This window comes from Rhodococcus sp. 06-1460-1B (genome assembly GCF_002258475.1).
Classification (GTDB): Bacteria; Actinomycetota; Actinomycetes; order Mycobacteriales; family Mycobacteriaceae; genus Rhodococcoides; species Rhodococcoides fascians.
The window spans coordinates 57,672-114,335 of sequence record NZ_NOYS01000023.1 but is presented as its reverse complement, the minus strand read 5'-3'; the positions used below and the strand labels follow the sequence as shown (position 1 = coordinate 114,335).

Genomic DNA, 56,664 nt, shown 5'->3' with positions numbered 1-56,664 from the left:
GGGTAGGAGCCTGGCAGCAGAACATCGACGCGGTGCGCTCGGAGGTGCAGGCTCTCGCCGCGGGCGGATCGAAGGTGATCGTTCTGCCCGAATTGTTCGCCAGCGGTTACGATCTCGACAGCATCGAAACGATGGCCGAGTCCGTACCCGGTCGAACGTCGACCGCACTCGGAGCGCTGGCCGCCGAGACCGACACGGTTCTGGTGACGGCCATCGCGTTTCGTGATGCCGACGGAATCGTCTTCGACAGCTCGCTCGTCGTGGGCCCGGGCGGCCTGATCGCTCTGGGACACAAGCGCTTTCTGTGGGACCGAGAGAAATCGGTGTTCACTCCTGGCGCTGAGAGCGGACTGCTGGTCAGCACTCCGTTCGGCACCATCGGCGTCGTGATCTGCTACGAGGCAGGGTTCCCCGAGACGGTCCGCGACCTCGTCCAGCGAGGAGCCGATGTGATCGCCGTACCGTCGGCATTCGGACACGTCCGTTTGCACGTGTGGAAGTTGCTCACCCGTTCCCGAGCACTCGAGAACGGCGTCGTCGTCGCGGCCGCCGGACTCACCGGACAGACCGGCGACGGCCCACGGTTCGCGGGCCACAGCGTCATCGTCGGACCGCAAGGACGCACCATCGTCGAGATGGACGAGAGCGTCGGATCGGTCTCGGCAACAGTGACTCGCCGTGAGTTGCTCGACGCACGCGACGAAATTCCTTATCTGAAAGACCTTGCCCGCCTGGGCGGAATCACCGAGAACGATTCAACCGAGAACCCTCACGAGAGGAACCGAGATGTTCGATCTGCGATCAGCTGATCTCCTGCGCGCGTTCACCCGTCAGCTCGAGCTGTGCAAAGTGCAGCCAGGAGAGCAGGTGGTGATTCTCGCGGAGCCTTCGAGCCGTGGGGATTACGTCTCGGCTGCCTTCGGAGCGGCTCAAAGTTTGGGGGCACAGGTACTTTCGGCCACCGTTCCCGGCGGCAGTCCGGCACCGATGCCGAGCACCCACACCGGTGCGGGCCCCGGTCTTGTGTCGGTCATGAACAGTTCGGTCGCACAGGACATGCTCAAGGGAGCTGATCTCGTGGTCGATCTGACCAGCGAGGGCTTCATTCACGCGCCTATCCAGCAAGAGATCCTGGCCGCCGGAACACGCATCATCTTCGTGTGCGACGCCCCGGACGTGCTTATCAGGAATATGCCGCAGGACGGCGACAAGGAGCGGGTCCAGGCAGGCGTCGATCTGATCCGCAACGGTTCGACCATGCGCATCACCAACGAAGCCGGTACCGATCTCACCGTGCAACTGAGCAATTCGCAGCCCGAGTTCCAGGTGGGCTTCGCCGACGACAAGGGCCGCTGGGATCACTGGCCGTCCACCATGGTGTTGTGTTGGCCGGAGATCTCGAACGGAAAGATCGTGCTGTCCGAGGGCGATATCTTGTTGCCGTTCAAGGAATACGTCCGGGACGAGACGACGCTGACGGTCACCAACGGCCACATCGACGAGGTGACCGGCGGCGGTGAAGCTGCACTGCTCAACATGTTCTTCGCCGACTCCAACGACAAGTGGGCGCGCTACCTGTCCCACATGGGCTGGGGCTTGATGAAGACCGGCGACTGGTTCGCGGCCGCGATGTACGGCAAGGACGACATCATGGGTATGGACGCGCGAGCGTTCGCCGGCAGCTTCCTGTGGTCCACCGGCCCGCACCCTGTACTCGGCCGAGACTCCTACGCACACCTCGACATCGGAATGCGCGCCTGCACGGTATCCATCGACGGCATCGACGTCGTCACCGAAGGTCGATTGGTGGAGAACTGAAATGGCTCCGATCGAAGTGGTCGTCGCCGGCGGCGGCCTGGGCGGGCTGACCGCAGCGCTTTCGCTGCGGCACAGAGGAATCAAGGTAACGGTACTCGAAGCCGCCGCCGAGCTCGGCGAGGTCGGAGCAGGCATCCAGACCGCACCGAACGCCAGCCGCATTCTCATCGCCCTCGGTATGCGAGAGAAACTCGAAGAGATCAAAACCGAGCCGATGGATCAGGTGCGCAGGCGCTGGGAGAACGGGAAGGTCATCGCGCTCACCGCGCTCGGCGAATACTGCAAGAAGACGTTCAACGCGCCGTACTGGCACTACCACCGCGCAGACCTGCACTCTGCCATTCATGCGCAGTGCCTCGACCCCGACGGCCCCGGCCCGGTTGTAGTGTTCGAGACCGACGCGAAGGTCGTCGAGGTCGACCGCACCGACCCGATGCGGCCCGTCGCAGTCACCGGAGCGGGACGACGGTACGAATCGGATCTGCTCATCGGAGCCGACGGAATCCGCTCGACGGTACGCGATCTCATCGGCCTGCCCGACACGCTGGTGTTCTCCGGCGAAATGGCGTATCGCGCACTCATTCCCGGCGACCGTATCGTCAAGGATCCGGCAACCCGCTGGCTCGTAGATCGCTACCAGAGCACCATCTGGTACGGACCCGACCGTCACCTGGTGCACTACATGATCCGGAACGGCGAGTACCTCAATGTCGTTGCGTTGGCACCGTGTACGGATGAAGTACGTGACGGCGGACCGCGGCTCGTCGGGCCCGAGGAACTGATGGCGACGTTCCCGGACTGGGACGACCGCGCCCACGCGATGCTGTCCAAGGCCGACGAGAACGTGCTGTGCCAGGCGCTCTACTACCGCAGACCCGACCCGCGTTGGACCGACGGCCGCGTCGCGCTGCTGGGCGATGCGTGCCACGCCATGCTGCCGTACCAGGCGCAGGGCGCATCGCAGGCAATGGAAGATGCGGCGGTGCTCGCCGAGGAACTCGCGAAGGTGACCTCGAGCGGAATCGACGACGCGTTGGCGCGCTACGTCTTTCGCCGGGCCCGGCACGCGCGGATGGTGCAGGACGCGAGCCTGCAGAACAAGACCTTCTACCACATACCCGATGGACCCGAGCAGCAGAAGCGGGACGCGACACTGGCGTCGTTCGATGGGGAGTCCGACATCTCGTACGACTGGCTGTGGAGCGGTACACCGCTCGACGACAGCGACGACGAGAAATTCCATTACTCGTTCGTCCGATGACGACCTCGGACCACAACACCGCGCCGGAGGCTGCGATGAAGACTGGTGATCAGGTAGTACAGGAGCTCCCCTGGAAATGGGGAGTGCAGGGCAAGATCTTCATCATCGGCGGGCTGGGTTACATGTTCGACGCCTGGGACGTGGCGCTGAACGGCTTCTTGACCCCCCTGCTCGGAAGTTACTGGGATCTGTCCCAGGCCGAGCGCGGTCTCGTCGCCACCGGCAACCTGATCGGTATGGCCGTCGGAGCCGTCGTGTGGGGAACGATCGCCGACCGCGTCGGACGAAAACGCGCATTCTCGTTGACGCTGTTGATCTTTGCGCTGTTCTCGGTCCTCGGTGCTTTCGCCCCGAGCTTCGAGATCTTCATCGTTCTGCGGTTCCTCGCAGGATTCGGCCTCGGCGGCTGCATCCCGGTGGACTACGCGTTGGTCAGCGAATTCTCGCCCCGCCGCATTCGCGGCAAGATTCTGTCCGCGATGGACGTCTGGTGGCCGATCGGTGCCACCATCTGCGGCGTCGTGGCAACACTGCTCGTCCCGATCGACGGCGATGTTCGCTGGCGCTACATGCTGTTGTTCATGGTTCTGCCTGCGCTGCTGCTGTTCTGGGTCCGGCGCGGCATCCCGGAGTCGCCGATCTACCTCGCCAAGGTCGGCCGAGAAGCCGAGGCCCGCGCCGTCATCGACGACATGGTGACCCGTACCGGATCGGACGCCGTCGAGTACGTCATCGTCGCCGATACCGCCCCGAAGGGTCCGGGCGGAATGAAAGCGGCTCTGACGCAGCTGAAATCGGTGTGGCGCTACAGCCCACGTATCACTGCCGCAGCGTGGATGCTGTTCGTGTCGATCATGCTGCTGTACTACGCAGCGTTGAGTTGGATGCCGTCCATCCTCCGCGCCGAGGGCTACGGAGAATTCGCGGCCTTCGCCGGTACGACGCTCATGACCGGAGTCGGCATCGTCGGTGTGCTCACCTCCGCATTCATCGTGGAGATCTTCGGACGCAAGTGGGTCATCGGACTGTCCGGCCCGATCGCCGGCAGTGCCCTGGTCATGTTCGCAGTCATGCTGGACATCCAGTCGGCGGCGCTGATCTGGCTCGGTATCTTCGGATTCGTCATCCAGCTGACCATCCCCGTGCTGTACTGCTACGTCTCGGAGTTGTACCCCACCAATATCCGCGCCTCGGGATTCGGGTACGCGTCCTCGGTCAGTCGGGTGGCTACCGGCTTTGCGCCACTGCTCTTCGGCTCCGTCATGTGGCCGATCCTGGGTCTGCCGTTGACCTTCGGCATCGTCACCGCGTTCGTGTTGTTCGCGGTGATCTGGATGGCGTACTTCGCACCCGAGACCAAGGGCCGCGAGCTCGATACCCTCGTCGACGAACCCACCGAGGTAGTCGCAGGCGAGGCTCGGGTCTGATGAAGCCCGCACAGTTCGACTACCACCGGGCGCGCGATGTCTCGGGTGCAGTGCGATTGCTGGCCGAGCTGGGCGAGGACGCGAAGTTGATCGCCGGAGGCCAGTCCCTGGTCGCCATGATGAACTTCCGCCTCGCCCGGCCCGGGCATCTGGTCGACGTGGGTGGGTTGAACATTCTGCGCTACATCCGCCGAGAGTCCGACGGCCTGCACATCGGAGCGCTCACCACCCACCACGACGTCGAATCCGGTGACGTGGGAACGGACTTCGCTGTTCTGCGCGATGCCATGCGGTGGGTGGGGCACTACCCGATCCGTACCCGTGGGACCGTCGGCGGCAGCATCGCTCATGCGGACGCCACCGCCGAATGGTGCTTGCTCGCCATGCTGCTGGACGCCCGTATCGTCGTCGAGAGTGTGCGGGGGCGGCGAACCGTCGAGGCAGACTCGTTCTTCTTCGGGTACTACTCCACCGATCTGGCGTTCGACGAGATGATCGTCGAGATCGTGTTCCCGAACCCGGCACCGCATTCCGCAGTCACCGAATACGCCGAGCGGCAGGGAGATTTCGCGATCGTGGGTGCAGCAGTGTCCCTCGATCTCGACGGCGTGGCGGTGGTCGGCGGACGCGTGGCCCTCGCGGGGGTCGGTGCGACCCCGATGCGATCACCGGCAGGCGAGGCCGCGCTTGTTGCCGGTGGAACGTTCGCCGACTGCGCGGATGCCGCAGCCGAAGCGCTGGAACTGGAGGACGAGGGCATGTTCACCGCCGAGTACCGCCGCACGCTGGTGCGCACGTTGGTCGCCGAAGCCTGCAGCGACGCACTGGTATCGCAGGGGGTGCCCACGTGAGCGTCGAGCAGGTTCTCACGCCGAAATTCGTCGGCACCTCGGTCGCGCGCCGGGAAGACCCGCGGTTGCTCACCGGCCGAGGCAGATTCGTCGACGACATCGCGATGCCGGGAATGTTGCATGCCCAGTTCGTGCGCAGCACCGTCGCAGCCGGATCGATCACCGGTCTCGATGTCGGGGACGTCGCCGGCGTCGAGGGAGTGCGCGGCGTCTTCACCGCGGCGGACTTGGACCTGAAGCCGATCCGTGCCGAATTGTCCCGTCCGCTGAGCGAATTCGTGCCCACCGACATGCCCGTGCTGGCGTACGACGTCGTGCGCTACGTCGGTGAGCCGCTGGCGATCGTCGTCGCCGCTGATGCGTACGTCGTCGAGGACGGGCTCGAAGCGGCACGAGTGTCGTACCGGACCGTCACCGCCGTCACCTCCGCAGATCAGGCCATGTCCGAGGGCGTGCCCCTGGTTCACGATTCGGTTCCGAGCAACACCGTCGTGGACGTGCAGATGTTCGCCACCGACGGCATCGACGAGATATTCCACGACGCGCATACCGTGGTGTCCGTGCAGTCCAGGACCGGACGTCAGAACGCACTGCCGCTCGAGACCCGCGGATGCATCGCGTACTGGGACGACCGCGACGAGCAGTTGATCATCTACATCTGCACGCAGGTCCCTCACCAGGTTCGCACCGTCACGGCGCAGTGTCTCGGTCTCGACGAACGTCAGGTACGAGTCGTCGTGCCCGACATGGGCGGCGGGTTCGGGCAGAAGTGCGTCGTCGGCCGCGAGGAGATTGCGGTCGCCGCCGCAGCATTGAAGCTCCGCCGTCCCGTCAAGTGGATCGAGGATCGCAAAGACGCGCTGACGGCTTCGTTCCTGGCGCGCGAGCAGCAATACGACGTGCGGGCCGCTTTCGACTCCGAGGGACACATAGTGGGCCTCGACGCGGATGTCGTGTGCGACATGGGCGCGTACTCCTGCTACCCGTTCACCGCGGGTATCGAGCCGCTCATGGCGTCGGCGGAAATGCCGGGGGTGTACCAGGTTCCGGCGTACCGGGTACGAGGGCGCTCGGTGTTCAGCAACAAGGCACCGACCGCGCCGTACCGCGGAGTGTCACGCCCGCAGTACGTCATGGTGATGGAGCGACTGTTCGAGCGCGCAGCCCGTGAACTGGCGCTCGATGCAGTGGAGATCAGGCGTCGCAACGTCATCACTGCCTTCCCGTACACCGGCGTCAACAACATCACCTACGACCCGGGCTCCTACCTCGAGGCTCTGAATCTGTGCGAGCAGACTGTACGAGACGGTGGGTGGTACGACTTCCAACAACGAGCCGCAGCGGAAGGCAGGCACATCGGCATCGGGTACTCCTGCTTCAGCGAGCGAACAGGGTACGGAAGTAGCGCGTTCGCCGCCCGCAAGATGAACGTGGTGCCGGGGTTCGACATCTCGGAGGTCAGGATGGACACCTCCGGCACCGTCGTCGTGACCACCGGAACGATGAGCCACGGGCAGAGTCACGAGACCACCATGGCGCAGATCGTCGCAGATCGTCTCGGCATCGGCGTCGAACAGGTGAAGATCGTGCAGGGCGACACCGACCGGATCACCTACGGATTCGGATCGTTCGCCTCTCGCTCCATCACCATCGGCGGCAGCGCAGTGGCGTTGGCGTCGAACAAGCTGGGAGACAAACTGTGTGAGATCGCAGCGCACCTGATGGAGACCCGTGACGACAACGTCGAGCTGGCGTCGGGGCGTGTCCGTCAGCGCGACGATCACTCGAAGTACGTCACCTACCGGGACATCGCCGATGTCGCGTACCTCAAGGCGCAGTTGCTGCCCAAGGGGGTCGAGCCGGGGTTGTCTGCAACGGCGAGCTTCGACGTGTTCAACGACGGCACGTTCTCCAACGCCACACACGGTGTCGTCGTCGAATTACACGAGGGCACCGGGCAAGTGGAGATCCTGAAGTACGTGTGCGTCGAGGACTGCGGGGTGGCCATCAATCCGAAAATCGTCGAGGGCCAGTGTCGCGGCGGGATCGCCCAGGGTATCGCGGGCGCGTTGTTCGAGCAGGTCTCCTACGACGACCACGGAAACCCACTGTGCGCCAGCTTCATCGATTACAAGGTGCCCACCGCGTGCGAGATTCCCGACATCGAGATCCACCACCTCGAAACTCCCTGCCTGTTCACCGAATCCGGGGCCAAAGGAGCCGGTGAGGGTGGCACTATCGGCGCACCGGCCGCGGTGCTCAACGCCGTCAACGACGGACTACGTTCCACCGGAGTGGAACTGAACGACACACCGATCACTCCCGTTGCTGTACATGCGGCGCTGGTGAAGGGAAGGCCATGAACAACAAGCAACTGATCGAACTGACCGTCAACGGTACCGAGCACGAGGTGATCACCCAACCACGCCGCACCCTGGTCGACGTACTACGGCACGACCTGCAGTTGACCGGAACTCACGTGGGTTGCGAGCACGGCGTCTGCGGGGCCTGCACTGTCCTGATCGACGGCAAGCCGGCGCGCGCATGCTTGACGTTTGCCGCGCAGGTGGAGAACTCCGAGATTCGGACCGTCGAATCATTGAGCGTCGACGGCGAATTGAACGATCTGCAACAAGCGTTCGCGGACCACCACGGACTGCAGTGCGGATTCTGTACGCCGGGATTCCTGATGCTGGCCGAGGGATATCTTGCCGACAATCCCGATGCCACCAAGGAACAGATCCGCGAGGTGGTTGCCTCGAACTATTGCCGTTGCACCGGATACCAGACCATCGTCGAGGCCATCGACTCGTGCGCCGAACAGCGCCGCTGCGTCGGCTGCGCGAAAGGAGTTTCCCCGTGATACTGACCAACACCCTCGACATCGACGCGTCCGCGGACGACGTTTTCAGGCTGATCAACGACGTCGAGAAAGTGGCGACCTGTGTACCCGGGGCCGCTATCACCGGCAAGGACGGCGAGACTTTCCTGGGTGGAGTCAAGGTCAAGGTCGGGCCGATCAGCGCGTCGTACGCCGGCACGATTCGGTTCCTCGAAGTCGACGCCGAGACCCGCACGCTCACACTCGAAGCCAAGGGTGCGGACTCGCATGGAAACGGTGATGCCGAGGCTCAGGTCGATCTCGCGGTCGAGGCGATCGGTAACCGTTCGCGGTTGACCCTGAACACCGATCTGGTGATCAGCGGCAAGATCGTCTCGTTCGGCAAGGGCGCGATCGTGGCGGTGTCGAACAAGGTGTTGCAACAGTTCGCCGTCAATCTCGGTGCGTTGCTCAGTGGTTCGGCTACGGCCGATCCCACCGCGCCTGCAGCAGTGAAGACCGCTGTTCCGAGTCCGATGGGCGGCGAATTGAATGCGATGTCTCTGATGCCCGAACCGGTGCGCAAGTACGCACCGGTCGCGGGGATCTTTCTCGCCGGAATGGTCGAGGGCTGGTTGGTCTCCAGAGCCTTCGGACGTCGGTAGGTTCGCGATGCTCGACTTCGCCGGCACACTGCACGATTGGTTCGTAGACGGACGACCGTTCGGTGTGGCTACTGTCGTGGCGACCTCAGGCAGCGCGGTGCGGGACGTCGGTGCGGTCATGGCCGTCGACGCCGGTGGTACCGCTCTCGGCGGGGTGTCCGGCGGATGCGTCGAAGGTGCAGTGTTCGATGCGGCAGTGTCGGCGGCGACGGGTGGACTCGTCGACCGCCTGAGGTTCGGCGTCGCTGCCGACGACCCGTTCGCCATAGGCCTCACCTGCGGCGGAACGGTCGACGTTGTGGTCGACAGGGTCGATCGAGACAGTCGCCCGCACTACGCAGAACTGTTGGCGCGAATAACATCGCGATCGTCGGTTGCCGAGGTCACGGTCGCCTCCGGTGCTGCGGGCGGACACCTCGTGGTGACTGCCGACGGCTCGTCCGGCTCCATCGGACACCCGGTGCTCGATGAGCGAGCTGTATCGCTCGCTCGGGTGATGTTGGCGGACGGTGCAAGTGGACTGCGGGAAATCGACGTCGACGACGACATCGTCGAGGTCTTCGTGCGATCGTTTCGGGCCCCACCGCTCCTGATCGTCTTCGGCGCGCTCGATCTCGCCGACGCCGTCGCCCACGCAGCAACCATCGTGGGCTACCGCACCGTGGTGTGTGATGCCCGGCCGATATTCGCTACGGAGGAGCGCTTTCCGCACGCCGACGAGGTTGTCGTGGCGTGGCCGCACGAGTATCTGACGGCCCAGTGGGACAAGGGGTCGATCGACGACACCACCGCCCTGTGCGTGCTCACACACGATGCGAAGTTCGATGTCCCGTTGCTCGACGTCGCAGTGCGCACCCCTGCCGGTTACATCGGTGTGTTGGGCAGCCGCCGAACGCACGAGGACCGACGTGAACGTCTTGTCGACAGAGGTGTCGGAGAGGACGCGTTCGCGCGGTTGTCGTCGCCCGTCGGTCTCGACATCGGCGGACGCACCCCTGGGGAGACCGCACTGTCGATCGTCGCCGAAATGGTTGCGGTGTCCAACGGGCGATCGGGCGGGCGTTTGCGTGACGGCACCGGTCCGTTGCACGGCAGCGCCGACCGTGGCAGCGAGGCTCAGCGTGGCGCGGTCAACTGCGATACGCGCACTGCGCCGGCAGTTCCCAGCACCAGCACTCCGGTCGCGATGGCGAAGGCGATCGCGTACGAATCGCCGATTGCGGGCGCAACCACCAATGGCCCCACTACTTGTCCGACGCCGTAGACGGCGGTCAGTGTCGCCGCGGTACGGCCGATGGGAAGTGTGTGCGCTGTGCTCATCGTCAGCATCGTGATGCCCATGAACGTTCCCCCGAACAACAACGCTGAACATACGGCGGCAAGGGGATTCCCGGTCAGTGCGGGAAGCACTGCGGCCACGGTCTGCAATGCGAACGCTGCTACCAGAGCTTTGCGCAGGCTGGTTCGGCGTGCCACCCCTTGCCACAGCACTGTCGCCGGTACCGCGGCGAATCCGACGACGATCCACACCACCGGACCCACCGACGTGCTGCTGTGGCCACCGACCGCCGCAACGAGGAATGTGCCGACGATGATGTACCCGAGGCCCTCGAGGAAGTACGCGACGAGCAATGTCCGCCATACCGCGCGGGTTCCGGCGTTCACCTCGCCCGCCTCGGACCGCCCTGCAGGCTCGGGGTGAACCCGAAGCGTCCACGCCGGGGCGACGAGCACCGCAGTCAGTATCGCCGAGCACAACCACAGCGCCTCCCACGACAGATGTGGTCCGGCGAGCAACGTCAGAATGCCCGACGCTGCAATACCTGCACCGACGCCGCCGAACGCGATTCCTGGTGACGCACCGTCGGCTCTGTGCTTGGTGACGGTGCTCGCGCAGGCGATGAACACCGCGGCACTCGCCAGGCCGGCCAGGAACCGCAGCGCCGAAAACGTTGCGGTGGAATGCACTGCCGCCATCGCCAATTCGCTTGCGATGAGCACGAGCGTCCACAGCCTGAACGACGTCGTCGTATTGATCGACGGGCGCACCGACAACACGATCGCGCCGACGAGGTAGCCGGCATAGTTCGCGGTTGCGATGACGGCACCGCTGCTCGGGGTCACCTCCGCCGCGTCGACCATGATCGGTAGCAGCGGCGTGAACACGAATCGCCCGACGCCCATCGCGGCCGCGAGTCCGGCCGCGGCAGCGAACGATAATCGACGGCCGTTCATTGCGATCGCCCTCCTAAGTCGTTAGCCGCGCCAACGGTACGCGTTGGATCCCCGTCTCATCGAACCGAGCAGCAGGGAACCGATCGCACCACCGGTGCGTCCAATACCTGATACCGACTGTGGGGGACGCATGAGTGAGACGAAGTACACCGACGCAGAACGACCTATCTGGGTCCCGTACTGGCCGAACACGTTGGGCCGCCTGTGGCAGGCCGTCATCGCGCTTGTCGCGGTGGTAGCCATTGCGATCTATCGCGGACGGCTCGAGGTGCAAGGAAGCGACAATGGGCACACGATCGGATCGATCGCTCTACTTGCCCTCATGGCCTGCGTTTGGATCGGCATCAACGACAACGTGATTCGATGGGGAATCCCCGTCCGATTCGTTCGGCGCGTCGAGGACCACGCGCTCGGTAGCGGCGTATGCATTCCGCCTCGGACCGCCAAGCTCTGGTTGATCACGGTCGCGTCCATCTTGGTGTCAGGAATGGGGGTCGCCCTGTCGAAGAGTGACGTGTTCGGCGCGGCCGGTATGCCGATTGCTGGAATTGCCATCGTTGTACTGGTGGCGACGCTCGGCTTCCGCCGCAGCGTCGAACTGCGTTTGTTCGCGGACGGATTTGTCAGACGCAGACGGTCGTGCATGTTCTTCTTTCCGCGCACCCACGACATCCTCGTGCGCTGGGACGATGTGGAGCAGTACGAGGCCTCGACGTACCGAACGTCAGAGAAGCGGGGGAGTGGGTTCACCGAGCCCGTACTGTATGTCCGAGCGACTGGGCTCGATATCGAGCGTCCCCGCGACCGGCTGGATCAACCGGACCGGATGGCGATTCGCACCCATTTGCTCGCAGCCGAGCCGAATGCCGTTCTGGCATTGATGAAGTGGTGCACCGACGGCCCGGTCAACCGGATCCGCATGACCGGCTACGACTCACCCGACCTGCTGGTGCCACCACCGCTTCGTGAGCGACTGGAACTGTCGCGGTCCTAGCTTCGGCACGGAACCGATAACGGGCTCGGTGCGTCAAACCCGATGACGCCGATTCACCGGGCGTCGATACGGTGCGACTCGGGGGAGCGTCATGACAGTGAATGTGGATCCAGTGATCCTGCGGCAGTTCTCGAATGTGCTGTCGGGAACGGGGGAGGTGATCGCCGAGTTGGACACCCTCGCCCCGTTCCGAGCATCCGAGAATGCGCTGCAGGGTACCGACTTTCGCGCAGCGTGTGCGGCAGCGTCGGCAGCGGCTGCGGGAGCTGTTGCCGCTCTGGCAGGCCGAGCCGAATGCGTTGCGGACATCGCCCGTGGTGTCGCGCAGAACTACGAGATCACCGACGACGACCTTGCCCGCCGCCTCGCTGCGATGGACCAGCCGAAATGACCCCGACCGTGCCGCACGTCGCCGGCTGGGAGCCGCAGTCGATGCGCAAGACGATGATCGAACTGGCCGAGATAGTCGAGCGCGTCAACGGCCAACGAACCGGGGTGTTGGAAGAGCAGGACACACTGGCCGAGACGTGGACCGGCGAGGCGGCACGCGCCGCAGCCGATCGCGTGGTGGCCGAATGCTCCCGGATGAGCTCCGTCTGCAGCGAAATCGACTCGCTCGCCGCTGCATTCGAAGGTGCAGCCGATATCGTCGAGGCCGCCCAAGCGCACGTGCAGGCTCAGGTGTCCGCGGCTACGACGAGCGGGTTCGCGGTACGGGCCGACGGTGTGGTGAATCCCGAAGGGATGATCGCGCTGATTCCCGACAGCCTGGGTGACGAGAAGACGCGTCGAGCCGACGAACTGCGTTCTGCAGCACATCAATTGACCGAGGACATCCAGAGTGCTCTGCGCCAGGCCGAGAGTGTCGCTCTCGACGCTGCGCAGCAGCTGGCCGAGCCCACCGAGGTGCTGACGGCGCTCGCCCTCGACAATCCCACTGGACAGTTCGTCGAGAACCCGGACGGGTCGTTCTCCTGGATGCCGGACTGGCCGTCGACCATCGCAGCGTCGGTCGTCGGAGGCATGGCCGCCGTGACGAGGCGGGCGCTGGAAATACCCGGTGTCGAATCCGTCGACGACGTTGCCAAGAACATCGGACGCGGGCTCGGGGTCTTCGGAGTCGTTGCCGGTGCGATTCCCGGAATTGCGGGAAAAATCGACGAGGGCGTGAACCCGGCCGAGGCCGTGATCGTCGAGGCGACGCCGATAGTCGCGGGAGCAATTACGACCTGGGCGTTCGGAGCCGTGGGTGGCATGGCGGGTTCCATTTTTCCGGGGCCCGGCACGGTGGCCGGCGCTGCTGCCGGGATCGCACTGGGCCAAGTCGTCAGCTACGGCGTGGAGAAGTTGTTCGAGGCGGCAGGAAAATGAGCGAGATCAGAGACGATCGCACGCCCCAGACCGAGGACGTGCTGCGTAAGAGCCTGGTAGCGCAGAAGTATCCATTGTGGGTGCGGACGTGGCGCAGTGTTCACCTGGGTTGGCTGGTAGCTCTCGGGGTTTCGTCTGCAGTCCTTGCCGCGACGATCGTGGCTCCGGTTCTCCTGTTCGGGACGCTTTCCGGGGAGACCGTTCTCCTCGTGTCGCCGCTGGTGCTCGCGGTGCTGATACCGCTCACAGCGGCCGTGGTGTTGTCCGGCATCGGTTCTGCGCGGCTGTCGCTGTTCGTGCGACCGGTGACTGTCGCCGGAGTCGGCCGAGGCGTGGCAGTGCCAGGGCGGGGGACTGTGTTGTATCGCAGCGGAATACTCGCATTCGCGTTGGTGTCCGGCCTGTCCTACATCCACTGGGGAGGAGACGCACGGGTAAGTACAACGCGTCACGACCTGAGCGTCGTAGTCATGTCGCACTTCGGCGCTCCGATATGTCTGCTGTTTTTCGCACTGAGTGTGCTCGTCGTCAACCGGACCCGAATTTCACTGCATCCCGATGGCCTCGTGGAGGAGATCTATCGGCGCCGCGGATGGAAGGCCACCACTGCAATCACGGTTGTCCCGTGGGACGGGATCGTCGAGCTGCAGCCGCAGACGCATCCGAATCCTGCGGTGTCGCATTCACATTGGTACCCCACCATCCGAGTCGTGTATCGCGACCCTGCCGGTGGAACGGATCAGGTGCTGGTCCTGATGGCGTGCGAGAAGAAGGTAGAGCCCAACGCGCTGCTGTCCGTACTGCAGTGGTGTCGGGACAATCCCTGGGGCCGTGCGCAGCTTGCCCATGACGACGCGCGAGAGCTACTGCGCCCGCCTCGATTCCTCGATCGCATCGAAGCAGACCGAGCGGCGTCGATGTCGGGTCGACGGGACGTCCAGTGACAACTCGGGAACAATCGATGCAGGGCGTTCTGCAACAGCGTGGTGTCGAGCTCGCGCCCGTACATCTCGACGAATGCGCAAGGTTCGGTCTGGAGCTCCCTGCGCTGCCGGGGTGGGATCTCGTTCCTGCGCATCTGTTTCCGCACGCCACCGCGGTGCTGTGTTCTCCGGCAGATGCGGTCGACGGGTTCGTTCCCAACGCGGCAGTCTTGACCGGAAAGTTGACGCGGTCACTCGATCCGCAGACCCTGCTGGCATGTGGGTTCGGCGACTCCCGGGCACTTCCGGAATGGATCGACGTCAGCTACGACCGTGACCCGTTCTGCGGTCTACCGTCCGTTTCGATTGCGGGTCGGTACGACTGGGAGGGTCGGACGTTGTTCGCTCGGACCAGGTATGTCGTGGTCCACCACATCGTCGATCAGTACCTCGTCCAATTGACGGTTACCCTGCCCGACCAGATGAGGTCTCGCTTGCTTTGGGCGACAGATGTATTCGTGGACGAGGTTCGTATCGGGCATCGATAGCTCACGCAGGGATCTGTTGTACCACCGCAGCGACGGCCTCTGCCTGGTCTGCGATACGAGGGCCCCATCGACTCGACAGGTCCTCGTCCATCGGGAAGATCCGGCCGTCGCGGACGGCGGTCATCGACCCCCAACCCGGTCGCGACGAGACTAAAGCGGCTGTGACGCCACAGCATTGGGCGTCGGCAAGAAACACCACATCCGGGTTCGACGTGATCACGGCCTCGGCGGCGAGCTGCGGGTAGTCGCCGGCGTCGGAACCGTCGGCGATGCTGGTGAGTCCGAACAGACCGTAGATCTGCCCGACGAAGCTCGCACTCGTCACCGTGTACAACGTGTCGTCGAGTTCGTGGAAGTACGTCAGCGGCGCCTCGCGGGTCGGGACGCTCGCGACGGCTGCATCGATCCGGGCACGAGTCCGGGACACGACGGCATCGCCGTCGGCGTCGTGGCCGGTGGCGTCCGCGACGCGCTCGATCTGCGAGTAGGCATCGTCGATGCTCGTCGCGGCAGGCAGCACCAGCGTCGGAACGCCTGCCTCGGCCAGTGTCGACGTCACGAGGCCCAGGTCGGTGGAGGCGATCACCAGATCGGGGTCGTACGCAACGATCGCTTCGAGGCTCGGGGTGAACGCCGACAACCCTGTCTTCGGAGCGTCGGCGGGGAAGTCCGATTGATCGTCCACGGCCACCACCTGGTCGCCCGCCCCGACGGCGTACAGCGTCTCCGTCGCGGTTGGGCTCAGCGACACGATCTTCTGTGGAGCAGCGTCGATGGTGACCGAGCCGCCGTCCGAGCCGGACGTGATCGTCCTCGGAAACTCGCCACTCGCCGCGGGTGCCGGATCGGCGGCGGGTGGCGCGTCCGTTTCCGTGGTGCTGCATCCCGCCGCTACGAGCGCGACGACCGCGAACCCGGCTGAGATCATTCGTGCCGATCGACGCTGCACTGCCACTCCTGTGTTGTCCGGTGTCTCTTCGGACGCCAACACTATCGGGGAGCGGTCAACGTCCCAGGCTCCGTGCCAAGTACCTACCGGTGTGAGTGTCCGAGGCCACCAGCTCGTCGACCGTCCCGGTGAACGTGATCAGCCCGCCGTTGTGGCCGCCGTCGGGACCTAGATCGATGATGTGATCCGCCGCGGCGACGACGTCGAGGTTGTGTTCGATGACGATCACCGACCTGCCCTCATCGACCATCCCGGACAGCAACGCGATCAAGTTCGACACATCCGACGGGTGCAGACCTGTCGTCGGTTCGTCGAGCACCAGCACCGAAGACGACCCGATCAGCTCGGTGGCGAGTTTGAGACGTTGCCGTTCGCCGCCGGACAGGGACGACAAGTTCTGACCGAGCGAGAGGTAGCCGAGTCCGACGTCCCGGCAGCGGCGCAGAATGTCTCGAATCTTCTTGACCTCGAAGAAGTCCTGCGCATCCCCGACGGACATCTCGAAGATGTCGGCGATGCTGACGCCGTCGACGGTGTGCCGGATTGCCCCGGAGCGAAAGCGCCTGCCCTGGCACGTCTCGCAGGTACTCGTCACGGGATCGGTGAATCCGAGTTCGGTGAAGATGACACCGCTGCCCTGGCAATCGGGGCACGCGCCGTCCGAGTTGGGGGAGAACAGCGACGGCGGTTGCCCGGTCTTCTTGGCGAAGTACGCGCGGATCGGATCGAGCAGACCGGTGTAGGTCGCAGGGGACGAACGGCGTGAGCCCCGGATCGGTGCCTGGTCGATGACAACGGCGTCGGGCGCGGCCTCGCGCAGGTGTCCGTGGATGAGGCTCGACTTTCCGGAACCGGCGACACCGGTGACGGCGGTCAGTACCCCGAGCGGGATGTCGACGCTGACGTCGCGCAGGTTGTGGGTGGTGGCACCGGAGATACTCAGCCAGCCCGAAGGCGTACGGGGAGTCCGTAGCTCGGCGTCATCACGCCGGAGCGCGGAGCCGGTCCTGGTGTCGGCTCGGCGGAGCTCGTCGAAGGTTCCCTCGAACACCACTGTGCCACCAGACTTTCCGGCGCCCGGTCCGATCTCGACGATCCGGTCGGCGATGGCCATCACTTCGGGGTCATGTTCGACGACGAGGACGGTGTTGCCCTTGTCGCGCAGCGCGAGCAGCATGTCGTTCAGACGGTGGACGTCGCGAGGATGCAAACCGGTCGTCGGTTCGTCGAAGACATAGAGCATGTCGTTCAGCGTGGCTCCGAGGTGACGAACCATCTTGATGCGCTGGGATTCACCACCCGAGAGCGAGGACGTCGCACGGTCCAGGCTCAGGTAGCCCAGGCCGAGATCGACGAGCCTGGTCAACTGCGTGACGATTTCGGCGGTGACGGAGTGCAGGCCCTTGATGTCCCATTGTTCGATACGGTCGGCTAGTTCGGAAACCTGCATGGCGAACGCATCGGGCAGGGACAGTCCTTCGAGGGTGGCACCGCGGATGGTGTCGTTGTAGCGGGAACCGCCGCAGGCCTCGCAGACGCCGCGCGTGACGATGCGCTCGAACGCGGCTTTCGCCTTGCCCTTGAGCGCATCTGCGTCCTTGGCGAGGTAGCTTCGGCGGAACCTCGACACGATGCCCTCGTAGCTCTTCATGACGGCGTCGGGATTCGTCACCTCGACCTCGCCGGGCTTGGCGTCGAAGAAGAGGTGACGCTCGTGCGCCGAGTACTGCTCGATCGGGACGTCGAGATCGAACAGGCCCGAGTCGGCGAACACCCGGTACGGCCATTTGCCGACCTCGAAGTCGGGATGCTTGAACGGGCCCTCCCGCAACGACTTCGACTCGTCCACCAGTTCGCCGAGGTCGACGGCCTTCGCCTCGCCGAGCCCCTCGCATTCGAGACACATCCCGGCGGGGTCGTTGAACGAGAACGTATTGGCGTACCCGATGCTCGGCGTGACGGCGCGGGACCACAGCATGCGCAGCCAGTCTCCGATGTCGGTGATGGTGCCGACCGTCGACCTCGGGCCACCGAACAGTCGCTTCTGATCGACGATGACGACGGCCGACAGGTTCGCGATCAGATCTGCATCCGGTCGGCCGTAGGACGGCAGAAACGTCTGCGCGAACGCGGTGAACGTGGAGTTGATCTGCCGCTGTGCTTCGGCGGCGATGGTGTCGAATACCAGTGACGATTTGCCCGACCCGGAGACGCCGGCGAACACGACCAGCGAGCGTTTCGGCAGATCGAGGTCGACGTCGCGCAGGTTGTTCTCTCGGGCTCCACGCACGACGATCGTGGACAGTGCATCGGTAGGTGGCTGGTTTTGTAGTACTAGCTGGGGCTCGGTCATCGCGTTGTCGATTGCCTTTCGCCGCGCCCCGAAGGGCGTACACCCACGTTGGTTCGCGCAGTGCCGCCGCAGCCTACCGTACGGTGTACGGAAACGCCACAGGTAACGGATCGACGCAAGGAGCGATCCATCAAAGACGGCTGCTGTGGTGGGGGTTTGTCGTAACGAAAGGTCTCGATGTCGACGAGAAGGCATGTGTTCGCGGCCTGCATTGTCGTGTTGCCGATGCTGGCGGGGTGCAGCACGCTGAGCGCAGATGTCGGCACGGAGGTCGAGGCGGTGCCAGGGGGAGGCCTCACGCGCTCTACCGTTGTGCCGAGGATCGTCATCCCCGATACCCCGACGGTCGAGAGGCCCGCACCCGCAGCCCCGGCCTACATGCCTCCGATTGTGTGTATGAATCTGCAGTCTGCGCAGAACGCGATACAGGCGGCCGGTGTCTTCTACTCCCGCAGCGCGGACGCGTCGGGGGAGGGCCGTATGCAGGTCAACGACTCGAACTGGATTGTCGTCGAACAGGATCCGGCTCCCGGTGTCCTCATCGGCGAGGGCGATGCGGTGCTGTCGGTGGTCAAGACCGGGGAACCGAACAACTGTTGATGGGTGGTCAGCTCGGTAGGCGGTGTCGAGCTTCCGACTCGGCCTCGCTGCCGGGGGTGCTGTAGGCGAGGTGCCCGCCGATCAGTCCGCCGAGTCCTGCGGCTGCGAGGCCGGCCGCCGCCAGAGCTTTGGCAACTCCGTCGGTCTGCTTCCGGCGACGGAGGTAGGAGCCCAGAAAGAGGAACACGCCGGTCGCGTTCGAGGCCGCGTGGATGATGCCGACCCGACGCTGAACTGTGTTCATCGTCGACCAGTCGGCCCATCCGGTCGCTATCGCCGGCGGCGCGGACGCGAGACCCAGCGCGACGACAATTTTGGCTGCCCTGGACTGGTTCTTGACTAGATCGAGCGCGACGGCGCTGGTCCAGCTGCCGATGGTCACCGTCACCAGCGCGGGGTGGATGGGGTGCCCGATCCACCGGCCGTGCAGCGCTGATCCGACGGCACTGTCCGCTACCGCAAGTACGCCATGGATCGCGTCGCTGGGTCCGTCGAGAAACGAGGCAGTCTCGAGACTGTCGAGTGCTTGTTTGATTGTCATGGAACACCGAATGCCCCGTGATCGGCGAGCGAACCATCGACGCCGAAGTCGAGGCGAGAAGCTTGGACGTCCTATAACGTCGTTGTCATGACGAACGGCACCCGAGTCAGCACCGTCGACGGCGTTCTGCGCAGGTCGGCCGCGAAATTTCCCGACCGTCCGGCTGTGACGTTCGAAGGCCGCAGCCATAGCTACCGCGAGCTCGACACTGCCGTGACGCGGGTCGCCCGTCGGTTGATCGCGATGGGCTTGGACAAGGGTGACCGGTTAGCGGCGTACGGCGTCAACTCCGACGCGTACGTGGTGGCATTTCTTGCCTGTGCGCGAGCAGGATTGGTGCACGTGCCCATCAACTACGCACTCGTGGGCGACGAGCTGCTGTATCTGCTCGATCAGTCGGGCGCACGGGCTGTGCTCGTCGACCCCGAGTTGTCGAACACTCTCGATTCCGTTCGGAGTGGCACCGCCGTCGAGTTCGTGGTGTCGCTTCCGGATCTGCTCGACCCTGCCGGGGATGATTCGGTCCTCGAGCCGGCCGCGGACTCCACGGACCTGGCGCAGTTGCTCTACACCTCCGGGACGACGTCGAAACCGAAGGGCGCGATGATGTCTCACGGCGCGCTTGTTGCCGAGTACGTCTCGTGCGTGATCGCTCTGGGGTTCACCGAAGACGACGACCCGCTGTTAGTGATGCCGATGTACCACTCGGCCGGGATGCACGTGTTCATGCTGCCGTATCTGTCGGTCGGAGCGACCGTGCGACTGATGCGCAAGCCCGACGTCGCGGAAATTCTTCGGCGGATCGAGGACGAGAAGATCAAGTCGTTGTTCCTCGCACCGACGGTCTGGGTTCCGCTCGCCAATCACCCCGACCTCGACTCTCGTGATCTGTCGTCGTTGAAGAAGGCGCAGTACGGATCGTCGATCATGCCCGTCACCGTGTTGACCCGGCTGCGTGAGCGATACCCGGACATCGAGTTCTACAACTGCTTCGGGCAATCCGAAATCGGCCCGCTGGCAACGGTTCTGCAGCCGTCCGAGCACGAGGTCAGACCGGCGTCGTGTGGTCGTGCGGTGTTCTTCGTCGAGACACGCGTCGTCGACGCGGACGGTAACGATGTGCCGGACGGTGAGCCCGGTGAGATTCTCTACCGCTCGCCTCAATTGTGCGACGGTTACTGGGACAAGCCGGAGGCGACGGCGGATGCGTTCTCGGGTGGGTGGTTCCATTCGGGTGATCTGGTGACTCGGGACGCCGAGGGGTTCATCACGGTCGTCGACCGAATCAAGGACGTCATCAACACGGGCGGAATTCTGGTTGCTTCTCGTGAGGTCGAGGACGCGATCTACACCCACCCCGCCGTTGCCGAGGTGGCGGTCATCGGGACTCCGGACGACAAGTGGATCGAGGCGGTGACTGCTGTCGTCGTGCTCAAGGACGGAAGTGAGGTGTCGGCGCAGGAGTTGATCGACCACGTGAAGGGCAGGATCGCGCCGTTCAAGGTGCCGAAGACCGTCACTTTCCTGGACGAGTTGCCCCGCAACCAGAGCGGAAAGTTGCTCAAGCGCGCGTTGCGCGCCTGAGTTGTTCACGCGGCTCGCTGTTTTCGTCGGTGGTAGCTGGGGAGGGGTTGCTGTTTGGGGTCGACGGATTCGGGTGGGATGGCGTAGGGGTGTCCGTCGTCGCCCATGAGCAGTTGCCAGTCGCCGTGATGGACGAGGCGGTGGCATTCTCCGCAGACGAGCGCGAGGTTGTTCAGGTCGGTGGGGCCGCCGTGTTCCCAGAATTTGATGTGGTGGGCTTGGCACCACTGGGCGGGGCGGCCGCACATGACGCAGCAGGTGTCGCGGATGGTCAGGGCGATGCGTTGGTCGTCGCTGGCGAGTCTGGTGGTTCGTCCGAGCGCGAGTGGTACGCCGTGGTGGTCGACGATGACGGGGGTCAGGTCGGCGTCGCAGGTGACCAGCTCGGCGAGGAAGCGACTGATGGGGCCGGTCCAGTCGAGGTGGAACGGCCAGTCCGCGTCGCCCGGCTCGGGGACAGACTTCTGCCCGGCACCAGCGCCATTGGCTGCAACATCACCACCGGCTGCTGCTTCGCCGCGAGCAGCGGTGCCTCCCCCCTCGGGCACAGACTTCTGCCCGGCACCATCACCATCGTTTTCTGCCGCATCCTGGCGAGCAGCGATATCCCCTCGAGCAGCTCCATCCGGATGCGAGCCGTTGCTGTCGCCGCCGTTCGAGGAACCATTCGAGACCGAACCCGTGTCGACCGAATCCGTTGCAGTGCTACCCGTTTGCTTGTTGCCACCGTGGGCGAGCAAGTCACGCAGGGGAACGATCAGGTGCACCGACGCCCGCGACCCGCCCGCCGACCCACGAGTGCTGCCGCGGAGGTGTCGGTCGAGGATCTGATCGAGCGCATCGGCCCGGCGCTTCGACGCACTCCGCGGGTCGCGCTCCCCGCCGGGACCTGGTCGCGGTGCTGTCAACTGCGACAGAGCGGTGAGAAGCTTCTCGGCGAGCAACCGGTCGATGTCGCCACCGAACTGGAAGCGGCCGTTGGCCAGAGCATGCAGGTCGAACCGGTTCAGTGCCGGGTTTTCCGACACCGGTCGCGGTGCAGGTGTCGGCGGAACAGGCTCGGGTGCAGGCGGTTCCGGATCCGGTGTCGGGTCGCCGTGTCGGTCGGAGGACGTGGCGGTGTCGGCGGCGCGACGCTCCTGTTCCTGCTGTTCTTTCTCTCGTCTTTGTTTCTCGGCTTTCGTGTGTCGTGCTCGGGCGTCGTCGGCGGCAGCATGCGCCAATGCCTGGGCGCGGGAGGTCACGTGGCCGGCGGTGTTGCGCATCGCGGTGTCGAGCAATTCGTCGACGATTCCGTCGCGGCGGTCCTGATTCAACGTCGGGTCGGCCACCAGGACGACGTCGTATCCCTCGGCAATCGCGGCGGCATGTGCGGCATGGATGCGGCCGTCGGCGAGGGCGTCGAGCACGGTGGGGTGATCGAACAGCCAGTACCCCAGTGCGTTGTGGCGGGCGGCGGATCCGTCGGTGATCCGTATCGATCGGGCGTACCAGCGGGTGACGGACGAGTGCCCGAGTTTCATCGCCAAACCACGTCGGTCGATCTCTGCGAGCAACGTCAATCGAGTTGCGGCGAGGGCATTTTCGAGAGAGGTCACGTCGGCGAGCTCGGAGACCAATTCCTGGTCCCCGAGCTCGAACACATCCCCCCATGTCTTCACACCACGAAAGCTATACCCACCCACCGACAGGTTTCCGTCAACGCTTCCAGCGGATCCGGATCGGTCCCTTTACGGTCGAGGGATCTATGACCGACCCCTTCTGGGTGATCTCGACTTCGCCGGTGTCGACCATACGTCGGGCCGCGCGGCGAACGGGCTCCATCAAGTCGCGCCAGTCGTCGTCGGACAGGGCTCGTGCGACGTCCGATGGGCAGATCGTGGCGTCGCTTGATCGGGCGTCGAGCAAGGATCGGATTTTGTCTTCGAGTTCCTTGTCGGTTGCACTCACTTTGCGCCGCCGGCAGGTGTCGCTGCAGTACTTGACGTCATCCCAGTTCTTCTCCCACTTCTTGCGCCACTCGATCCGCCGACCGCACGACGCGCACACCTTGTCTGCGGGGTGCGCGGTGGAGGTACGACGGGAGTGGGCCACAGATCGACAGTAACCTCGTTGCCCAGGGCTCCGCCGCTCTCGGAGCGAAACTATCCTCATCTCATGGCGATTCGAGCGATCCTGGTTGCCGGTGATCCCCGGCTGACAACTCCGGCAACTCGCGTGACGGTGTTCGACGACGAGCTCGCAACGCTGGTCGAGGACATGTTCGAGACCAATACGGCTGCACCCGGTGCGGGCCTGGCGGCCAACCAAATAGGCGACCCACGTTCGGTCTTCGTCTACGACCTGCGGGACGGCGGGGTCCGTCACCGCGGACACGTGATCAACCCGGTGCTCGAGACCTCGGAGATCCCGGAGACGATGCCCGACCCGGACGACACCGAGGGATGCCTGTCCGTGCCGGGGGAGCTGTTTCCGACCGGGCGTGCTCAGTGGGCCCGTGTCACAGGTGTCGATGTGGAGAACAACCCGGTGACGGTGGAAGGCACGGGCTATCTGGCGCGGTGTCTGCAGCACGAGTCCGACCATCTGGCCGGGCTCCTCTACCTCGACCGCCTCCTCGGCCGCCACCGACGTGCGGCCAAGAAGATGATCAAGGAGAGAGGGTGGGTCGGGCCGGGCAACAGTTGGTTGCCCGGGGCCGACGCGCATCCGCTCGTACTGTGATTGCGGCTGTGCCTTATCCGACTGTCAGAACGGGTTGTACACGTAGAGCATCCGGTAATCCCATTCCGACGATCCGGCCGGAATGCGGATGTCGGTGAGCGCGTGGCCGTTCTGAGTGCACCAGGTGCGGGCATGGAACGAGGAACAGTCGATTTGCCGGCTGGTGCCGAATGGGCTGACGATCAACGACTTCTCGCTCGCGCTGCTGTAGGCCGCGGGGTCGAATGCGCTGACGAAGCTCGAAGTGGAGTCCTTGGGCCCGAACGGGTTGTCGTCGGGCGCAGCGGATGCCGTCGGCGCGGCGAGCACTGCTACGCCGATCGTCAGTGCAGCGCCTGCGAGAATCCTCTTCAGCATGGTGACTCCGTTCGTTTCGAGCACGAATACCCGGTGCTCGATGATCGGCAGCAACGGACCGCGCGTTACGGGTCGCCCTCGGCGTCGAGCCCGGCACACTGGAGCGATGACTCGTATGGAAGCTCCCGCCGTCGCCCAACTGCTCGGTCGGCGTCTCGCCGTGTGGGGCGGTGTGAGTGTGCTTGCCGGAACGGTGTTGGCGGTGCGCGGCTCGTCCCCTGCCCGTCGTGCATTCGGCCAGCAGACGGCGGGTTGGGGTGCGATCGACGTGGCGATCGCCGGGGCGGGCGCGCTCAACTCCTCGGTCCCGACGTCGAAGAGTTTGAGCAAGCTGCTGTGGATCAATGCCGGGCTCGACGTGCTCTACGTCGCGGCCGGTGCGCACATCGCCGTCCGGAAGCCCAGCTTCGGCCGCCGAATCACCGCTGACCAGGCGATCGGTCACGGAACGGCGGTCGTCGTGCAGGGCGCTGCGCTGCTCGCACTGGATACGACTCACGCGCGCATGATTGCCGGCTAATAACACGAGTGTCATTCTCGCCGTAGGCGTTTTGTCAAGTACCGACACGCCCGATTTGTTGCGCGATCAGTAGATTTGCGTAACACTCGTCCCATCAGTCACATCAGTATCGTGGGTCACACGGGAAACGGTGGGTTCGTCCATGCGTGTACGTAGTCGGCAGATCGCTGTCGGGGCTGTCCTGGCACTGGCAGTGAGCGGACTCAGCGCTCTGACCGCGCCCACAGTGTCGGCCGAGCCGTGCGGCGGGCTCGGTGGGCCGGGCTCCTCACCGCTGTTCGGTTCGTCGGGCAGCGCAGGAATGTCGGGCAAGAACCCGCAGGGCCCGCAGGGTCCTCTGCCGCGCATCACCGGGAACACTCAGAGCATCGCCTGGGTCACCGGTCCGCAAAGTGTGAACAACACCTACGACAACCTGGCGATGTCCGGCACCGACCTCGGTATCACCTGGGACAACGGTGCGGGCCAGATCTTGATGGCGTTCGGCGACACGTTCGGTGATTGCTCCTCCGGCAATGCCCAGTGGCGCAGCAATGCACTCTTTCGCTCGGACAAGGCGTCGACGAACCTGTCGCAGGGCATCACGATCGGTCCGGCCGACCCGGCGAACACCACCTCGGGTGCGGTTGTCAGAGCGAACAATCCGCGTTACGCCGCCGAGATCATCTCGAGCGCGAAGCTACCGAGCGTCGAGGACACGACCATCCCCACGGCGGCTATCGCGATCGGCAACACCCAGTACATCAACTACATGTCGGTGCAGAGCTGGGGCACACCCGGTCGCTGGATCACGAACTACTCGGCGACGGCCAAATCGACCGACAACGGCCAGAATTGGACGACGGATCCCAAGACGATCCGCGTCAACAAGGGTGTCACGATCCCGGGCTTCACCAACGTCCACGAAAGCCAGGGCAAGTTTCAGCAGAGCGCCTACGTTCTGGGACAAGACGGTCGGTACCTGTACCAGTTCGGTACTCCCAACGGACGATTCGGTGACGCGTTCGTCTCCCGAGTCGCGCCCGATCAGATCGAGAATCTCGACGCGTACGAGTATTCGACGCAAGATCCCGATCCGGCCAAGCAATGGTCCAAGAACGTCGGCGATACCGTGGCCGTGGTGAAGGGCCCGGTCAGCGAGATGTCGGTGGCGTGGAACGACTACCTCGGCCGGTACGTCATGATGTACGGCAACGAGAACAACCGGACGCTGGTGGCGCGCACGGCGGAAAACCCGGAGGGGCCGTGGAGCGAACCGAGGACGATTCTCGACGCCAACCAGACGGCAGGCGGTATCTACGCGCCGTTCATTCACCCGATGTCGAGCGGAAAAGACCTGTACTTCACAGCTTCTCGGTGGTCCGATTACAACGTCATGCTTCTGAAGACGAACCTCGACGCGTTGAAGTGATGCGTCCGGCGGCAGCGTCGAGGTAGGCGTCGACGTCCATGTCGACTCCTGCGGACAGCAGTCCACGCCGGATCGTCGAGAGATACTTGCTCGACGGTTCGCCGTGCTCTCGCACGATCGAACTCGTCAGTGTGAAGGCGGGCTGGCCGTCGATGTTCGGAAGTCGGAGCAACGCATCGTATTTCCCTCGGTATGCTTTACCTCGGCGGTCGATGTCGAGTGCGGCCCACTCGCCGATGCTCAGTGATTCCACAGCCGAGATATCGACGGAATCGACCACGTTCTCCACCGAGGCGACGTGCGCCAACTGCACACTGTCGATCAGGTATCCGTGCGCCAGTGACGGTTCGGCGGGATCGGTCGTCAGTGACACGAAGGCCGACGCCCCGGTCCACCGTCGGGACACGCCAGCGAAGTACAGGGCGTGATCGATCCACAACCAGCGTTCGGCCTCGACCGCTGCCGACGAGGGTGCCGGTGGATGCGACCCGAACTCCGATCCGTCCTCGGAGCCCGTCAGATAGACGGAGAACCTCTCTCGCAACAGGTTCGAGCCGTATGCGACGTACCAGAGGCGGTCGGTCATTCGGCCTCGAACAGCTGCCGGTATGCCTCGGCGAGTAGGTCGGCCGCGAGATCGTTGTTGTGTGCCGCTGCGCCCGTTGAGTTTCCGGACCGCATCAGCCGTGCGTTGAGGCCGTACGCGAGATCGTCGAACGTGTCGTCGTCGATGCCGAGATCGACATCCACGTCTTCTTCCAGCAACGCGCCGAGGTCGATCGACCACGACCACACCCGTTCGTCTCGGTACGGCCCACGTCCGGCGCTGACGGTTTCGTTGGAGACCTCGAGCTGCTCGTCGGTCCGGTCGCGCGGAACGTTGGTGTTGATGCGCAGGTCGAGTTCGATCGTGTCGTCGTCGTGCACGATTTCGTCGACTCGCAGGGTCTCGAAGCCGCCGCACGTCAGCGTCAGCAATCGTCGCGGACCGCTGTCGTCCTGTACGTCGGACAGAGCGGCTGTCTGCCACAGGTATTTCGCGGTGTTGGCCGGGTCGGGGATCGACGAGTTGATGTAGTCGGCCACGATGCTTCGGATGGCGGGGTACGCGATGTGGTCGGACAGTTCCCAGAACTGGCGACGACTGCGTCCCACGGCCGCGTCGAGGAGCGTCGTGCGCTTGGCTCGTTCTTTGGGCAGTGCCGTCTTCACTCCCGGAGCTTCGCCGATCGCGGTGGGCTCGGACGGGCGTTGTCGCAGTGGGTGGAGCTGGGACACGAGATCGGTGAGCTGCTCCAAACGATCTGCGGCACCGGGTGCAACCTCGAGGGCCTCGATGTCGGGCCATATCTCGCGGTCGGCATTCACTCGGGCCGCGAGTGATTCGGAGTAGCCCACAAAGGCCGCGTTGTCTGCGAAATGCAGAACGTAGAGTCCGTTTCTGTAGTCCTTGGCGGCGAAGATCGTGGCAATGGCCCCGGAATCGGTGACGTCGAAGCGTTCGAGGGCGAATCCGTCGGGTGTGGAGTCTGTCGGCATGGCAGTGAATCTACCGACGCGTGCGAGCACCGCCTATTCGTCTCCTGTCCGCATTGTCGCGAATGCGTTCGGTGAGCCGATGAATTAGGCGACCCTACGACAGCCAGGTCGTCAGACTCGTTCTGCGACCGATGATTCCGCATTGTCCGAAGTGTCGGTAAGAGTTTCGCAACCGTCATCGAAATTCGAATTCCTGGTGCTATCTTGAGGATTGTCCGTTTCCACCGCTAACGAAACACGCAGGAAACAAGCGGTGTGAACAATGCCGAGAGCAGTGCCGTCGGGCACGGCCGTGGTGCTCGATGGAAGGTGGTTGCGCGTGGGCGGTTATCTTGCACGCAGGTTGCTGAATTACGTCGTCCTGCTGATCATCGCGACGTTTCTCACGTACTTGCTGGCCTCGCTCACGTTCGATCCACTGTCGAATCTGCTCAGCCGCAACCCGCCGCCGTCGGATGCTGTACTCGACGCCAAGCGTGCGGCACTGCACCTCGACGACAATCCGGTGTTGCGGTATCTGAAATGGCTGTGGGCGGTACTGCACGGAGACTTCGGGCAGACCATCGCTGCAGGCTCGGTCAACGACGAACTGTGGCGACGCATCCTGGTCTCGCTGCGGTTGGTCGTGCTCGGCACCGTCCTCGGTGCGGTACTGGGAACCCTCGTCGGTGCGTACGGTGCCGTCCGGCAGTACAAGATCTTCGACCACGTCGCAACGGTGGTGACGTTCATTCTCATCAGCACCCCGATCCTGGTTTTGGCCCCGGTGCTCAAGTACCTTGCTGTACAGGTGAATCAGAGCACCGGCAGTCAGTTCTTCCAGTACACCGGTGAAACGTCGACGACGCTCGCCCCCGGTCTGATGAACGAAATTGTCGACCGCGCACAGCATCTGCTGCTGCCGACCGTCGTCTTGATGCTGTTCACCATCGGTGGGTACAGCCGGTACATGCGCAGTTCGATGCTCGACGAGCTGAACATGGACTACATCCGTACTGCCCGCGGCAAAGGACTCACCCGCGGGCGCGCAATCTTCAAGCACGGCTTCCGTACTGCGTTGATCCCGATGGCCACACTGTTCGCATTCGGTATGGGTGCGGTGATCACCGGCGCGACGTTCACCGAGCGCGTGTTCGGCTGGTACGGCATGGGTGACTGGCTGATCTACGGCATCACCAGTCAGGACATCAACATCACGCTCGCGGTCTCGCTCTTCACTGCGCTGTCGGTCCTGGTTTCCGGAATGTTGACCGATATCTTCACTGCTGCTTTGGATCCGCGCGTTCGCTACGCGGACTGACCCACCACTTCGAGTAGAGGAAAGGACCGGCGATGGCGACACCTGTGGTTCCCGAGATCGCTGCGGTCGAGGGCCCGATCGATTCGTCTGCCCCGATCACCCGTCGGCGGTTGGTGCTGCGCCGGTTCCTGCGTAACCGGCCGGCGCTGGTGGGCATCGTGGTCCTTCTCGCGATGTTCGTCGGCGCGTTCGTGCTCCCGCATTTCATCCCGTTCACCTACGAGGAACTCGACGCGTACGCGCTCAACTCGCCGCCGACCACACGACACTGGTTCGGCACCAATCAGATCGGCCAGGATGTTCTGGCTCAGACGCTGCGCGGTCTGCAGAAGTCGCTGATCATCGGCATGCTCGTCGCGCTCATTTCCACGGTGCTTGCCGGCGTCGTCGGCGCGGTGGCGGGGTACTTCGGCGGTTGGACCGACCGTGCGCTGATGTGGGTCGCCGATGTATTGCTCGTCGTACCCAGCTTCCTGGTGATCGCTATCTGCTCTCCGTTGTTCCGCGACAAGAGCTTCTTCATCCTGGTGCTGCTGCTCGCGGCCTTCGCGTGGATGATCACCTCACGCATCATTCGCGCGATGACGCGGTCCCTACGTGAACGCGAATTCATCCGCGCCGCAAAGTACATGGGCGCAACACCGAGCAGCGTAATCGGCAAGCACGTGCTGCCGTCGATGGCCTCCATCCTCATCGTCGACGTCACGCTCAATGTGGGTATCGCCATCATCGGGGAGGCATCGCTGAGCTACTTCGGCTTCGGTGTCCAGCGACCCGACGTCTCGCTCGGCACGCTGATCGCAGACGGTACGTCGTCCGCGTTGACGTATCCGTGGCTGTTCGCGTTCTGCTGTGGCGCACTGGTTTTGATCGTGCTGGCGACGAATTTCGTCGGCGACGGTCTGCGCGACGCATTCGATCCGAATTCGACGAGGGGACAGGCACGTGGCTGAGACAGTGCCGGTGTTGAAGGTCAGCGGACTCGAGGTCAGCTTTCCCAGCGAGGAGGGCCGCGTCACCGCAGTGCGAGGCTTGGACTACCAGGTCGACAAGGGCGAGGTCATGGCCATCGTCGGCGAGTCCGGCTCGGGCAAGTCGGTGTCGTCCCTCGCGGTCATGGGTTTGCTCCCGGAGTCCGCACGTGTCACCGGATCCATCGAGCTGAACGGGCGACAGTTGCTCGGCTTGTCCGACCGCGAAATGTCGCGTGAGCGTGGACGTTCGGTGGCGATGATCTCGCAGGATCCGCTGACGGCGTTGACGCCCATCTACCGCATCGGCGACCAGATTGCCGAAGCGATCTCTGTGCACAACCCGTCGCTGAGCAAGGCGAAGGTCCACGACCGCACCCTGGAACTGCTCGATCTGGTCGGCATCGCCGATCCGAGAACACGGGCAAAGTCCTACCCGCACGAGTTCTCCGGGGGGATGCGCCAACGCGTCGTCATCGCGATGGCTATCGCAAACGATCCCGATCTCATCATCGCCGACGAGCCGACCACGGCCCTCGACGTGACGATCCAAGCCCAGATCCTGGATCTGCTGCGCACGGCCCGCGACGTCACCGGCGCAGGCGTCGTATTCATCACCCACGACCTGGGAGTCGTTGCCGGCGTGGCCGATCGGGCCATGGTCATGTATGCAGGTCGCGCTGTCGAGACCGCGCCGGTCGACGAGTTGTACGCACACCCGTCGATGCCCTACACCGTCGGCTTGCTCGGCTCCGTGCCTCGCCCGGATCGTCCCGCGCAGGAGCGGCTGGTGCCCATCGAGGGCACTCCACCTGCCCTGGTGAACCTGCCGACGGGATGCCCCTTCGGGCCTCGGTGCCCGTTGCACACGGAGGCCTGTGACAAGGGCGAACCGCCGTTGATCGAGGTTGCCCCGAATCACAGGGCGGCGTGCATCCGCGTCGACGCGGCGACGGCCGAGTCGGTGGAGGCCGAGTTCGAGGGTGCCCCACGGTCTGAGGCCCCGGCGGAGTTGGTGGTGACGGTGTCCAAGGACGCTCCGGTGCTGTCGGTGACCGACCTGCACAAGAGCTACCCGATGTTCAAGGGTTCCGTGCTGCGGCGTCGGGCTGGGGAAGTGCCTGCCGTGCAGGGCATCAGCTTCGATGTGCATGCGGGGTCCACACTAGCGATCGTCGGTGAGTCCGGGTGCGGAAAGTCCACGACTCTCCTCGAGATCATGGAATTCGTGGAGCCGCAGCAGGGTTCGATCAAGATCAACGGCGTAGAGCCCTACAGCCTGAGCCGCGCCGAGCAACGAAAGTTGCGCGCCCACATCCAAATCGTGTTCCAGGATCCGATGGGCTCGCTAGACCCGCGCATGCCGGTGGGGGAGATCATCGCCGAGCCGCTGAAGATCAACGGCGTCCCGGTCGACGAGCGAACCCGCCGAGTTCGAGAACTGATGGATACCGTCGGAATGCGTCCCGAGCTCGCGGATCGGTATCCCACCCAGTTCTCCGGCGGGCAGCGCCAACGAGTCGGCATTGCACGGGCTTTGGCGCTGAAGCCGTCGATCCTGGTGCTCGACGAGCCCGTGTCTGCTCTCGACGTGTCGATCCAGGCGGGTGTGCTCAACCTGCTGCAGGATCTGCAGGAGGAGCTCGGTCTGGCGTATCTGTTCGTCTCGCACGACCTTTCGGTGGTGCGTCACCTCGCCGACGAAGTAGCGGTGATGCGCAACGGAGTGTTCGTCGAGAAGGGTCCGACGGAGCAGATCTTCGACGCACCGAAGGACCCGTACACGCGGGCGCTACTCAAAGCCATCCCCATCCCCGATCCCGTGCTCCAACGAGCCCGAATCGCCGAGGCCGCAGCACTGGCCGACGCCATCTGACCCTGCAGGTTACGTGCACACTGAGAAAGGTGAATTGATGAGAGCCAAGCTATTTCGGGCACTGGTCCCGATCGCGGTGGCCGTGACCACTGTGGGACTGGTGGCGGGGTGCAGCTCGGGTGACACCGGGCCGAACGCCGATGCGCCCGCGTCCTTCGAGAGCGGAGCGCAGATCAACCCGCATCCCATCAGCGATCTCCAGCAGGGCGGAAACATGAACTTTCCGCTCTCGCAGGTGCCGACCAACTACAACTACTACCAAATCGATGGCACGACGGTCGATGCGGCACGGTACTACCTGGCATTGATGCCGAGGGCATTCAATGCTGCAGCCGATGCAAGCCTGACGGTCGCGACGGATTTCTTCACCGACATCACCGAGTCCGAGGTCGACGGCAAGCAGGTCATCACGTACAACATCAACCCGAAGGCCAAGTGGAGCACCGGGCGTCCGTTGGACTACACAGACCTCGTGGCAACGTGGACTGCCAACAACGGTAAGGATCCGGCCTACGAGGCGTCCAGCACCGCTGGCTGGGACAAGGTCGAGTCCGTCGTCCGCGGCGAGAACGACCAGCAAGTCATCCTGACCTTTGCCGAGAAGTTCGGTGACTGGCGGTCGTTGTACGAGCCTCTGATGCCGGCTGAGTCCATGGCCAGTGTCGACGCATTCAACACCGGATCTGTGAGCACGATGCCGGCCACCGCAGGGCCGTTCCGTATCCGGACCATCGAGCCCGGTGGCAAGCGCATTGTCGCTGAACGCAACCCGGACTGGTGGGGTGAAAATCCCGCAGTGCTCGACACCATCACGTACCTGCCACTCGATTCGACAGCGTCCGTCGGCGCGTTGCAGAGCGGCGAGATCGACTACTACGAACTGGGCAGCAGCGCAGATGCATTCAAGGTTGCCCGCGGTATCCCGAACGTCGACCTGCGGCAGAGCCTCGGGTCCCAGTACCGCCACTTCGACTTCAACGGTGCTCCCGGACGCATCACGTCGGACAAGGCGGTCCGGTTGGCTCTGATGAAGGCGATCGACCGCGACTACCTGGCCACCTCGCAGCTGGGCCAGATCACCTCGAACCCGACGGTGCTGAACAGTCATATCTACGTCGACGGACAGAAGGGCTACCAGGCCAACAACGGAGACATCACGTTCGATCCGGAGAAGGCGAAGTCCGAACTCGACGCGGCCGGCTGGACGATGAACGGTGAGTTCCGCTCGAAGGACGGTCAGCAGCTCGATCTGCACGACATCATTCCGGCCGATACCCCGAATGCGACGCAGGAAGCGCAGATCATCCAGCAGAACCTCAAGGCTGTCGGTGCCAATCTCATCATCGATGCGGTGCCGTCGGACGACTTCTTCGAGAAGTACATCCTGGTGGGTGCCTTCGACGTCACCCACTTCACCTGGGAGGGAACGCCGTACACGTCCAGCAGTGACGGCATCTTCCGTTTGACGCCCGGCAGCACGCTGCAGAATTACGGCCAGGTCGGGTCCGAGGAGATCAACGGACTACTCGACAAGGCTGCGGGCGAGCTCGACGACGAAGCACGTATCGCCGACTACAACGAGGCGGACAAGGCGATCTGGGCCGAAGGCCACAGCCTGACGCTGTTCCAGCGTCCGTTCACCTACGCGACGAAGTCCAATCTCGCCAACTTCGGCGCTCCAGGATTCGGCGACATCGACATGTCGAAGGTCGGGTTCCTGAAATAGACAACGGGCTCGAATATCCGGTCGGTGTCGCGGCAATCACGCTGGTTGTCGCGGCATCGACCGCTGTCGTCACCCCGCTCGGCCTGGTGGTTGCGCTCGTCGTGCTTATCTGGACGGGTTGGTCGGTGGGCTCGGCCTTGTTGGCCGAACGATCCGCAGCACGCTCTGGGAACCGAATCGCTTTGCGTCGTGTTCGGTTTCAACACCGCATGCGTTCGCGCGGGTATGTGGAGGTTCAGGAGGGCGCCGGGCGGGCCTGGTATCCGGTGTACTTCCACACCGGTCTTCTCGGATTGGTCCCCGGCGCCGAAGCGAAGGTCGGTAGGTCGTTTCTCGGACACCGCGCTTTCGTCGTCGAACCGGGGATCGTTGCGTTGCCCTCCGGTCGGCGGCGATCGACCTTACCGCCGGGAACACCTCTCGATGCCCCGCGCCTCAACGACGCCGATCTGCGCAGGCGCAGCGCCAGATTCGGTTCGCTGCGTCGTCGGATCATGCTCGACGCCCCCGCAGCAGTGGCCGGCCCGTTCATCGGGCTGCTGTGGTTGATCGTCGACGGTGGGGGCTTTGCACAATTTCTGGCAGTAAGTCTGTTGGCAGCTGTCACCGCGATCTGGTGGTCGGCGATCGCCGGCAGCGACCCCAGTTGAGTCGCTGAGCAATTCGCGTGACGCGCGTTCGTAACTGCTGAGAAACACCCCTGATCCACGTTCGATATTCGGACAATTCAGGAGGCAGCATGGCGCAGTCGATGGCAGAGCACGCAGCGGAAACGATCAGCAAAGGAATCGGTCGACGCGGCTTCATTCGGGCGGTGGCAGCGATGAGCGCAGGGGCTGGTTTGGCAACTACAGCAGCGTGTTCGACGTCCTCGACCACTATCGCGGCAACAAGCTCATCGGCTCCGGTAGCGCCCGCGGGTGCCATTCTCAACCCAGGATCGGGCGACATCTCGGGGGACCACTACCTGAGCTCCGAGGTCGACAAGGTTCTGTGGGGCTACGTCCCGACCGTCGAGTCGGAGTCGGTATTGCAGATGAAGTCCGGCGAGACCGTGACCATCGATGCGCTCAGCCACGAGGGCATTCTCGAGGACCAGGGCCGCGATCCCGTCGAATTCTTCGGCGGCAAAGGCGTTTCGGAGTCCGACGTCCTCCAGGACGCCATCGACATTGCCAGCGGATACGACAGGACGGTACGCAACTTCGACGTCGACGGACCGCACGTCGTGACCGGTCCGGTGTTCGTGGAGGGCGCTCAGCGCGGAGACGTTCTCAAGATCGAGACACTCGAGGCCGTTCCGCGGGTGCCGTACGGCGTGGTGTCGAGCAGGCACGGCAAGGGCGCTCTGGCGGTCACAGCGTCCGGCGAGGCACCGGCGGGCATCGGCCTGGACGAGGTGATGCCGCCGATCGGAAGCGACGGCAGGAAATCGGGTGACCCGACGCAGTACGGCAACGTGTCCACGTTCACGGCCGTCGAGGACGGGCAGGGCGTAATGCGGTACGGCGATGCGGCCGTGCGCTTTCCGCTGCGCCCGTTCATGGGCATGATGGGCGTGGCGTTCGCCAGCGACCCAGGTCTGACATCCCCGAATGCCAACTCGATTCCCCCGACGCTCGGCGGCGGCAACATCGACGTCGGTCTGCTCGGCGTCGGCTCGACGTTCTACCTTCCCGTGTTCGCGGAGGGCGCGCTGTTCTACGTCGGCGATCCGCACATGGCGATGGGTGACGGTGAGGTAGCGCTCACCGCGATGGAGGGGTCTCTGCGCGGCACCTTCCGCCTTACGGTCTGCAAGGCGGGCAGCGGTGACGCGCCGTCCGTCGCGTACTCGTATCCCTTTGCCGAGAACGAGGACTCGTGGATTCCGATCGGCCTATCAGATCCGGACGGGGCCGTCGGCGGCCAGAGTTCGGACCTGAACGCAGCGATGCGTCGGGCTGTGGTCAATGCTCTCGACTTCTTGGAGACCGATCTCGGCATGGATCGAGCGACGGCGTATGCGTACCTCTCCGCTGCCGCGAACTTCACCGTCTCGCAGGTGGTCGACAAGACCGTCGGCGTGCACGGACAGATCTCGAAGGCGCACTTCGACCGGTAGTAGTGCGCCTGCGGCGCAGTGGTGCGGGTAAGTGCCTCTGCGGGCACATAATCACGCCACTGCGCGTAGCGCACCTCAGCGGTGCGCGGTAGCGATGAAGTGACGTGTTGCGGCGTCGACGATGTCTGCAGGTGCGATGTCGATTTCGTCGTTCAGCCAGGCGATCACGAGTTCGGCAAGTCCACCGATGAAGAGCAGACCGTTGATCTCGGACTGTGGTTGCGGCCAGGCCTTCTCGCCGTAGAGTTCGCGCGACTGTTCGGCCACCAGATGAGCGAAGCCGCGCAGGGACTTTCGTCGGTATTCGCGGAGGGAGTCGACGGCCAGCGATTCGATCATCGCAACCCGGCCCTTGCGGCGGTCCTCGGTCAGGACGCCGACGAACGCGGTCACCGCGTTGTGTACCTTCTCGTCGACGGTCCGGGCGGGGGAGTGCAGTGCATCCAGCGCTGCGGTCCGTATCTCGGCGGACACCGATTCCACGACCTGCTCGAGCAAGTCGTCTCTGCTGGTGAAGTTTTGGTAGAAGTAGCGCTCGGTGAGCTTGGCGTGTGCGCAGATCGCGGTCATGGTCGCACCCTTCGCTCCGGATGCCGCGAATACCTCGAGGCCGGCGTCGAGCAATCTCGCTCGGCGGTCGGCCGCGCGGTCGTCGGCGCTCATGCCGTTGTAGCGACGCGTCGTAGGGGGCATGGGTAGATCTTGACAGAGACCGTGACTGTGACGCAGACTACATCTTATCTGACATGACACCATGTCAGATTGACGGAGGTCGACAATGGCACGTGCTCTGGCTGCTCCACCCGCAGATTCAGTTCTCCAACCGGTGTTCGGCGATGGCGGTCTTCCTGTCGTCGGGCACACACTCGAGTACATTCGCGACCCTCTGAAGCTGCTCGGTAGTCGGTGGGACAAGTACGGCGAGGTCTCGTGGATGACAATGGCCGGGCAGAAGTGGATCACCGTTCTCGGCCCCGATGCGTGTCAGCAAGTACTGCAGAACGCGGACAAGGCGTTCGCCAACGGTGACGGCTGGTCGCTGTTGATCGGGCCGTTCTTCCACGGCGGGCTGATGCTGCTCGACTCCGAAGAGCATCTACGTCATCGACGAATCATGCAGCAGGCCTTCACTCGGGACCGGCTGACCAAGTCCGTCGCAGCGTTGAATCCAGTCACAGCAACGGGTTTGGACGCGTGGCAGCCGGGCCGCGACTTCCAGGTCTATCCGGCGCTCAAAGCGCTGACGCTGGACGTCGCGACGAGCATCTTCATGGGCGGTGCGGAGGGAACGACGCACGCCGACATTGCGGAGCTCAATGCGAGTTTCATTGCCTGCGTGCAGGCCGCCACGTCGATCGTGCGCTATCGGGTTCCGGGCACGCGGTGGAAGCGAGGTTTGGACGGCCGAGCGGTGCTCGACCAGTTCTTCCGCCGCTACCTCCCGGCCCGTCGAGCCACCGAGACCGACGACCTCTTCTCGGTGTTGTGCCACATCGAGGGTGACGACGGAGAGCACTTCTCCGACGACGAAGTGATCGACCACATGATCTTCCTGCTCATGGCTGCGCACGACACGTCGACGATCACGCTGTCGACGATGATGCAGTACCTCGGCCAGCATCCGGAGTGGCAGGACAAGTGCCGGGCCGAATGCGAGGCGCTGGGTACCGATTCCCCGTCGTTCGCGCAACTCGACGAGCTGACCAACGTCGATCTGGTGATGAAGGAGTGCTTGCGCCTGGTCTCGCCCACGCCGGTAGTGGCCCGCCGTGCCGTGAAAGACACGGAGGTGCAAGGCAAGTTCGTCCCCGCGGGAACGTATGCCTCTGTCGCGCCGCACTTCACGCATCACATGGAGCAGTACTGGCCCAACCCCGAGCAATTCGATCCCGGGCGGTTCGCCGCCGATCGCCGCGAGGACAAGGTGCACCGCTATGCGTGGGAGCCGTTCGGTGGTGGCGTCCACAAATGCATCGGCATGTTCTTCGCCGGGGCAGAGATCAAGACGATCATGCATCACTTGCTGCTGCGGTTCGACTGGACGGTCGACCCCGATTACGTTGCACCGCTGAACTTCACGTCGCTGCCCTTCCCGGAGGACGGGCAGCCCGTGCAGCTGAGACGGCGTTAGACCGATCCGGCGCGGTCGGTGAGCCAGCCGATGATGTCGGCGGTGACCTCGTCACGGTTGGTCTCGTTGAGGATTTCGTGGCGGGCACCGGGGTACAGGGTGACGGTCACATCGCTCATGCCGGCCTCGCGGTAGCGGGACGCCAGTGTCTCGATCAACTGACCGCCGCCGGCGAGTGGGTCGTCCGTTCCCGACGTGATGAGCAGGGGGAGGTCCGAGCGGATCTGCTCCAGGTTGTGGGGATCGGCGAGCTTCTCGGCCTCACCGAACAGCGCGGGCACCGTCGACTCCGGAAGATCGAAGCCGCACAGTGGATCTGCCACGTAGGCGTCCACCTCGGCCTCGTCACGCGAGAGCCACTCGTAACCGGTGCGGTGCTCGAAGGCGGCGTTGAACACGCTCAGGTCCCCGGCGGGGGCGTCGGCCATTCCGGCGGCGAGGACGTCGAGTGTCGTCGAGCCGGACAGCACCACACCCTCGTACAGATCTGATCGCTCGATCAGAACATGCTGGGTGGCAAAGGATCCCATGGAATGAGCGAACAAGAACAGAGGCAGGTCGGGGTAGTCGGTCAGCAGTGATTCGCCCAGTTGCTCGATGTCTGCCCACAGGCCGGCGAATGCGGCGGCCCCGAAATCGCCGGGGGTGTCCACGATCGACTGGCCATGGCCGCGGTGATCCGACGCGACGACGTGGAAGCCGGCGTCGTTCAGCGCGGCAGCGAAGCGTGCGTAACGACTGCCGTGCTCGGCGAGCCCGTGTGCGATCTGTACGACACCGCGAGCAGGATCGGCGGACGTCGCCCAGGTATAGGTGCTGATCTCGAGGTCGTCCTGCTTGGATACGAACGACGAAGCGTTGGCCACGGAAATCTCCTTGGTGCGGCGAGAGGGTCGAGACACGAACCTAACTCTTACGCCTCGTACATCGGAGCAAAATGCTCGACGACGGGGAACGGATCGTAGAAGTGATGCAGTAGCGCCTTCCACTGCTGATACTCGTCGGAACCACGAAAGCCGTCGGTGTGGTCTTCGAGTCGTTCCCACTCCACCAACAGCAGGTAGGTGTTCGGTTGCTCGATGCCCTGCGAGAGGGTCAGATTCACGAACCCCGGCATCGACGCGATGATCGATTTCGCGTCGGCGAACGCGGTTTCGAACTCGTCGGTTCGGTGGGGGATGACATGCAGCAGGGCGTGTTCGATGATCATCGAGACAGTATGACCGCAGCAGAGCGATGCTCCCCGAGCAACTGCCCGGGGAGCATCGGCGAGTACGGCTACTTGGCGGAGACTCGGACGAGCTTCTTGTTCACGAATTCGTCCATGCCCCACGGTCCCAGCTCGCGGCCGACGCCGGAGCGCTTCACACCGCCGAACGGCAGGCCAGGCAGTGTGGTGCCGTGCTCGTTGACGAAGGCCATGCCCACCTCGAGGCGTTCTGCTACGTCCCGGGCCTTGTCGAGGTCTGCGCTCCACACCGACCCACTCAGTCCGTAGGGGGAGGAGTTCGCCAATTCGATTGCCTCGTCGGCGTTCTGGACCTTGTAGATGACGCCTGCGGGGCCGAACAGTTCCTCGGTGTAGGCCCGCATGTCCGGCGTGACGTCGGTCAGCAGGGTCGGCTGCACGTACGCACCCGGTCCGTCGATCTTCTTGCCACCGGTGAGCAGTGTCGCGCCCTTGGACACCGCGTCGTCGATCTGCTCGATCAACGTGTCGGCAGCGGTCTGCGACGACAGGGGACCGAGGGTGGTGTTGGCATCCAATGGATCGCCGGTTTGCACAGCCTCGAAGGAGGTGACCAGTTTGGCGACGAATTCGTCGTAGACGTCCTCGGCGACGAGTATGCGCTTGGCGGCATTACAGGCTTGGCCTGCGTTGGACAGGCGCGCGCGGGTTGCGGATTCGACGGTGGCGTCCATGTCCGCGGAGTCGAGCAGGATGAACACATCCGAACCACCGAGCTCGAGCACGACCTTCTTGAGGTTGCGCCCGGCCGTCTCGGCTACGGACGTTCCGGCCCGCTCACTTCCGGTGAGCGAGACGCCCTGCACGCGGGCGTCGGCGATCATGTCGGCGATCTGCTCGTTGGTCGCGAAGATGTTGATGTACGCGTCTTCGGGCAACCCGGCCTGCCGGAAGATCTCTTCCATCAGCAATGCCGATTGCGGGCAGTTCGGTGCATGCTTGAGCAGAATCGTGTTGCCCACCATCAGGTTCGGGCCGGCAAATCGGGCTACCTGGTAGTACGGGAAGTTCCACGGCATGACGCCGACGAGCGCGCCCACGGGCTTGCGCTGCAGCACACTGATTTCCGCTCCGGGCACGTCGAGTGTCTCGTCCTCGAGAAAGCGGGGGCCGTTGTCGGCATAGTAACGGTAGATGTTCGAGGACAGTTCGACCTCGCCCTGAGACTCGGTCAGTGGCTTGCCCATCTCGAGCGAGATGGTGCGGGCCAGTTCGTCGGCGCGCTCGACATACAGGTCGGCGACCTTGTGCAGGATGTCTGCGCGATGCTCGGGTGAGGTCTTGCGCCACGTCTGGAAACCGGCGTGCGCATCCGCGAGGGCGCGCTCGATGCCGGCCGAGTCGAGAGTTTCGAATTCCTTGACGGTTGTGCCGTCGGCAGGATTGACAGTCTTGTAGGTCGTCATACTCGGTTCAACGGACGGCGAGGCCGATGTTGTTCCTAATCGGGCAAATCGGATGGCCCGACGGTGGTCAGGGGCGGGACCGAGCACGGTCTCGAAATCCATTGAGCGCCCTACTGGTCGGTAACTTGGATGCGCAGATGGAGTGATACCCCACTGCCCCCCACAGCGGCGAGAACGAAGATTAAAGTTGAGGACGAACGCATCCAAAAGACGACGTCGAAACTGAGGCAAAGGCGAAACATGACAGCGAAGAAGCCGACCATCATCTATACCCTGACCGATGAGGCGCCGATGCTGGCGACTCACGCGTTTCTGCCGGTCATACGTTCTTTCGCCAGCGCGGCCGGCATCGACGTCGAGTCCAGTGACATCTCGGTTGCGAACCGCATCCTCGCCGAGTTCCCCGATTACCTCAACGAAGACCAGCGAGTGACCGACAACCTCGCCGAGCTGGGCAAGCTCACGCAGCTGCCCGACACCAACATCATCAAGCTTCCCAACATCAGTGCCTCCGTTCCGCAGTTGCTGACCGCGATCAAGGAACTGCAGGACAAGGGCTACGCGATCCCCGACTTCCCCGGGAACCCGAAGACCGACGAAGAGCGCGAAATCCGCGACCGCTACACCAAGTGCCTCGGCAGTGCGGTCAACCCCGTTCTGCGCGAGGGCAATTCGGATCGCCGCGCACCCAAGGCCGTCAAGGAATTCGCGCGCAAGCACCCGCACAGCATGGGTGAATGGTCGCCGGCGTCGCGCACCCACGTTGCGCACATGCGCCACGGCGACTTCTACCACGGCGAGAAGTCGATGACCGTCGAGGGCGACCGCGAGGTCAAGATGGAGCTGCTGACCGAGGGCGGCGAGACCATCGTCCTCAAGGAGAAGGTGTCGCTCACCGACGGCGACGTCATCGACAGCATGTTCATGAGCAAGAAGGCGCTCATCGAGTTCTACGAGGAGCAGATGGAGGACGCCTACAAGACGGGCATCATGTTCTCCCTGCATGTCAAGGCCACGATGATGCGGGTCTCGCACCCCATCGTCTTCGGGCACGCCGTCAAGGTCTTCTACAAGGACGCGTTCGCCAAGCACGGCGACCTGTTCGAGGAGCTCGGCGTCAACGTCAACAACGGCCTCTCGGACCTCTACAGCAAGATCGAGGCACTCCCCAGCGCGCAGCGCGAGGAGATCATCGACGACCTGCACAAGTGCCACGAGACTCGTCCGGAGCTGGCGATGGTCGACTCCGCACGCGGAATCTCGAACTTCCATTCGCCCAGCGACGTCATCGTCGACGCGTCGATGCCTGCGATGATCCGCAGCGGCGGCAAGATGTGGGGCGCGGACGGTCGGCCGAAGGACACCAAGGCCGTCAGCCCGGAGTCGACCTTCTTCCGCATCTACCAGGAAATGATCAACTTCTGTAAGACCAACGGACAGTTCGATCCGACGACGATGGGCACAGTTCCCAACGTCGGCCTGATGGCGCAGAAGGCCGAGGAGTACGGCTCGCACGACAAGACGTTCGAGGTCCCTGCCGGTGGCGTCGCGAACATCACCGACCTGGCGACGGGCGAGGTTCTGCTGACGCAGGACGTCGAAGAGGGTGACATCTGGCGTCTGTGCATCGTCAAGGACGCGCCGATCCGCGATTGGGTTGCCTTGGCAGTGCGACGCACCCGTGAGTCCGGAATGCCGGTCGTCTTCTGGCTCGACCCGTACCGCCCGCACGAGAACGAGCTCATCGGCAAGGTACGCAAGTACCTGAAGGATCACGAGACCGAGGGCCTCGACATCCAGATCATGTCGCAGGTACGGGCGATCCGCTACACGATGGAACGTCTCATCCGCGGGCTCGACACCATCTCCGCGACCGGCAACATTCTGCGTGACTACCTCACCGACCTGTTCCCGATCCTCGAACTCGGCACCAGCGCGAAGATGCTCTCCATCGTTCCGCTGATGGCCGGCGGTGGACTCTACGAGACGGGTGCGGGCGGCTCGGCCCCCAAGCACGTCAAGCAGCTCATCGAGGAGAACCACCTTCGCTGGGATTCGCTGGGTGAATTCCTGGCTCTCGCAGTCAGCCTCGAGGACCTGGGAACCAAGACCGGTGACGTCAAGGCGACCATCCTCGCCAACGCACTCGACTCGGCCACCGGCAAGCTGCTCGAAAACAGCAAAGGGCCGTCGCGCTCGACCGGTGAACTCGACAACCGTGGCAGCCAGTTCTACCTCGCCCTCTACTGGGCACAGGAACTCGCCGAGCAGACCGAGGACACCGAGCTGGCCAAGCACTTCGCAGCTCTGGCAAAGACCCTCGCGGAGAACGAAGAGAAGATCGTCGGCGAGCTCAACGCGGTACAGGGCAACCCGGTCGACATCGGTGGGTACTACTACCCGGACCCCGAAGCCACCGCCGCAGTGATGCGTCCGTCCTCGACGTTCAACGAGGCACTGGAGTCGGCGAAGCAGTAGTACTTCTGCCTGCTTCACCACCCCCCTTCGGGATGAATGGCCCATTCACGCGCTCAGACGTTGTGAATGGGCCATTCATTCGTTCGGGGGCAACAACTTTCGGACTTAGCAGCAGCCGCCAGCCGTCCGGGGTCTACAGTTCGCCCCCGGTTGGGATCAATGCGACATTCACGCGTTCAGACGTTGTGAATGGGACATTCATGCGCTCGCGTGGCCGGTCTCCGCACTCGGAAGTGCCGGCAGCGCCACCGGATACAACTGAAAGCTTCCGCTCATTCCCTTGAGTTCGACGTCGCGGGGCGTCCCCAGAGTCAGGCCGTCCGCCCTGGCGATGGCGTTACGCACCGGCTCGCTGACAAGAATTTCTCCGCCCTCGGCTTGGTTCGCCACTCTCGCCGCCATGGCCACGTTGAGTCCGAACAGGTCGTCGCCTCGACGCACCGAGCTGCCGACGTGCACGCCCATGCGCACGCGGATGCGGTCCCACCGATCTGGGTTCTTCAGCAGAGCTTCTTGGACTTCCACTCCGCAGCGCACGGCCTCGGCCGGGTCGGAGAAGGCGATCATGTAACCGTCGCCCTGGCTCTTGACCACGTGTCCGCCGTGGTCGTCGACGTGTTTGCGGATCAGCTTGTTGTGCTTCTCGAGCAGTTTCACCCAACCGCGGTCGCCCAGTTCTTCGTTGCGGGCGGTGGACCCTTCGATGTCGGAGAACATGACCACGATGTCGCCGTCGGCGGTCATGCGTGCCAGGTCGGGGCGTTCGACCTTGGCCCAGCCCGCGAGGTCTTCGACGGAGTTGCGGACGGTCGCGCCGAATCCCTTGTTGATGAGTAGGTCCGTGGTGTGGAAGGCGGTTCTGATCGCGAAGGGCACCAGGCCACGTCGCTTACGGCGTTGCTGCGATTCGAGAGCGCGGTCGAGTGCTCGGCGCGTGTGCTTCAACTTTCGTCGAGACACGATGAGAACCACACCGAGCGCGATAATGGCGGCGAGCTCGACTCCGGCAACTATCCACAGGATCACGTTGCTCATCCTCGCCTGTCGGCGGTGTCCGTGGTTGCACAACCCACCGCGAACTGCTTCCGATAGGCCGTCGGCGTGACGGCGAACGCCGAGTGGAAGTTCTGACGCAGGGTGACGGCGCTGCCGAATCCGCACGAGGCAGCGATGGTCTCGATACTGTGGCCGGTCGTTTCGAGTTGGCTGCGGGCGGCGTCGAGCCGCTGGTCGAGTATCCAGCGCGCGGGCGTGGTTCCCGTCGCATACTGAAATTGCCGGATGAAGCTGCGCCGGCTCATGCGTGCCCGCTCGGCAAGGCGCTCGATCGGCAGGGGCTCGGCCAGTCGCTCCAGCGCCCAGCTCTGGACGTCGGCGATCGCGGAGTCCTCGGATGCCTCGATCACCGGCCGTTCGATGTATTGCGCCTGACCGCCGTCTCGATGCGGTGCGACGACGAGGCTGCGTGCCACCCGCGTTGCTGCTGCCGCGCCGAGGTGTTTGCGGACTATGTGCAGGCAGGAATCGATCGACGACGCCGTGCCCGCGGAGGTCATGACGTCACCGTGGTCGATGTAGAGCACGGACTCGTCGAGGCCGATCTGCGAATTGCGATCGCGCAGTTCTGTCATCTTGGACCAATGGGTGACGGCGGGACGTCCGGCGAGCAGTCCGGTGTCGGCGACGGCGAACGACCCCAGACACAATCCCGCGATTTGGGCTCCCCGTCGGTGAGCGCCTCGAAGAGCGGTGGACAGGTGAGTGCCGATGTGTGGCAACGACTCCGGCCACGACGTCACGATCACGATGTCGGCCCAATCGGCGATGTCGGGGCCTTCGATCTCGCCGACGGGGAAGCCCTCCTCGGTGCGGATCGACCCTGGCTCGTCGGACCACACCCGCGTCTCCCAGTCGGGGGCCAGCCCGAGGCGCGTCACCTCGCCGAACACCATCAACGGCGCGGCGAGGTGGAACATGGTGATGCCGTCGAACACGTACAGCGCGATGCGCATGAATCTCCGATCGACGAATTGGCGCAATTTCATCGAAAGTATGCATCCGTGCCACTCGTGAACGCAAGGTCGGTGCCGAAGTATGGGTATCGACCGAATACGCCACCTGAAGGAGAACGTTCATGACTGCACCGCGTAGAGCCCTCATCGTCATCGATGTACAGCAGGAATACTTCGAGGGAGTTCTGAAGATTCAGTACCCGCCTCGCGACGAGTCGCTGGCCAACATCGTTCGTACCATCGAAGCGGCTGTGGCGCAGGATGTTCCGGTGGCCATCGTGCAGCACGAGATGCCCGAGGGCTCGCCTGCTTTCGTCAAGGGAACCCCGACGTACGAACTGCATCCCGACATTCAGGCCGTCGTGCAGCCATCCTTCGAGCGGGTCGAGAAGCAGTACAGCAGCGTCTTCGCTGGCACCGACGTGGCGAAGTGGTTGCAGGGCAACAATGTCGACACCGTCACGATCGTCGGATACATGACCAACAACTGCGATCTCGCCACCAGCGCCGACGCCGAAGCGCTGGACCTGGCCGTCGAGATTCTGTCCGACGCCACCGGCGCGATCAACCTCTCGAACGAGGCGGGGACAGTCTCAGCCGAACAACTCCACAAGGCGCTGATGGTGCTTTACCAGTCCAATTTCGCAGCGGTGGCGACGACCGACCAGTGGATCGACGCGGTCAAGAACGGAAACGGGCTCACGGCAAACAATCTGGTGGTCTCGGCTGCGCAAGGCAATGACGCGGTTGGTACCGCCTGAGTCCACGACAGGCGGTCTCATTTCCATCAGATCGGGTGTCCGTCGTCAGTCGATTATCTTCGCCGCCCGAGCTGCACGTATCCACTCCGGGAATTCGCTGAGGATTCGTTCGTACAGCTCGGCGTCGGAGACTTTGTCGATGTCGTCGAGCGCGAAGAACCCGGCGTTGTCGATGAGCCGGCCTTCCATGGTGTCCAGCCTTTCGAGAACGCCGTAGTTCGCTTTGCCGACACCGATGAACTGCCAAAAGATGGGCGCGCTCGACGCCGTCCGCATGAAGCTCGCGATCGGCCCGCGTTTGGTGAAGCCACCGTCGGTGAAGAACAGCACCAACGTGGGCTGACGAGAGACGACCGTGGACAGGATCTGATTCATGATCGGCAGTTCGTCGTTGGTTCCGCCGATCGACGAGTAGTCGATGCCGCCATGGTGGCCGTACAGGTGGAGGTAGGTGTCGGCCCAGGAATCTGTGTCGGCGACGGTGATGACTGGCAGCTGCGCGTACCACGAGCCGTAAAGGTAGGGTTCGAGCTCGCCGTCGTCGTCGAGCTGGGTTGCAACCGGAACCATTCGTTCGACAACTCTGTGCACTACGCGCGTCGAGTACTGCTTACTCATGCTGCCGGTTTTGTCGATGACAAGAATGATCCGAGCCCGCAGTCCCACAGCATCTTTCGTCAGCAACACCTTGTGTACATGTTTCTTGCGGAGATCGAGCTTCTCGCGTTTGACCATCGAGAGCTGTTCCTCGCCCGCTACGGAACGCACTGTCAGGGTATCGGTGTCCTCGACGTCGACCCCGTGTTCGCGGACGAGATCGGCAAAGCCCGCGTCCCAGCCGGCGCTCACGTTGCGCACCTTCCAGTCGTCGCCGCGGCGATAGATTTCGACCAGAACTGCTGCAGTTTCCGTCGTCAAACCCGATGCTGGACTGACGATGTCGCTCGACCTGACGGTCATTCCGGCGCGAGTCGACAGTGCGCTGTCCGATGCAACCGCAACGACGATGGCCTCGACATCGGTGGGCACGAGACGCAGGTCGATGCTCAACGACCGCGTCGATGACAGCCGGACCGCGCCCTCGGGCGACGATGGCTGATTGAAGAACACGAAGTCGTCGTCGTTGCGTACTTTTCGACCCGTGTTCACCTGGAACGCAAGTAGGTCGACACCGTTGGCATCGTCGACGATGACCTCGAACGCTCGTGCCTCGATCAGGGCATTCCCGCCTCGTATCAGGGTCGTCATAGTGTCCTTTCGGTGTCGCTGGAACACATCAGGCCAGACTAGTGGCGGCACGAAATGGTTCACGAGCTGGTGCGAAAGCCGCCGCCTGAATGAATGTCAGACCGGCGTCGCCGGCGAGTGGGAGATCCCAACGTGCTGCCATCCACACCAGGTGGGTTGGCAGTTGACCCAGCGCAGGGCAACGACGCTGTCGCCCAGTTTGTCATTACGATGGCGAGTGTGACGGCACGCGCGATAACGGACCAGACGCTCGGCGCATGGGTGATCAAGTGCAATCCGCACAAGACCGACCTCGCACCAATGGTCGAAGCCGGACGTGCGCACGAGAATTGGTGCGTCGCGAACAACTATCGAACTCGTCTGATGGCACCTGGGCAGCCGGTGTTGTTCTGGGTCAGCAGCCACCCGCGGCGCGGGATCTGGGGTGCGGGTCGGTTGACCGGCACCCCGGTCCCCGGCCCCCAGTGGAAGGTCTCGACGAACATCACGCTGTTCGATGAGCCGATCCTCGCGTCGGATCTGCAGGCCGTTGCGGAACTGTCGACGCTCGAGGTGTTCCGGTCGCCGCAGCAGTCCAATCCCTCATGGGTCGACGCGTCCGCGTGGGCAGTGATCCGACAGATGCTGCCTCTCGAATGATGTGATGGCGCTATGACACCGGAGGAAGAACCGACACTGCACGGAGTGCTCGATGTCGGGGACGGACAGAGCGTCTACTGGGAGCAATGGGGTCCGTCCGACGGCGTCCCGGCGGTCTACTTGCACGGCGGACCGGGCGGGACCCTGAACTCCAGTCAGTTTCGTCGTCACTTCGACCTGTCCCGTGTTCGAGCTATCGGATTCGAGCAGCGCGGGTGCGGCCGGTCGACCCCGCACGCGTCGGATCCCTCGACGTCGTTGGCTACCAACACCACTGCGCATCTGATTGCCGATATCGAAGCGCTGCGTGTGCACCTCGGCGCCGAGGCGTGGATCGTCAACGGCGCGTCCTGGGGATCCACTCTTGCTCTTGCCTATGCTCTCGCGCATCCGACAAGGGTTCTCGGCATGGTGCTCGTTGCTGTCACGACGACAGGTAGGGCTGAGGTCGACTGGATTACGGAGGGGGTCGGCGCGGTCTTCCCGGAGGCGTGGGATCGTTTCGCCACATTTGCCGAGCAGGCCGGAGTCGGCTATCGACGCGGTGAGGGCCGAATCGTCGACGCGTACAACCGCCTGTTCAATTCGAACGATCTGACGTTGCGAGACAGCGCATCTCGGGAATGGGCGCTGTGGGAGGACATCCACATCTCGATCGGTACCGATGGCGTTCGGCGCAATCCGCGATGGGATGACGACCGGTTCCGACTGGCCTTCGTGCGGCTGGCCGCGCACTACTGGTCGCACGACGGGTTCTGCGATCCACCCTTGCTCGATCGTGCCGACGGTCTGCGAGATGTTCCGGGCGTCCTGATCCATGGCCGAAAGGATGTTTCCGGACCCGCTGTCACGCCGTGGCATCTACACCGACGTTGGCCCGGGTCGACACTCGTCATCGATGAGGGCGACGGGCACGGGGGACTGTCCATGGCGGCGCGATGGGACGCTGCGAACGAGGAATTGACCAAGCGGGCCCTGCAGAGGCCGAATGGTGCATGATCGAAGGGTGACTTCTTTCCCGATCGTTGATCTGACTCCCGACGAGCTGCTGACTACGACGCGAACCGTGCGTAAGCGTCTGGACCTGACGCGGCCGGTGCCAATGGAGCTGATCAAGGAATGTCTCGAGATCGCGCTGCAGGCCCCGTCCGGCTCGAACAAGCAGGGGTGGCAGTGGATCGTCGTCACCGATCCTGATCTTCGTGCCCGCATCGGTGCGATCTACGGCGAACTGTTCGCCGAGTACCAGGCATCGAAGCAATCCGCTTCGGCCTTGTTCGCGGACGATCCCGAACGCGCATCGGTTCAGAAGCGCGTCGGCGACAGTGCCGGTTGGCTCGGCGAGCACATGGGTGAAGTTCCCGTGCTGCTGATTCCGTGCATCAAGGCAGGGAAGACGCTTCCATCCGGCAATCAGGCCGGTTTATGGGGCTCGTTGTTGCCTGCGGTGTGGAACTACGCGCTGGCTGCTCGGGCGCGTGGACTCGGAACAGCGTGGACGACAATCCATCTCGCGAAGGAAGCCGAGATCTCCGAACTGCTCGGCATTCCCGAAGGCTTCCATCAAGGCGCACTGATTCCGACTGCCTACTACACGGGGGAGACCTTCAAGGTCGCGCCCAGGGATCCGATCGAGACAGTGCTGCACGTCGATCGGTGGTAGTCGGCCCGGCTAGGTGCGCAGGTAGGCCACCACCGCCATCACGCGTCGGCTCATACCAGTCGAGTTCGCCAATCCGAGTTTGTCGAACACGGCGTTGATGTGTTTCTCGACCGAGCTCACCGAAATGAACAGACCAGCGGCGATTCTGGCGTTCGTGAGACCTTGCGCCATCAGCTCGAGCACATCGCGCTCGCGCGGCGTCAGTCGTTCGAGGGGATTGGATCGGGTGGTGCGAGACAACAGCTGGCGCACCACCTCCGGGTCGAAGGCAGTCCCGCCGCCGGCAACTCTGTCGAGGGCGTCCAGGAACTCGTCGACCTGCGCGACTCGGTCCTTCAGCAGGTACCCGACCTTGCCTCCTGGCCCACTGATCAGCTCTGCCGCGTAGCGGTTTTCGACGTACTGGGAGAGCACGAGCACTGCCACCTCCGGCCATCGACTGCGAATGGTCAATGCTGCCCGCAGCCCCTCGTCGCTGTTGCCTGGAGGCATCCGAACGTCGGTGACGACGATGTCGGGATGATCCAGTTCCACGGCAGCCAGGAGCGCGTCGGCGTCGCCCACGGACGCGACCACGTCATGGCCTTCGTCGACCAGCAGACGGACCAGGCCCTCACGCAGCAACGTCGAGTCCTCCGCGACGATCACGCGCATGGGATGCTCGCAGTCACAACGGTCGGGCCGCCGACCGGGCTGTCCACGGTGAGGGTGCCATCCATGGCAGCGACGCGGCGGGCCAGTCCGGACAATCCGGTGCCGGACGGATCGGCACCACCGGACCCGTCGTCGGTGATGGTTGCCAGTACGCGATCGAACTTTTGTTGAGTGACGTCGACCTCCAACGATCTCGGGGAGGCATGCTTGGCTGCGTTGGTCACCGCCTCCGAGATGACGAAGTAGACGGCTGTTTCCACAGCGGGGCGCAACCTCTCTGTCAGTTCGTACGAGAGTCGAACGGGCACACCGGACCGCTCGGCCAGCGCCTCGAGAGCTGGACGCAGGCCGTCCTTGTCGAGTGCGATCGGATACACCCGGTTGGCAACCTCGCGCAGCTCGTCCATCGCTCCCTGCGAGGCGACCTGGGCTTGGCGGAGGAGTTCGTGCACCTTGTCGGGATCTTCAGCGCGGCGAGCCCGGCCGACGAGCATTCCCAAAGCAACCAGGTGCTGTTGCACGCCGTCGTGCAGGTCACGCTCGATGCGTCGGCGTTCGTCGTCGATAGCGTCCACGACATGATCGCGGGTGCTCGTCAGCTCGGCAACCCGGTGGTGCAGCAACCGATCCGACTGCCGGCCGAGTACCTGGATGACGAACCAGCGATCGAGAGATCCCACCCCCGCCACTCCGACTGCCGCGACGAAAATCAGCAGGACTCCGGGTAGTGCGGCTGTGGCGATGAGTCCGCCGTCGACGCGGTTCGAGTCCTCGATCAAGCCCCAGTTGCCGCTGACAGTCCATGCCGAGACCATCGATCCGGCGACGACGAGACACAGCGTCAGGAGGAGAATCACGCCGAGCCCGAGCAGCCCGATAGGCCAACGAATTCCGAGATACCAGCGGCAGCGACGAGGGGCCGCCGCATCCGTGGAGAACGCGCCGTGAAAGCGTGTGATCCGCCGGATCTCGAAGTCGGACAGCATCAATGCAGTCTCGTCTACGGCCGTCCGTATTGGGTCTCCCCACCGGCCGAGGAGACGCACCAGTGCTAGGGCGAGTAAAGCCGCCACGGAGAACAACAGAGCCGCGATCGCGGTGAAGATTCCGAGCAGAACTCCGGAAAGTGCCGTGAGCCAGCGCCGTAGAAGTGAGCCGATCGACGCGCGATCAGCCTGCTCGGGTGAGTAGACGTCACGGTTGGCCAGCACACGAGCAGCGTATCCGAGCAAGTGGCCGCTGACACTGCGGTAAACCACACACATCCGTGCAGATAGCCCCGCGGCAGGCGACGGTTTTCCTCGATGTCCCGCATCCACATAGTTCGTAGCGTTTTCCGTGTCCTTCACGACCGGAAACATAGACGAACAAGGGAATTGCCATGTCCAACATATTGATTGCTACAGCAGCAGAAACCAGCACTCTCGACGGACTGGCCGGGTGGGCGGTCGGCGTCATGGATGCCCTTGGCGGCCCCGGCGCAGCGGTCGTCGTCGGTGCCGACAATCTGTTCCCGCCGATCCCGAGCGAACTCGTTCTCCCACTTGCCGGGTTCTCGGCCAGTCAGGGAGCGTTCTCTTTCGGTGCTGCGCTCTTCTGGACGACGCTCGGCTCGGTACTGGGTGCGGTCATCGTCTACGCGGTGGGTGCGCTCATCGGACGCGAGCGCACACGGGCATTGGTAGCGCGAATTCCCCTGATCAAGGCCAGCGACTTCGACCGCTCGGAGGCATGGTTCGCCAAGCACGGCTCGAAGGCAGTTCTGCTCGGCCGAATGATCCCGCTCTTTCGTAGCTTCATCTCCCTGCCGGCCGGGATCGAGCGGATGGGAATGGCGAAGTTCCTTCTACTCACCACCATTGGGAGTCTCATCTGGAACACCATTTTCGTCACCGCGGGATACAAGCTCGGCGAGAACTGGCACCTGGTCGACTCGTACGCCGAGATCCTGCAGAAAATCGTTATCGTGACGGTCGCCATTGCCTTCGTCGCCTTCGTGGCCCTGCGGTTGCGGTCTCGCCGCCAGGCCGGTGTATGACGACGCCGGCCCCGGCGACCTGACATGCACCTATCGGGGCAGCCCCATTTTGTACTGCAAGGCGTAGGCCAGCTTGCCGGGCTTGTCGGCCGAGTACGGTGCCGAGAGCTTGCCGAACTCACCCTTGGTGGCTGCTTTGCCGTCGTTCCATGCGCCCAGTGCGCCGAGTTCCGCTGCGGTGCGGCCGCTGTCGATGACTGTGTCTTTCGGGGCCGCCACCTGAGCGCGCGAGAGCGATTCGACGGTGCTCAGGTAGCTCGCCAGGTTGTTGCTGTCCCAGCCGCTGATGTCGACGGCTCCGGAGTCGCGAACCCATGCGCCCCAATAGAACTCCTGGAAGGGGATAGTGCCGGGGCTGAAGCCGATGTCGCGGGCGAAGTACATCAGGCTGCGGTACTTGTCGTTCTGGAACTTGGCGAGGCCGACTCCCGACGGAAGCTGCTCCACCGGAACCTCGTTGCCGTCGACGTCGTAGTTCCACACCCACTTCTCGGCTTCCATCCGAGCCCAGAAGTCGGTAGGGCTCAGATCGCTGAGATTGGCGACCACCCGCAGACGAAGGTGCAGATTCGGCCCACCGTCGGCTGTTTCGTAGAACGAGGTCAGCGTGTGGTGTCCGTCGGTCAGGTATGGCACGCCGCCCGGCCCGATGACGACGGTCTTCATGGGCGCGATGGTGTCGGGCGTTTCCTGCCCGACGGGGACTGTGCAGGTGAACGACGACGGATTGTCCAGTCGCGCACCAGGCGATGCCGAGGCGGCCTCCTCCTGGCCGTTGGCCTCGCACCAGTCGTCGAACTTCTTGTTGATCTCGTCTTTGCCGAGCGTGTAGCGACCGAGCTTGTAGTACACCTCGTCGTACCCGAGTGAGGGTTGCGTCGCGCGGACATCACCGATCGGCAGATCGAGAAGCGCACCGGCTTCGGCACATTGGTAACCGAGGCCAGACGACGATCCACTGGGGAGCAGGTCCGCAACCTGACACAGCGGCGACGCCGTCCGTGCCGGCGCGGCAGTGGCGACGCCGCCCATCGACGTGGAGACGACAGAGATCAGTGCGAGGATGCCCAGTAGAGCAGCTCTGCGACGCGATGCCATTCGTGAAACTCCCAGGGTTCGGAAAGTGAAGTTTTCCGAGACTGTCGCACCGCGGTCACCGGCCGGTGTCGGGGAACCGACGCGGAGGTGAACGTCGCATGATGTGCGTCAGCGATCCTCGCGCAACATCGCGTACGCGAGGGTGTCGGTCCATTCGCCCTTGCACCACCAGTTCTGGTGCGGCCCCACTCGTACTCGTGATCATGTCGGATGCTTCGTATAAATTCCTCTGCGACAGCTACGCGAACGGGGAGTACGCAGTGAACATTGATCTGGATGAGGAGGAGCGTCGGGCAATTACGCAAGCGCACGACGACAACGTGGCGATTCTAGGAATGACGGCTCTCGATCCGGCGGGTGTACTGTCGCACGCTGCCGATTCCCTCGCCGAGTTGCGCACATCCGTCAAGGGTGAGTGTCGCAAAGTCTTTGCAATTGGGCGAGAGTTGCGGTTCGTCCTTTGCATACAGCAACAAGGACGAGTCGGTGCAGTCGATGCAAGAATCGATGCCCGCACTGCGTTGGACATCGATCGGTTCCTGAATCGCCGATACGGTAGAACGTTGATTCAACATGTGAAATCGGGCCATGAGATCACCGTGGACGGTTCCATCAAGATGGACCACAGCAATGGGCGGGTGTATGTGGCCGTAGTTAGAGTCGGTCCTCACTATGCGAAAGTCGGAAGTCTGTCACGCCTACAAGAACTTCGCCGCGCGGAGTTGGCTAGATGTGGCGTGGACCCTTCCCGGCTAGCGGACGATTTCGAGCATCACCTTGCGTATTCGCCAGCTATGCCGTGGCCACAAAAACTGAAAAAGATTGTTGTTATATCGCCGCGCGGCTCTCAGGGCGCTAACGACTTGCTCGGCCAGCTCCAAAAAAGCAGGGCTTTCACCTGTGTCGAAGACCGGGGTGTCACGTTCCAGGGGCGCGGCGCGGCCGACTCGATCGTCAATGCTCTGGCAAGGCACTCCGCCTCGGACGCTGATATTGTTGTCTTGGCTCGGGGTGGGGGTAGAATCGAGACGTTGTCTCCCTTCGACGAGTTCGAAGTCGCTAAAGCGATTGTTGAATCGGAGACGCCAGTCTTTACCGCAATTGGTCACAAAGACGACATGACGTTGGCCGATAGGGCAGCTGCCGCCTCGTTCGACGTTCCGGCTTCTGCTGGGAAAGCGCTGTGCGCGAGGCCCTTCAAGGTTGATGAGCAGAATTTGAAGAAAGCCAAGCGTGCAACGGTGGTCGCTAATGCCATCAAGCCCAAGGCTGATGTAGTCGAAGGTGCTGTTTATCGTGAGCTTGTCCAACGCTGTGCGCACCTAAATACCGCTTTGGCGCAGGTTCAACGCGAATACTCGAATTGTTTGAATATGTATCACGTACAGCTTCATCGTAATGGGTTCCAGCGGATCCAATTGCGCAGCAGGGCAATCGCAAGTGCTCTGCTTGTCGCGTCTTTCGTTGGCGGATTCGCTCTCGCAGAGGGTTTTTGGGTTTCAACGTCTGGGTGGCTGGCCGTGGCATTCGGCGTAGCGATGTCGGTTTATATCGCAAAGGGTCCGGCAAGAGCGCTCAAGGTTCCATCTCGGCTCCACAACTCGACTCCGGACCTGTGGTACGCAGCTGCCGAAAAGGTCCGCACACCGCGTGAGTTCAGTCGGCTGTGGCCGTATTGGCCGAAGCCATAGCGTGGGCGTAGGTGGTCCGTTGAATGGTCTGATGTGGTCCGGCGTACGTTGGCACATCTTTCAGTGGTCGCGGACTTCTAAACCATACTCGAGTGCGTCAGCGATCCTCGCGCAACATCGCGTACACGAGGGTGTCGGTCCATTCGCCCTTGCACCACCAGTTCTGGCGGAAGTGCGCTTCCTGACGCATTCCGACCCGGGCGGCCAACCGGGCCGACGCGTCGTTGCGTCCGTCCATCTGCGCCGTGACTCGGTGGATCTGCGGCAGCGAGAACACGTGGTCGATCAAGCCGCGCACCGCCTCGGTCGCGTAACCACGACCGGCCACGGCAGGGGAAAACGTCCAGCCGAGTTCGACGAGTGCCGGCGAACCGTCCACGAGCCACGCCTCGACGTTGCCCACCACCGTGCCCTCGTGTTCGACGACCATGGCGAGCGCCTGAGTGTGTAATCCGGATCGCTTCATCCGTTTACCCACCGCTGCAACGGCGTCGGCGTGCGTCCAGGCCTCGTGCAGGAGATAGCGGCACACCTCGGGGTCGCTGTAGTACGCAAGAACCCTGTCTGCGTCGTCGGGTTCGTACAGACGAAGGGTCAGGCGCTCGGTGTGGATGGGCTCGACTGTCATATGCCCGATTCTGCCCGACCTAGATTCACGCTGATTCGAACCCTGGTCCCGTACCCCTCTCGTAACGGAGGGTGGTGAGTCGAAGCTGATCGTCATCAAGTGGAAGGCACGTGAACATGGTCGTGACGTCGTACGCCGCTCCCGCGGGACCTGTGGACACGCGGCACAGCGTCGTACCGAAGGTCGACCCGGTGCCTGTCTCAGCGAAAACTCCATTGTGGCAGCGATACCGATGGACCGTCCTGCGCGCCTTGTCGCCGATCGTCCTACTCGTTCTCTGGCAGATCGCCAGTGCTGCCGGAGTTCTCTCCGAACGTGTTCTCCCCGCACCGTCCCTGATCTTCGACGCGGGTCTGGAATTGCTGCGCAACGGTGAATTGGCGGATGCGCTGGCCATTTCGGGAACGAGAGTGGTTCAGGGGCTTGTGCTGGGCGGCCTGATCGGGGTGGCACTCGGGGCGCTCGTCGGACTGTCGAAGCTCGCCGAAGCAACCGTCGACCCGCCGTTGCAGATGCTGCGTGCACTCCCACACCTCGGATTGATCCCACTGTTCATCCTTTGGTTCGGGATCGGCGAGACTCCCAAGATTCTGCTCGTCGCTCTCGGAGTCGCATTTCCGTTGTACCTCAACACGTTCTCGGCCATCCGCCAGATCGATCGCGACTTTCTCGACACCGCAGTTGTCCTCGGTTTCTCGTGGCGACAACGATTCACAACGATCATTCTGCCGAGCATCGCGCCCCAATTGCTGGTGGGACTTCGGCAGTCGTTGGCCATTGCGTGGCTCTCGTTGATCGTGGCCGAGCAGATCAACGCCGAATCGGGGCTCGGCTACATCATCAACAACGCGCGGGACTTCCTACGGGTCGACACCATCATCTTCGGGCTCGTCGTCTACGCGCTGATGGGAATCGGCACCGACGGAATCGTACGAATCCTCGAAAAACGAGCCCTCCGTTACCGATTGGATGCGTGAGTCATGACTACGACGACTTCCGTCGCCACCCTGCACGGCATCGACAAGTTCTACGGATCCAGTCACGTGTTGAAGGGTGTCGACCTGTCCATCGAGCGCGGCGAAATCGTCTCGCTGGTCGGACGATCCGGCTCCGGTAAGTCGACCATCCTGCGTGTCCTGGCCGGACTGTCGACCGACCACACAGGGGAGCGACACGTCGCCGGACATCCTGCAGTCGCGTTCCAGGAACCACGCCTGTTCCCGTGGCGGTCTGTTCGCCAGAACGTCTCCTACGGTCTGAACATCGCAGGCGTCACCGGCAACGAAGCATTGACTGCTGCCGACGCGACCCTCGAAGAGGTGGGGCTGGCCGAGAAGCGAGACGCTTGGCCACTCACATTGTCCGGTGGGCAAGCTCAGCGCGCTGCGCTGGCGCGGGCGTTGGTGGGGGAGCCCGAACTGCTGCTCCTCGACGAACCGTTCGGCGCGCTCGACGCACTCACACGACTGACGATGCAGTCACTTCTGCTCGACCTGTGG

Annotated in this window: 54 protein-coding genes and 2 pseudogenes (2 of these 56 running past the window's edge); 35 read left to right on the top strand and 21 right to left on the bottom strand. The window is 63.6% G+C overall.

Annotation, left to right across the window (positions count from 1 at the left end; all coding sequences use genetic code 11):
* The 9 genes and pseudogenes from CH268_RS13080 to CH268_RS13040 all read left to right on the top strand — a co-directional run.
* Positions 1–809: the 3' portion of a carbon-nitrogen hydrolase family protein gene (locus CH268_RS13080; RefSeq protein ID WP_176457939.1), read on the top strand. Its footprint begins 85 nt before the window's first position; 809 of the gene's 894 nt are visible here — the last part of the coding sequence; its start codon lies off the left edge, out of view; the stop codon is at positions 807–809.
* Positions 787–1,818: a hypothetical protein gene (locus tag CH268_RS13075; protein ID WP_027497879.1), complete on the top strand. Its 1,032-nt coding sequence runs from the start codon at positions 787–789 to the stop codon at positions 1,816–1,818. The genes CH268_RS13080 and CH268_RS13075 overlap by 23 nt, the downstream gene beginning before the upstream one ends.
* A 1-nt stretch (position 1,819) precedes the next feature.
* Positions 1,820–3,079: an FAD-dependent monooxygenase gene (locus CH268_RS13070; protein ID WP_027497878.1), complete on the top strand. Its 1,260-nt coding sequence runs from the start codon at positions 1,820–1,822 to the stop codon at positions 3,077–3,079.
* A complete protein-coding gene (locus tag CH268_RS13065) occupies positions 3,076–4,506 on the top strand; it encodes an MFS transporter (protein ID WP_230591857.1) in 1,431 nt (476 codons plus the stop codon). Before CH268_RS13070 ends, CH268_RS13065 begins: the two co-directional genes overlap by 4 nt.
* The gene (locus CH268_RS13060; RefSeq protein ID WP_094664505.1) at positions 4,506–5,357 is read left to right on the top strand and encodes an FAD binding domain-containing protein; all 852 of its coding nucleotides are present in this window, start codon (positions 4,506–4,508) and stop codon (positions 5,355–5,357) included. Before CH268_RS13065 ends, CH268_RS13060 begins: the two co-directional genes overlap by 1 nt.
* Positions 5,354–7,720 carry a xanthine dehydrogenase family protein molybdopterin-binding subunit gene (locus tag CH268_RS13055; protein WP_255182384.1) on the top strand — a complete coding sequence of 789 codons (2,367 nt, stop codon included), beginning with the start codon at positions 5,354–5,356 and terminating at the stop codon, positions 7,718–7,720. The genes CH268_RS13060 and CH268_RS13055 overlap by 4 nt, the downstream gene beginning before the upstream one ends.
* A complete protein-coding gene (locus CH268_RS13050) occupies positions 7,717–8,220 on the top strand; it encodes a (2Fe-2S)-binding protein (protein WP_048320102.1) in 504 nt (167 codons plus the stop codon). The genes CH268_RS13055 and CH268_RS13050 overlap by 4 nt, the downstream gene beginning before the upstream one ends.
* Entirely contained in the window at positions 8,217–8,843 is a 627-nt protein-coding gene (locus tag CH268_RS13045) for an SRPBCC family protein (protein ID WP_094664503.1), read from the top strand. Before CH268_RS13050 ends, CH268_RS13045 begins: the two co-directional genes overlap by 4 nt.
* A 7-nt stretch (positions 8,844–8,850) precedes the next feature.
* Positions 8,851–9,861: pseudogene (locus tag CH268_RS13040) on the top strand (XdhC family protein); the annotation flags it as partial.
* 98 nt (positions 9,862–9,959) lie between these two features.
* Here the strand turns inward: CH268_RS13040 and CH268_RS13035 are convergent.
* Entirely contained in the window at positions 9,960–11,078 is a 1,119-nt protein-coding gene (locus CH268_RS13035) for a YbfB/YjiJ family MFS transporter (protein WP_094664501.1), read from the bottom strand.
* 130 nt (positions 11,079–11,208) lie between these two features.
* Between CH268_RS13035 and CH268_RS13030 the strand changes: the two genes are divergently transcribed.
* From CH268_RS13030 to CH268_RS13010, 5 genes are all read left to right on the top strand, one after another.
* Positions 11,209–12,072, top strand: a complete 864-nt coding sequence (locus tag CH268_RS13030; RefSeq protein WP_094664499.1) for a hypothetical protein — start codon at positions 11,209–11,211, stop codon at positions 12,070–12,072.
* A 91-nt stretch (positions 12,073–12,163) separates the two neighbouring features.
* The gene (locus CH268_RS13025) at positions 12,164–12,463 is read left to right on the top strand and encodes a type VII secretion target (RefSeq protein WP_032388477.1); all 300 of its coding nucleotides are present in this window, start codon (positions 12,164–12,166) and stop codon (positions 12,461–12,463) included.
* Positions 12,460–13,443 (top strand): hypothetical protein, encoded by a 984-nt coding sequence (locus tag CH268_RS13020; protein ID WP_094664497.1) that lies wholly within the window; start codon positions 12,460–12,462, stop codon positions 13,441–13,443. The genes CH268_RS13025 and CH268_RS13020 overlap by 4 nt, the downstream gene beginning before the upstream one ends.
* Positions 13,440–14,387: a hypothetical protein gene (locus tag CH268_RS13015; RefSeq protein ID WP_094664495.1), complete on the top strand. Its 948-nt coding sequence runs from the start codon at positions 13,440–13,442 to the stop codon at positions 14,385–14,387. Before CH268_RS13020 ends, CH268_RS13015 begins: the two co-directional genes overlap by 4 nt.
* A gap of 17 nt (positions 14,388–14,404) precedes the next feature.
* Positions 14,405–14,914: an LpqN/LpqT family lipoprotein gene (locus tag CH268_RS13010; protein ID WP_141215145.1), complete on the top strand. Its 510-nt coding sequence runs from the start codon at positions 14,405–14,407 to the stop codon at positions 14,912–14,914.
* A gap of 1 nt (position 14,915) precedes the next feature.
* On the opposite strand, the gene CH268_RS13005 is transcribed toward CH268_RS13010, so the two are convergent.
* Positions 14,916–15,842 (bottom strand): ABC transporter substrate-binding protein, encoded by a 927-nt coding sequence (locus tag CH268_RS13005; protein WP_094664550.1) that lies wholly within the window; start codon positions 15,840–15,842, stop codon positions 14,916–14,918.
* A gap of 76 nt (positions 15,843–15,918) precedes the next feature.
* On the bottom strand, positions 15,919–18,216 hold the full coding sequence (locus CH268_RS13000; protein WP_094664491.1) for an ATP-binding cassette domain-containing protein: 2,298 nt from the start codon (positions 18,214–18,216) through the stop codon (positions 15,919–15,921).
* 396 nt (positions 18,217–18,612) lie between these two features.
* Here CH268_RS13000 and CH268_RS12995 point away from each other — a divergent pair, with 396 nt between their 5' ends.
* Positions 18,613–18,816: a calcium-binding protein gene (locus CH268_RS12995; protein WP_094664548.1), complete on the top strand. Its 204-nt coding sequence runs from the start codon at positions 18,613–18,615 to the stop codon at positions 18,814–18,816.
* A gap of 7 nt (positions 18,817–18,823) precedes the next feature.
* On the opposite strand, the gene CH268_RS12990 is transcribed toward CH268_RS12995, so the two are convergent.
* Positions 18,824–19,357 (bottom strand): DUF2231 domain-containing protein, encoded by a 534-nt coding sequence (locus tag CH268_RS12990; protein ID WP_094664489.1) that lies wholly within the window; start codon positions 19,355–19,357, stop codon positions 18,824–18,826.
* 87 nt (positions 19,358–19,444) lie between these two features.
* Between CH268_RS12990 and CH268_RS12985 the strand changes: the two genes are divergently transcribed.
* Positions 19,445–20,941 (top strand): fatty acyl-CoA synthetase, encoded by a 1,497-nt coding sequence (locus CH268_RS12985; protein WP_094664487.1) that lies wholly within the window; start codon positions 19,445–19,447, stop codon positions 20,939–20,941.
* 5 nt (positions 20,942–20,946) lie between these two features.
* Here CH268_RS12985 and CH268_RS28240 read toward each other — a convergent pair whose 3' ends face one another.
* The 3 genes and pseudogenes from CH268_RS28240 to CH268_RS28230 form a co-directional block, all read right to left on the bottom strand.
* Complete coding sequence (locus CH268_RS28240; RefSeq protein ID WP_255182383.1) at positions 20,947–22,602, bottom strand: HNH endonuclease signature motif containing protein; 1,656 nt, start codon at positions 22,600–22,602, stop codon at positions 20,947–20,949.
* Positions 22,603–22,639: 37 nt separating this feature from the next.
* The gene (locus tag CH268_RS28235; protein ID WP_255182386.1) at positions 22,640–22,891 is read right to left on the bottom strand and encodes a DUF3253 domain-containing protein; all 252 of its coding nucleotides are present in this window, start codon (positions 22,889–22,891) and stop codon (positions 22,640–22,642) included.
* A gap of 15 nt (positions 22,892–22,906) precedes the next feature.
* A pseudogene (locus CH268_RS28230) lies at positions 22,907–23,095 on the bottom strand (DUF2256 domain-containing protein); the annotation flags it as partial.
* A 3-nt stretch (positions 23,096–23,098) separates the two neighbouring features.
* Here CH268_RS28230 and CH268_RS12965 point away from each other — a divergent pair.
* Complete coding sequence (locus CH268_RS12965) at positions 23,099–23,665, top strand: peptide deformylase (RefSeq protein ID WP_094664483.1); 567 nt, start codon at positions 23,099–23,101, stop codon at positions 23,663–23,665.
* A 24-nt stretch (positions 23,666–23,689) separates the two neighbouring features.
* Here the strand turns inward: CH268_RS12965 and CH268_RS12960 are convergent, their stop codons facing one another.
* Positions 23,690–24,022 carry a hypothetical protein gene (locus CH268_RS12960; RefSeq protein ID WP_094664546.1) on the bottom strand — a complete coding sequence of 111 codons (333 nt, stop codon included), beginning with the start codon at positions 24,020–24,022 and terminating at the stop codon, positions 23,690–23,692.
* 106 nt (positions 24,023–24,128) lie between these two features.
* Here CH268_RS12960 and CH268_RS12955 point away from each other — a divergent pair, with 106 nt between their 5' ends.
* Together CH268_RS12955 and CH268_RS12950 are read left to right on the top strand one after the other, a co-directional pair.
* A complete protein-coding gene (locus CH268_RS12955; RefSeq protein ID WP_201247421.1) occupies positions 24,129–24,542 on the top strand; it encodes a DUF6992 family protein in 414 nt (137 codons plus the stop codon).
* 142 nt (positions 24,543–24,684) lie between these two features.
* On the top strand, positions 24,685–25,953 hold the full coding sequence (locus CH268_RS12950) for a DUF4185 domain-containing protein (RefSeq protein WP_094664544.1): 1,269 nt from the start codon (positions 24,685–24,687) through the stop codon (positions 25,951–25,953).
* On the opposite strand, the gene CH268_RS12945 is transcribed toward CH268_RS12950, so the two are convergent.
* Positions 25,916–26,539, bottom strand: a complete 624-nt coding sequence (locus CH268_RS12945) for a hypothetical protein (protein WP_094664481.1) — start codon at positions 26,537–26,539, stop codon at positions 25,916–25,918. The two genes, CH268_RS12950 and CH268_RS12945, sit on opposite strands and share 38 nt — an antisense overlap.
* Positions 26,536–27,492, bottom strand: a complete 957-nt coding sequence (locus CH268_RS12940) for a hypothetical protein (RefSeq protein ID WP_241258198.1) — start codon at positions 27,490–27,492, stop codon at positions 26,536–26,538. Before CH268_RS12940 ends, CH268_RS12945 begins: the two co-directional genes overlap by 4 nt.
* A gap of 319 nt (positions 27,493–27,811) precedes the next feature.
* Here CH268_RS12940 and CH268_RS12935 point away from each other — a divergent pair, with 319 nt between their 5' ends.
* The 6 genes from CH268_RS12935 to CH268_RS12910 all read left to right on the top strand — a co-directional run bounded on the left by CH268_RS12935 (position 27,812) and on the right by CH268_RS12910 (position 35,469).
* Positions 27,812–28,792: an ABC transporter permease gene (locus tag CH268_RS12935; protein WP_032364425.1), complete on the top strand. Its 981-nt coding sequence runs from the start codon at positions 27,812–27,814 to the stop codon at positions 28,790–28,792.
* Between the two features lie 32 nt (positions 28,793–28,824).
* Entirely contained in the window at positions 28,825–29,745 is a 921-nt protein-coding gene (locus CH268_RS12930; protein ID WP_027497844.1) for an ABC transporter permease, read from the top strand.
* Entirely contained in the window at positions 29,738–31,639 is a 1,902-nt protein-coding gene (locus CH268_RS12925) for an ABC transporter ATP-binding protein (protein ID WP_094664479.1), read from the top strand. The genes CH268_RS12930 and CH268_RS12925 overlap by 8 nt, the downstream gene beginning before the upstream one ends.
* Positions 31,640–31,676: 37 nt before the next feature.
* Positions 31,677–33,365, top strand: a complete 1,689-nt coding sequence (locus CH268_RS12920; RefSeq protein WP_032384933.1) for an ABC transporter family substrate-binding protein — start codon at positions 31,677–31,679, stop codon at positions 33,363–33,365.
* Between the two features lie 209 nt (positions 33,366–33,574).
* Complete coding sequence (locus CH268_RS12915; RefSeq protein ID WP_141215041.1) at positions 33,575–34,015, top strand: hypothetical protein; 441 nt, start codon at positions 33,575–33,577, stop codon at positions 34,013–34,015.
* Positions 34,016–34,104: 89 nt separating this feature from the next.
* Positions 34,105–35,469 (top strand): acetamidase/formamidase family protein, encoded by a 1,365-nt coding sequence (locus CH268_RS12910; protein ID WP_094664475.1) that lies wholly within the window; start codon positions 34,105–34,107, stop codon positions 35,467–35,469.
* A gap of 75 nt (positions 35,470–35,544) precedes the next feature.
* Here CH268_RS12910 and CH268_RS12905 read toward each other — a convergent pair whose 3' ends face one another.
* Entirely contained in the window at positions 35,545–36,162 is a 618-nt protein-coding gene (locus CH268_RS12905) for a TetR/AcrR family transcriptional regulator (RefSeq protein WP_176457938.1), read from the bottom strand.
* 85 nt (positions 36,163–36,247) lie between these two features.
* Between CH268_RS12905 and CH268_RS12900 the strand changes: the two genes are divergently transcribed.
* Positions 36,248–37,600 carry a cytochrome P450 gene (locus tag CH268_RS12900; protein ID WP_094664471.1) on the top strand — a complete coding sequence of 451 codons (1,353 nt, stop codon included), beginning with the start codon at positions 36,248–36,250 and terminating at the stop codon, positions 37,598–37,600.
* Here the strand turns inward: CH268_RS12900 and CH268_RS12895 are convergent.
* From CH268_RS12895 to CH268_RS12885, 3 genes are all read right to left on the bottom strand, one after another.
* The gene (locus tag CH268_RS12895; protein ID WP_094664469.1) at positions 37,597–38,466 is read right to left on the bottom strand and encodes an alpha/beta fold hydrolase; all 870 of its coding nucleotides are present in this window, start codon (positions 38,464–38,466) and stop codon (positions 37,597–37,599) included. The genes CH268_RS12900 and CH268_RS12895 overlap by 4 nt on opposite strands.
* A 47-nt stretch (positions 38,467–38,513) precedes the next feature.
* Positions 38,514–38,810, bottom strand: a complete 297-nt coding sequence (locus CH268_RS12890; protein WP_094664467.1) for an antibiotic biosynthesis monooxygenase family protein — start codon at positions 38,808–38,810, stop codon at positions 38,514–38,516.
* Between the two features lie 68 nt (positions 38,811–38,878).
* The gene (locus CH268_RS12885) at positions 38,879–40,255 is read right to left on the bottom strand and encodes an NAD-dependent succinate-semialdehyde dehydrogenase (RefSeq protein ID WP_094664465.1); all 1,377 of its coding nucleotides are present in this window, start codon (positions 40,253–40,255) and stop codon (positions 38,879–38,881) included.
* Positions 40,256–40,495: 240 nt separating this feature from the next.
* On the opposite strand from CH268_RS12885, the gene CH268_RS12880 reads away from it, so the two are divergent.
* Positions 40,496–42,733, top strand: a complete 2,238-nt coding sequence (locus CH268_RS12880; protein WP_094623253.1) for an NADP-dependent isocitrate dehydrogenase — start codon at positions 40,496–40,498, stop codon at positions 42,731–42,733.
* Between the two features lie 198 nt (positions 42,734–42,931).
* Here CH268_RS12880 and CH268_RS12875 read toward each other — a convergent pair whose 3' ends face one another.
* Positions 42,932–43,768, bottom strand: coding sequence for an adenylate/guanylate cyclase domain-containing protein (locus CH268_RS12875; RefSeq protein ID WP_176457937.1), 837 nt, complete (start codon positions 43,766–43,768; stop codon positions 42,932–42,934).
* Complete coding sequence (locus tag CH268_RS12870) at positions 43,765–44,745, bottom strand: GlxA family transcriptional regulator (protein WP_094664463.1); 981 nt, start codon at positions 44,743–44,745, stop codon at positions 43,765–43,767. The genes CH268_RS12875 and CH268_RS12870 overlap by 4 nt, the downstream gene beginning before the upstream one ends.
* Positions 44,746–44,867: 122 nt before the next feature.
* On the opposite strand from CH268_RS12870, the gene CH268_RS12865 reads away from it, so the two are divergent.
* Entirely contained in the window at positions 44,868–45,506 is a 639-nt protein-coding gene (locus CH268_RS12865; RefSeq protein WP_094664461.1) for an isochorismatase family protein, read from the top strand.
* Positions 45,507–45,551: 45 nt separating this feature from the next.
* Here the strand turns inward: CH268_RS12865 and CH268_RS12860 are convergent, their stop codons facing one another.
* Positions 45,552–46,754 (bottom strand): vWA domain-containing protein, encoded by a 1,203-nt coding sequence (locus tag CH268_RS12860; RefSeq protein ID WP_094664459.1) that lies wholly within the window; start codon positions 46,752–46,754, stop codon positions 45,552–45,554.
* 219 nt (positions 46,755–46,973) lie between these two features.
* Between CH268_RS12860 and CH268_RS12855 the strand changes: the two genes are divergently transcribed.
* From CH268_RS12855 to CH268_RS12845, 3 genes are read left to right on the top strand one after another with little or no spacing between them, the layout of a single operon-like run.
* A complete protein-coding gene (locus CH268_RS12855) occupies positions 46,974–47,393 on the top strand; it encodes an EVE domain-containing protein (protein WP_255182382.1) in 420 nt (139 codons plus the stop codon).
* A 12-nt stretch (positions 47,394–47,405) separates the two neighbouring features.
* Complete coding sequence (locus tag CH268_RS12850) at positions 47,406–48,392, top strand: alpha/beta fold hydrolase (protein WP_094664457.1); 987 nt, start codon at positions 47,406–47,408, stop codon at positions 48,390–48,392.
* Positions 48,393–48,399: 7 nt separating this feature from the next.
* Complete coding sequence (locus tag CH268_RS12845; RefSeq protein ID WP_094664455.1) at positions 48,400–49,056, top strand: nitroreductase family protein; 657 nt, start codon at positions 48,400–48,402, stop codon at positions 49,054–49,056.
* Between the two features lie 9 nt (positions 49,057–49,065).
* On the opposite strand, the gene CH268_RS12840 is transcribed toward CH268_RS12845, so the two are convergent.
* Both CH268_RS12840 and CH268_RS12835 read right to left on the bottom strand, forming a co-directional pair.
* Positions 49,066–49,710, bottom strand: coding sequence for a response regulator (locus CH268_RS12840; protein WP_094623249.1), 645 nt, complete (start codon positions 49,708–49,710; stop codon positions 49,066–49,068).
* Positions 49,701–50,921: a sensor histidine kinase gene (locus tag CH268_RS12835; protein WP_255182381.1), complete on the bottom strand. Its 1,221-nt coding sequence runs from the start codon at positions 50,919–50,921 to the stop codon at positions 49,701–49,703. Before CH268_RS12835 ends, CH268_RS12840 begins: the two co-directional genes overlap by 10 nt.
* A gap of 170 nt (positions 50,922–51,091) precedes the next feature.
* On the opposite strand from CH268_RS12835, the gene CH268_RS12830 reads away from it, so the two are divergent.
* On the top strand, positions 51,092–51,748 hold the full coding sequence (locus tag CH268_RS12830) for a DedA family protein (RefSeq protein WP_094664451.1): 657 nt from the start codon (positions 51,092–51,094) through the stop codon (positions 51,746–51,748).
* A gap of 30 nt (positions 51,749–51,778) precedes the next feature.
* Here the strand turns inward: CH268_RS12830 and CH268_RS12825 are convergent, their stop codons facing one another.
* Complete coding sequence (locus CH268_RS12825) at positions 51,779–52,846, bottom strand: ParB/Srx family N-terminal domain-containing protein (RefSeq protein ID WP_094664449.1); 1,068 nt, start codon at positions 52,844–52,846, stop codon at positions 51,779–51,781.
* A gap of 260 nt (positions 52,847–53,106) precedes the next feature.
* Here CH268_RS12825 and CH268_RS27910 point away from each other — a divergent pair, with 260 nt between their 5' ends.
* Positions 53,107–54,537 carry an exodeoxyribonuclease VII large subunit gene (locus CH268_RS27910; RefSeq protein WP_176457935.1) on the top strand — a complete coding sequence of 477 codons (1,431 nt, stop codon included), beginning with the start codon at positions 53,107–53,109 and terminating at the stop codon, positions 54,535–54,537.
* Positions 54,538–54,634: 97 nt separating this feature from the next.
* Here the strand turns inward: CH268_RS27910 and CH268_RS12815 are convergent, their stop codons facing one another.
* A complete protein-coding gene (locus CH268_RS12815; protein WP_094664445.1) occupies positions 54,635–55,165 on the bottom strand; it encodes a GNAT family N-acetyltransferase in 531 nt (176 codons plus the stop codon).
* A 242-nt stretch (positions 55,166–55,407) separates the two neighbouring features.
* On the opposite strand from CH268_RS12815, the gene CH268_RS12810 reads away from it, so the two are divergent.
* Positions 55,408–56,142 carry an ABC transporter permease gene (locus CH268_RS12810; RefSeq protein ID WP_032369099.1) on the top strand — a complete coding sequence of 245 codons (735 nt, stop codon included), beginning with the start codon at positions 55,408–55,410 and terminating at the stop codon, positions 56,140–56,142.
* 3 nt (positions 56,143–56,145) lie between these two features.
* Positions 56,146–56,664, top strand: partial view of an ABC transporter ATP-binding protein gene (locus CH268_RS12805; protein WP_094664443.1) — the 5' portion only. Its footprint extends 198 nt past the window's final position; the window shows 519 of its 717 coding nt (coding positions 1–519); its start codon is at positions 56,146–56,148; its stop codon lies beyond the right edge, outside the window.

Coding starts and splice junctions, on each gene's coding strand:
- CH268_RS12910 (WP_094664475.1), top strand. CDS start 34,105: ATGGCGCAGTCGATGGCAGAGCACGCAGCGGAAACGATCAGCAAAGGA.
- CH268_RS12990 (WP_094664489.1), bottom strand. CDS start 19,357: ATGACAATCAAACAAGCACTCGACAGTCTCGAGACTGCCTCGTTTCTC.
- CH268_RS12965 (WP_094664483.1), top strand. CDS start 23,099: ATGGCGATTCGAGCGATCCTGGTTGCCGGTGATCCCCGGCTGACAACT.
- CH268_RS12890 (WP_094664467.1), bottom strand. CDS start 38,810: ATGATCATCGAACACGCCCTGCTGCATGTCATCCCCCACCGAACCGAC.
- CH268_RS12900 (WP_094664471.1), top strand. CDS start 36,248: ATGGCACGTGCTCTGGCTGCTCCACCCGCAGATTCAGTTCTCCAACCG.
- CH268_RS12830 (WP_094664451.1), top strand. CDS start 51,092: ATGTCCAACATATTGATTGCTACAGCAGCAGAAACCAGCACTCTCGAC.
- CH268_RS12915 (WP_141215041.1), top strand. CDS start 33,575: ATGCGTTCGCGCGGGTATGTGGAGGTTCAGGAGGGCGCCGGGCGGGCC.
- CH268_RS12930 (WP_027497844.1), top strand. CDS start 28,825: ATGGCGACACCTGTGGTTCCCGAGATCGCTGCGGTCGAGGGCCCGATC.
- CH268_RS12880 (WP_094623253.1), top strand. CDS start 40,496: ATGACAGCGAAGAAGCCGACCATCATCTATACCCTGACCGATGAGGCG.
- CH268_RS13015 (WP_094664495.1), top strand. CDS start 13,440: ATGAGCGAGATCAGAGACGATCGCACGCCCCAGACCGAGGACGTGCTG.
- CH268_RS13020 (WP_094664497.1), top strand. CDS start 12,460: ATGACCCCGACCGTGCCGCACGTCGCCGGCTGGGAGCCGCAGTCGATG.
- CH268_RS13070 (WP_027497878.1), top strand. CDS start 1,820: ATGGCTCCGATCGAAGTGGTCGTCGCCGGCGGCGGCCTGGGCGGGCTG.
- CH268_RS12870 (WP_094664463.1), bottom strand. CDS start 44,745: ATGCGCATCGCGCTGTACGTGTTCGACGGCATCACCATGTTCCACCTC.
- CH268_RS13010 (WP_141215145.1), top strand. CDS start 14,405: ATGCAGGGCGTTCTGCAACAGCGTGGTGTCGAGCTCGCGCCCGTACAT.
- CH268_RS13065 (WP_230591857.1), top strand. CDS start 3,076: ATGACGACCTCGGACCACAACACCGCGCCGGAGGCTGCGATGAAGACT.
- CH268_RS12945 (WP_094664481.1), bottom strand. CDS start 26,539: ATGACCGACCGCCTCTGGTACGTCGCATACGGCTCGAACCTGTTGCGA.
- CH268_RS12815 (WP_094664445.1), bottom strand. CDS start 55,165: ATGACAGTCGAGCCCATCCACACCGAGCGCCTGACCCTTCGTCTGTAC.
- CH268_RS12860 (WP_094664459.1), bottom strand. CDS start 46,754: ATGACGACCCTGATACGAGGCGGGAATGCCCTGATCGAGGCACGAGCG.
- CH268_RS12920 (WP_032384933.1), top strand. CDS start 31,677: ATGAGAGCCAAGCTATTTCGGGCACTGGTCCCGATCGCGGTGGCCGTG.
- CH268_RS13075 (WP_027497879.1), top strand. CDS start 787: ATGTTCGATCTGCGATCAGCTGATCTCCTGCGCGCGTTCACCCGTCAG.
- CH268_RS12865 (WP_094664461.1), top strand. CDS start 44,868: ATGACTGCACCGCGTAGAGCCCTCATCGTCATCGATGTACAGCAGGAA.
- CH268_RS12940 (WP_241258198.1), bottom strand. CDS start 27,492: ATGCCGACAGACTCCACACCCGACGGATTCGCCCTCGAACGCTTCGAC.
- CH268_RS13050 (WP_048320102.1), top strand. CDS start 7,717: ATGAACAACAAGCAACTGATCGAACTGACCGTCAACGGTACCGAGCAC.
- CH268_RS13060 (WP_094664505.1), top strand. CDS start 4,506: ATGAAGCCCGCACAGTTCGACTACCACCGGGCGCGCGATGTCTCGGGT.
- CH268_RS13000 (WP_094664491.1), bottom strand. CDS start 18,216: ATGACCGAGCCCCAGCTAGTACTACAAAACCAGCCACCTACCGATGCA.
- CH268_RS13025 (WP_032388477.1), top strand. CDS start 12,164: ATGACAGTGAATGTGGATCCAGTGATCCTGCGGCAGTTCTCGAATGTG.
- CH268_RS12825 (WP_094664449.1), bottom strand. CDS start 52,846: ATGGCATCGCGTCGCAGAGCTGCTCTACTGGGCATCCTCGCACTGATC.
- CH268_RS12955 (WP_201247421.1), top strand. CDS start 24,129: ATGACTCGTATGGAAGCTCCCGCCGTCGCCCAACTGCTCGGTCGGCGT.
- CH268_RS12875 (WP_176457937.1), bottom strand. CDS start 43,768: ATGAGCAACGTGATCCTGTGGATAGTTGCCGGAGTCGAGCTCGCCGCC.
- CH268_RS12950 (WP_094664544.1), top strand. CDS start 24,685: ATGCGTGTACGTAGTCGGCAGATCGCTGTCGGGGCTGTCCTGGCACTG.
- CH268_RS12985 (WP_094664487.1), top strand. CDS start 19,445: ATGACGAACGGCACCCGAGTCAGCACCGTCGACGGCGTTCTGCGCAGG.
- CH268_RS13030 (WP_094664499.1), top strand. CDS start 11,209: ATGAGTGAGACGAAGTACACCGACGCAGAACGACCTATCTGGGTCCCG.
- CH268_RS12905 (WP_176457938.1), bottom strand. CDS start 36,162: ATGCCCCCTACGACGCGTCGCTACAACGGCATGAGCGCCGACGACCGC.
- CH268_RS12995 (WP_094664548.1), top strand. CDS start 18,613: ATGAATCTGCAGTCTGCGCAGAACGCGATACAGGCGGCCGGTGTCTTC.
- CH268_RS13005 (WP_094664550.1), bottom strand. CDS start 15,842: ATGATCTCAGCCGGGTTCGCGGTCGTCGCGCTCGTAGCGGCGGGATGC.
- CH268_RS12840 (WP_094623249.1), bottom strand. CDS start 49,710: ATGCGCGTGATCGTCGCGGAGGACTCGACGTTGCTGCGTGAGGGCCTG.
- CH268_RS13035 (WP_094664501.1), bottom strand. CDS start 11,078: ATGAACGGCCGTCGATTATCGTTCGCTGCCGCGGCCGGACTCGCGGCC.
- CH268_RS12885 (WP_094664465.1), bottom strand. CDS start 40,255: ATGACGACCTACAAGACTGTCAATCCTGCCGACGGCACAACCGTCAAG.
- CH268_RS12850 (WP_094664457.1), top strand. CDS start 47,406: ATGACACCGGAGGAAGAACCGACACTGCACGGAGTGCTCGATGTCGGG.
- CH268_RS12960 (WP_094664546.1), bottom strand. CDS start 24,022: ATGCTGAAGAGGATTCTCGCAGGCGCTGCACTGACGATCGGCGTAGCA.